Here is a 55,069-nt window from a genome sequence, read left to right as displayed (position 1 = left end):
CAGCAGGGCCTGACCCTCGGCCGGCCCGAAGGCCAACTGGCCGCCGCTTTCGCTGACGCCGCCGACCCAGGTCGGCGAGCCCAGGCGCCACAGCCGCCCGGTTGCATCGCGCGCCTGCAGGCCGCGGCCCGGCAGTTCCTCGATCTCGGACCAGCCGGCCGCTTCATCAACTTGCGCGCAGGCCGCGACCAGCGCGCGCGCGAACACATGCTGCGAATGGCGCGCCAAGGCGGCCGCACGCGGCAGCAGGCTCGGGTCGCCGACGCTGCGCTGCAGCGCCATGCCGTCCTCGCTCAGGGTGCCGGTCTTGTCCAGCACCACCAGGTCCACCTTGGCCATCTGCTCCAGCAGCTCCAGCCGCGCCAGCAGCAGGCCGCGCCGTGCCAGCGCGCCGGCCGCGGCCAGCCAGGCCGAGGGCGCGGCCAGCGACAGTGCGCAGGGGCAGGTCACGATCAGCACCGACACCGCGACCCAGACCGCACGCTCCGGCGCGACAAAGCTCCAGGCCAGCGCCGCGCCGCCCGCCAGCAGCAGCACCACCCACAGAAAGGGCCCGGCCACCCGCTCGGCCAGCGCCAGGCTCTCGGGCCGGCGCGTCAGCGCCTCGCGCATCAGGCGCACGATGGCCTCGAAACGGGTGTCGGCGCCGAGCTTTTCGACCCGCATCAGCACCGGCGCCTGCAGGTTCAGGCTGCCGGCCACCACCGCATCGCCCGGGCCCTTGGGCACCGGCGCGGATTCGCCGGTCAGCAGCGCCTCGTCGGCGGCGGTCCGGCCCTGCTCGATGCGGCCGTCGGCCGCGAAGGCCGCGCCCAGCGGCACGCGCAGCAGATCGCCGACGCGCAGCCGCGCCGGCACCACCCGCTCGCTGCGGCCGCTCGCTGCGTCGACGATGCGCTCCACCAGCTCCGGCAGCCGCCCCATCGCCCCCTCCAGCTCGCGCGCGACGCGGTGCCGCGCGCGCAGTTCCAGCCAGCGCCCGGCCAGCAGGAAGCTGACGAACATCGTCAGCGAATCGAAATAGACCTCGTGGCCGAAGGCGCCGCTGGGGTCGAAGGTGGCGCCGCTGCTGGCGACGAAGGTCACCGCGATGCCCAGCGCCACCGGCACGTCCATGCCCAGGCGGCGCGTGCGCAACTGCGCCCAGGCGCCGGCGAAGAAGGGCCCGGCCGAGAACAGCAGCACCGGCAGGGACAGCACCCAGGAGCCCCAGTTCAGCAGCCGGCGCAGATCGTCCGACAGTTCACCCGGCGCCGCCACATAGGAGGGCCAGGCCAGCATCATCACCTGCATCATCAGGAAGCCGGCGACGAACAGGCGCCACAGCGCACGGCGCTGCTCGCGCTCGCGCAGCGCGCGCGCGCTGGCCGCCAGGTCCGGCTCGGCGCCATAGCCGGCGCGGCGCACAAGCGCCAGCAAGGTGCTCAGCCGCGTCGCCTGCGGATCCCAACCCAGTTGGAGGCGCTCGGCCGCCGCGTTGACGCGGGCCGACAGCACGCCCGGCTGTCCGATCAGCGCGCGCTCGATGATGCCGGCGCAGGCCGCGCAATGCAGGCCCGAGAGACGCAGCTGCGACAGCGCCTCACGCTCGCCGCGCCGCTCGGTGAAGCCGGCCTGGGCCTCCGGCTCATCCAGGGTCTGGGCCGGGTCGGGCGCGACGGCGGGGGGGGTTAGGGCGATGCTGCTCACGGACCATAATCTAGGGACCACCCCGTCCCGACGACATGATCTATATCAAGACACTCACATCGCTGGCGCTGGCCGCCCTGATCAGCAGCTCCGCCCTGGCCCAGGAAGGGCCGCAGAAACTGCCAGCCACCCAGCTCAGCGCCGGCATGCACCTGATCCAGGCCGAGGTGGCCGAGACCCAGGAGCAGCGCGCGATCGGCCTGATGCACCGGCCCAGCATGCCGACCAATGCCGGCATGCTGTTCGTGTTCGAGCAGCCCGGCGTGCAATGCTTCTGGATGAAGAACACCCAGCTGCCGCTGTCGATCGCCTTCGTCGCCGACGACGGCAGCATCGTCAACATCGCCGACATGCAGCCGATGTCCGAGGCCTCGCATTGCTCCGCCAAGCCGGTGCGCTATGCGCTCGAGATGAACCAGGGCTGGTTCGGCAAGCGCGCGATCAAGGCCGGCGCCAAGCTGCGCGGCGGCCCCTGGAAATAAGAAAGGCCGGCATCAGCCGGCCTTTTGCTTTCATGCGCCTCACGGCGCAGGTCTTCAGTTGCTGAAATTCGCTTCGGCGAACTGCCAGTTGACCAGATGGTTCAGGAAGGCCTCGACGAACTTGGGACGCAGGTTGCGGTAGTCGATGTAGTAGGCATGCTCCCACACGTCGACGGTCAGCAGGGCCTTGTCGGCGGTGGTCAGCGGCGTGCCGGCGGCGCCGGTGTTGACGATGTCCACCGAACCATCGGCCTTCTTCACCAGCCAGGTCCAGCCGGAACCGAAGTTGCCGACGGCGCTCTTCGTGAAGGCTTCCTTGAAGGCATCGTAGCTGCCCCACTTGGCATTGATCGCGTCGGCCAGCGCGCCGCTCGGAGCGCCGCCGCCCTGCGGCTTCATGCAGTTCCAGAAGAAGGTGTGGTTCCAGATCTGGGCGGCGTTGTTGTAGATGCCGCCGCTGGAGGTCTTGACGATCTCTTCCAGCGTCTTGTTCTCGAACTCGGTGCCCTTCTGCAGGTTGTTCAGGTTCACCACATAGGCGTTGTGATGCTTGCCGTGGTGGAACTCCAGCGTCTCGGCGCTGTAATGCGGGGCCAGGGCGTCCTTGGCATAGGGCAAGGCGGGCAAGGTATGTTCCATATCAACTCCTCTAAGCTCGTTCGGGTGGAAGATTCAGTCCGGCGGCCATTGTAGGCAGCTGTCTATTCCCTCATGCGCGTGCTGAGTACCTTCATGCGCGCATCGCCATCGGCCAGCACGGCCTGCACCTCGGCGCCGGTCTGCAGCTGGGCAACCGAGGCCAGCGCCCGGCCCTGGCCGTCGTCCAGCCAGGCGTAGCCACGCGCCAGCACCTGGCGCGGATCCAGCGCATTGAGCCGCGCCTGCAGCGCATCCAGCCGCAGCGCCTGGCGCTGCAGCAGCGCGGCGCCGGCGCGGCGCTGGCGCGCCTCCAGCTGCTCCAGCAGCTGCTGCTGGCGCTCGACCCGCCGTGGCAAGGCCTGACCCCAGCGCTGCGCCAGCAGGGCCTGGCGGCGGCGCTGCTGCGCCAGCGCGGCGCTGGGCCGGGCCAGCAGCAGGGCAGCGCGGTCCAGGCGCTGGGCGGCGTTGTCCAGGCGCTGGTCCATGCGCCGCGTCAGCGCGCGCGCCAGCGCCCGCAGCCGCTCCAGCTCGCCGGCGCGCTCCGGCGCGGCCAGCTCGGCGGCCGCGGTGGGCGTCGGCGCGCGCAGATCGGCGGCCAGGTCGCACAGGGTCACGTCGGTCTCATGGCCGACGCCGCAGACCACCGGCAGGGCCGAACCGGCCACCGCGCGCACGACCCGCTCGTCGTTGAAGGCCCAGAGGTCCTCCAGCGAGCCGCCGCCGCGGCACAGCAGCAGCGCATCGACCTCCAGGCGCTCGTTGGCCTGCTGCAGCGCGCGCACCAGGGCCGGCGGCGCCTCGGCGCCCTGCACCGGGCTCGGGTAGACGATCACCTCCACCTGCGGCGCGCGCCGGCGCAGCGCGGTCAGCACATCGTGCAGCGCGGCACCGGCGGTCGAGGTGATCACGCCCAGCCGCAGCGGGAAGGCCGGCAGCGCCCGCTTCACCGAGGGGTCGAACAGCCCTTCCGCCTCCAGCTTGGCCTTCAGGCGCAGGAATTGTTCGTACAGCGCCCCGGCACCGGCGCGGCGCATGCTCTCGACGATGAACTGCAGCTCGCCGCGCGGCTCGTACAGCGCCAGCCGCCCGCGCAGCTCGACCAGTTGGCCGTCGCCGGGCGTGAAATCCAGGTAGCCGCCGGCGCGGCGGAACATCGCGCAGCGCAGCAGCCCGGCCTCGCCCTCGGCGTCCTTCAGGCTGAAGTAGCTGTGGCCGCTGGCGGCGCGGGTGAAGCCCGAGATCTCGCCCTGCACGGTGCAGACCGCGAAGCGTGCGGAGAGCGCATCCGAGACCGCGCGCAGCAGGCCCGCGACGCCCCAGACCACACGTTGCGGTGCGGCTTTCCAGGGCTCAACCATGCGCAAACCCAATGCCGGCGCGGGGGTAGAACTCCACAGCCGCGGCCCATGGGCCCTGGCGGGCCATTCGGCCTGTCACGCTGTCGTCACACGCGCATAAACGCTTGTTTTTCAAGAGCTTTTTCCTGCTTAAAAAATAGGCAAACTAAGCAACTGCTTGATTCTGCGGGGACTCGCCCGCCGCCGGAGCCGCTTGCCCACAAAGTTATCCACAGGCTCGGTGGATTGTCTGGACGCCCCGGGCAAGACCTGACCCGGATCGGGTCTGGCGGGCCCGGCTTGGGGCCATAATCGCGCGCAGCCTGACCGGGCGCCCAGCGGGGCGGACCGGCATTTTCCTAAGGGGATACCAGCCTTGTTTTCGATCATACAAGCCGCCGGCTGGCCGATCTGGCCGCTCCTGCTGTGCTCCGTCGTGGCCCTGGCCCTGATCATCGAACGCTTCTCCAGCCTGCGCGCCGCCAAGATCGCGCCGCCCACCCTGCTCGACGAGGTGCTGTCGGTCACCAGCCAGCAGCTGCCGGCGGCCGATGTGGTCAACAAGCTGGCCGACAACTCGCTGCTGGGCCAGGTGCTGGCCTCGGGCCTGCGCGCGGTGATCGCCGAGCCGCGCCTGCCGGACGCGCGCCTGCGCCAGACCTTCGAGCTGGCCGGCCGCTCCGCGATCCACCGCCTGGAGCGCTACCTGAACACCCTGGGCACGATCGCCACCGCGGCGCCGCTCTTGGGCCTCTTGGGCACCGTGGTCGGCATGATCGAGATCTTCGGCAGCCAGAGCCCGACCGGCGGCAACCCGGCCCAGCTGGCGCATGGCATCTCGATCGCGCTCTACAACACCGCCTTCGGCCTGATCATCGCGATCCCCTCGCTGATGTGCTATCGCTACTTCCGCGGCCTGGTCGAGGCCTATGTGCTGGAGCTGGAGCAGGCCAGCGAGCGCTTCATGACGCACCTGACCCGCTTCACCCAGCTGGCGAACATGCAGGCCCATCTGCAGGCGCAATCGATGCAGGCGGCGCAGACCTCGCGCACCGGCGGGCGCGGCTGAGCGGGAGGCGCGAGCGATGAAGTTCCGCCAGCGCAGCCGGGCCGACGAGCCCGAGATCAACCTGATCCCCTTCATCGACGTGCTGCTGGTGGTGCTGATCTTCCTGATGCTGTCCACCACCTACAGCAAGTTCACCGAACTGCAGGTCACCCTGCCGACGGCCGAGGCCGAGGCGATGAAGGAGCGGCCCAAGGAGATCCTGGTCGCGATCTCGGCCGACGGCCGCTATGCGATCAACCGCGACGCGGTCGACGGCCGCTCGCCCGAGCTGCTGGCCGCGGCGCTGCGCCAGGCCTCGGGCGGCAACGCCGAGGTGATGGTGATCGTCTCGGCCGACGCCGCCGCGGCGCACCAGTCGGTCGTCAACGTGATGGACGCGGCGCGCCGCGCCGGGCTGTCGCGCCTGACCTTCGCGGCCCAGACCCAGAACAAATGAGCGCGGCGGAGCGCCTGCAGCGCGCCTGGCGCGAGGGCGGGCCGCTGGCCCAGGCCCTGCGACCGCTGGGTGGGCTCTATGGCGTCCTGAGCGCCCTGCGCGCCGCGCTGTATCGCTGGGGCTGGCTCAAGACCGAGGCGTTGCCGGTGCCGGTGGTCGTGGTCGGCAACTGGATCGTCGGCGGGGCCGGCAAGACGCCGACTACCCTGGCCCTGCTGCGCCTGCTGCAGGCGCGCGGAATCCGGGCCGGCGTGATCTCGCGCGGCTATGGCCGCAAGGACGATGGCATCCGGCTGGTGACGCGCGACAGCAATGCGCGCGAGGTCGGCGACGAGCCGCTGCTGATCCATCTGCGCAGCGGCGCGTCGGTGGCGGTGGGGCGCGACCGCGTGGCCGCGGCGCGCGCGCTGCTGGCCGCGCATCCGGGGCTGCAGCTGCTGATCAGCGATGACGGGCTGCAGCATTGGCGCCTGCCGCGGCAATTGAGCGTGCTGGTGTTCGACGAGCGCGGCCTGGGCAATGGCCGGCTGCTGCCGGCCGGCCCGCTGCGCCAGCGCCGCCCGCTGAGCGCCGAGCCGGCCCTGGTGCTCTACAACGCCACCATGCCCAGCACGCCGCTGGCCGGCCATCTGGCGCGGCGCGAGCTGGCCGGCGCGGTGGAGCTTGCGGCCTGGTGGCGCGGCGAGCCGGCCGATCCGGCCGCGCTGCGCGCGCTGCAGGGCCGGCCCGTGCTGGCCGCCGCCGGCATGGCGCAGCCGGAGCGCTTCTTCGGCATGCTGCGTGCGCAGGGTCTGCAGGTACAGGGTCTGGCCCTGCCCGACCATTTCGACTTCGCCGCCCTGCCCTGGCCGGCCGACACGCCGGAGCTGCTGATCACCGAGAAGGATGCGGTCAAGCTCGACCCGGCGCGCCTGGGAAGCACCCGGGCCTGGGTGGTGGCGCTAGACTTCAGGCCCGACGAATCTTTTGAGCGCGCGTGGCAGCGGGAGCTGGACGCGCTGCTGAGCTAACAACGATATGGACATCCGATTGCTGGAAATGCTGGTCTGCCCGATCTGCAAGGGGCCGCTGGAGCATCAGCGCGGCGAACAGGGCGGGCGCGAGCTGATCTGCCATGCCGACCGCCTGGCCTTTCCGGTGCGCGACGGCATCCCGGTGATGCTGGAGAACGAGGCACGGCCGCTGGACGCGCCCACCGCCCCCGCGCCGCAGGCATGAGCTTCACCGTCATCGTGCCGGCGCGGCTGGCCTCGACCCGCCTGCCGAACAAGCCGCTGGCCGACATCCAGGGCCTGCCGATGATCGTGCGGGTGGCGCAGCGCGCCGCGCTTTCGAAGGCGCGCCAGGTGGTGGTCGCCACCGACGCGCCCGAGGTGCGGGCCGCCTGCGAGGCCCATGGCGTGCGCGCGCTGATGACGCGCGCCGACCATGCCTCCGGCAGCGACCGGCTGGCCGAGGCCTGCGAGCTGCTGGGGCTGGACGGCCGCGAGCTGGTCGTCAATGTGCAAGGCGACGAGCCCTTGATCGCGCCGGCGATGATCGATGCCTGCGCCGAGCTGCTGGGCCGGCGCGAGGATTGCGTGATGGCCACCGTGGCGCATGCGCTGGAGGATGCGGCCGAGTTCGCCAACCCGAACGTGGTCAAGCTGGTGGCCGACGCGCGCGGCACCGCGCTCTATTTCTCGCGCGCCCCCATCCCCTGGTGGCGCGACGCCCAGGGCCCGAAGCCGGGCGCGGCGCTGCGCCATGTGGGCCTGTACGCCTATCACGCCGGCTTCCTGCGCCGCTTCCCGACCCTGGCGGCCAGCCCGCTGGAGCAGATCGAGTCGCTGGAGCAGCTGCGCGTGCTGTGGCATGGCGAGCGCATCGCCGTGCATGTCAGCGAGGACAAGCCCGGCCCCGGCGTGGACACGCCGGAAGACCTGGCCCGCGTGCGCGCGCTGTTCGCCGCCGGCTGAGTTACAGCGCTATGACAAGCGCGGTCCGCGTCAGCGGGCCGTAGGCCCCGCCATGCTATCCTCGCCCGCAGTTTGCGAGGGCGTCGGCGTCAGGCGGGGCCCTTCTTTTGGAAATCGAGGAGACCCCGTGCGACTGATTCTTCTGGGCGCCCCCGGCGCCGGCAAAGGCACCCAAGCCGCCTTCATCTGCCAGAAATTCGGCATCCCGCAGATCTCGACCGGCGACATGCTGCGCGCCGCGATCAAGGCCGGCACCGAGATGGGCCTGGCCGCCAAGAAGGTGATGGACGCCGGCGCGCTGGTCAGCGACGACATCATCATCGGCCTGGTCAAGGAACGCATCGCCCAGCCGGATTGCGCCAAGGGCTTCCTGTTCGACGGCTTCCCGCGCACCATCCCGCAGGCCGACGCGATGAAGGCCGCCGGCGTCAAGCTGGACTTCGTGCTGGAGATCGACGTGCCGGACAGCGCCATCGTCGAGCGCATGAGCGGCCGCCGCGTGCATGTGGCCTCGGGCCGCACCTACCATGTCAAGTTCAACCCGCCCAAGGTCGCCGGCAAGGACGACCAGACCGGCGAGGAACTGATCCAGCGCGACGACGACAAGGAAGAGACCGTCAAGAAGCGCCTGGAGGTCTACCAGGCCCAGACCCGTCCGCTGGTCGACTACTACTCCTCCTGGGCCGCCACCGGCGACGCCCAGGCGCCGCAGTACCGTCGCATCGAGGGCATCGGCTCGGTCGACGAGATCACCGGCCGCGCGCTGGCCGCGCTGGGCTGAGCTCGCCCCGCCCCGCCAAGGCCGCCGCGTGCGGCCTTTTATTTGCGCCACAATTGACGTTTACGTCAACGTAACTCAATCCTTAGGAGACAGACAAGATGGAGATCGCAGGCAAGGTATTCATCATCACCGGCGGCGCCTCGGGACTGGGCGAAGGCACGGCCCGCATGCTGGCGCGCGAGGGCGCGACCGTCGTCATCGCCGACCTGCAGGTCGAGCGCGGTGAGGCTCTGGCGGCCGAGCTGGGCGGCGCCTTCGTCAAGGCCGATGTCAGCCAGGAGGCCGATGGCCAGGCGGTGGTCGCCAAGGCCGTGAGCCTGGGCAAGCTGATGGGCCTGGTCAACTGCGCCGGCATCGCGCCCGCGGCCAAGACCGTCGGCAAGGACGGTGCCCATGCGCTGGCCCTGTTCGCCAAGGTGATCAACGTGAATCTGGTCGGCAGCTTCAACATGATCCGCCTGGCCGCCGAGGCGATGAGCAAGAACGAGCCCGAGGCCACCGGCGAGCGCGGCGTGCTGATCTCGACCGCCTCGGTCGCGGCCTACGACGGCCAGATCGGCCAGGCCGCCTACGCGGCCTCCAAGGGCGGCGTGGTCGGCATGACCCTGCCAATCGCGCGCGACCTGGCCCGCAACGGCATCCGCAACATGACCATCGCCCCGGGCATCTTCGGCACGCCGATGCTGTTCGGCATGCCGCAAGAGGTGCAGGACGCGCTGGCCGCCAACGTGCCCTTCCCCTCGCGTCTGGGTACGCCGGCCGACTATGCCAAGCTGGTGCACCAGATCGTCACCAACGACATGCTGAACGGCGAGGTGATCCGCCTGGACGGCGCGATCCGCCTGGCACCGAAGTAATCGGCCAAGTCTTCTCGCCATGAAAAACGGCCTCCGCTGGGAGGCCGTTTTGCTTCTGAGAAATCTCTCCTGCTTACTTCTTCGAGCGGGCGTGGATGGACCACAGGCGGGCCAGCTCGCCGGAGCCGTCCGTGCCCTTGACCGCGCGCCAGGCCGTCTGGGCCTTGGCGGTGTCGCCACCGGTGTAATAGGCCAGGCCCTGGTAGAACTTGGCGTCGTCGGCACGCTTGAAGTTGCCCTTGGCCACACCGGCCTCGACCAGCTTCAGGCCACCGGCCTTGTCGCCGCCGAAGACCTGGGTCAGGCCCAGCTTGACCAGCTCGTCACCCGACTTGGACTCGTTGGCGGCCTTCTCGGCCTCGGCGAACGCGGCCTTGCCTTCACCGATCTTCTTGACCATCAGGTCCAGCAGACGCTTGTGGCGCGCACCCTCGGCGCCCTGGCCCAGCACATTGGCGGCCAGGCCCTGCTCGACGACCTTCTTGCCCTCTTCCGGGAAGCCGGCCTGGGCGGCCAGCTGGGCCATCTCCATATAGTCGTCGGCGCCGCGCATATTGCCGGTGGCCAGCTTCAGACGGTAGACGTCCAGGCCGAAGCGGGCCGAGAAGCCCTTCTTCTGCGGCAGGCCGCCGAGGATCTGCGCCCACAGTTCCTTGCGGGGGTAGTAGTTCAGCAGCTTCTCGGTCGCCAGCGCCTCGGTGGCGCCGTCGTTCTTCTTCTGCGCCGCGTAAAGCAGCAGGTTCAGCTTGTCCTGACTGGGCGCGCGGCCGGCCTTCTCGTCGGCCTGCACCTCGGCCAGCGTGTCCTTCAGCACGGCGCTCATGTCGCCGGACTTGAACTGGGCCTGCTGCTGCACGGTCTTCATCGTGCCGCTGGTGCCGCCGGCGGCGAAGTAGCGGTTGGACCATTCCAGCGCCTTGGCGGCATTGCCGGCGCGCAGATAGGTGCCGGCCACGGCCTCCATGTACTGCAGCTGCTGGGCCGCGGCCAGGCGGGGCTTCAGCACGTCGAAGGCGCGGGCCATCGAGTCGGGGTCGTTGGCGCCCATCGCGGCCGAGAAGCGGGTGCCCTCGATCGCATTGTTCTCGGCCGCGGTGCGGCCGCCGACGGCTTCGGCGTCGCGCAGCTTGGCCAGCGCTTCCTTGTGCTTGCCGGCCTTGATCAGCGCGGCCGCATCCTTCAGATGCTTGCCCACCTCGGGGCGCACGGTTTCCTGGGCCATGGCCTGCGGGAAACCGATCTGGCCCTGCGGGCCCATGCCGAACACCAGGGCGGCTGCGCCCACCGCGGCACCGGCCAGAGTCTTGAGTTTCATGCTTCGCTTACTCCTAAGAAAAAAACGCGCCGCCCTCGCGGACAGCGCGTTCCATCAATCGAGTCTCATCAATTGATGAACTGTTCGTTGCCGACCATGCCCATCTTCTTGACGCCCAGGCGCTGGGCGGCGGCCATCACGGCGGCCACGCTGCCGTACTCGACCAGCTTGTTGGGCTTGATATGCACCTCGGGCTGATCGGCCTCGGCGGCGATCTCGGCCAGCTTGGCCTCGACAGAAGCCTGGTTGGCCAGCGCGACGCCGTCCCAGCTGACCGTGCCGTCGAAGTCGATGAAGACCTCATGCACGATCGGTTCCTTGGTCGGCGGCGGCGGGTTGCCGGCCGGCATGTCCAGGTTCACCGAGTGCAGCTGGATCGGGATGGTGATGATCAGCATCACCAGCAGGACCAGCATCACGTCGATCAGCGGCGTCGTGTTGACGTCCAGCATCACTTCCGGTTCATCGCCACCCGACGAGCTACCTACGTTCATTCCCATGCTTTTCGCTCCTCGTGTCGATCAACCGCCACGAGCCGGAGGCTCGGTGACGAAGCTGATCTTCAGGATGCCGGCGCGCTGGGCCGCCACCATCACCCGGCCCACGGATTCGTAGCGCGCTTTCTCGTCGCCACGGATGTGCACCTCGGGTTGCGGGTTCAGCACCGACACCTTCTTCAGGCGCGCCACCAGGGCCTCCTGGTCAGGCACCAGGGCAGTGGCCCAATAGACGTCGCCGTCCTTGGTCACCGCCAGCTCAATGTTCTCCGGCTTGGTCTGCCGGACAACGTTGGTCTCCTTGGGGAGCGACAACGTCACCGACTGCGTCACCACCGGAATGGTGATGAGGAAGATGATCAGCAGGACCAGCATCACGTCCACGAGGGGCGTAGTGTTGATCGTGGAGACCACTTCGTCCTCGCCGGAGGAGGATCCGACGTTCATGCCCATGATTGGACTCCAGCAGCGCGCTGAATTAGCGCTTGGCCAGGGCGCGGTTGCCCATCAGCACGCCATGCAGGTCGGCAGCGAAGGCACGCACTTGGCCCATCACCTGCTTGTTGCGGTTGACCAGCCAGTTGTAGCCCAGCACGGCCGGAACGGCGACGCCCAGACCGATGGCGGTCATGATCAGCGCCTCGCCCACGGGGCCGGCCACCTTGTCGATCGAAGCCTGGCCGGCGACGCCGATGGCGGTCAGGGCCTGCAGAATGCCCCACACGGTACCGAACAGACCGATGAAGGGAGAGGTCGAGCCCACGGTGGCCAGGAAGCCCAGGCCGCTCTGGACGCGGCTGTTGACTTCGCCGACGGCGCGGTCGACGTTCATCGTGACCCAGCTGCTGCGGTCGATGTTCTCGGTCAGGGCGCCTTCATGATGCTCCGAAGCCTCGACGGCGGTCTCGGCGATGTAGCGGAAAGCACCGGCTTCCTTCAGGCTCTTGACGCCTTCGGCGATGCTGGCCTTCTTGAAGAAGGTCGCGCGCACTTCCTTGGCTTCGCCGGCCAGCTTGTGGGTGTCCCACAGGCGGACGATCAGGATGTACCAGGAACCGATGGACATGATCAGCAGCAGGGCCAGCACGCCCTTGGACACGGCATCGCCGTGGTCGATCATGGCCTTCAGGCCGTAGGGATTGTCGGCCGGCTTGGCGTGGGCTGCGTCGGCAGGAGCGGCAGCGGGAGCAGCGTCGGCGGCGGGAGCAGCGGTCTCGGTCGCAGCAGGAGCGGCCGAGGCGGCGTCGGCAGCCTGGGCGGTAGCGGTCAGGGGGGACACAGCCAGGGTCGCGGCAAATGCGATTGCGGCGAACAGGCCGGAGATGCGAGAGATCATGGAGTCAACTCCTACGTAGAGAGATCGAGAGAGATCGGAACTCAGGTTGGTAACGTGGGGCCGGGCTCGTGGCCCGACCCCCATGTGGGGTACGTGTGCTTCTGGGACGCTCTGTGCTTATTCGATGCGGAACTGGAATTCCTGCTCGAACACGTGATCGCCGGGGCACTCGTAGGTGTCCTTCAGCGTGTCGGTGATCGCCTGGATCAGCGCACGCTGGGCCCGACGATCCACACCGCCACGCAGCGATGCGATTTCAACCGCGGTCACGCGGCCGGCCTTGACGGTGGCGGTGGCCTTGTACAGGGCCTCGCCGCTCCAGTTGACGGCCGGCACCTCGGGCTTGCCCATCTTGGTGCAGACCATGCCGGCGGTGATCTTGGCCGGACGTGCCACGGGTGCCGGGGCCGGCGCCGGTGCGGGCGGCGGCGTGGCGGCCACTTCGCGCGTCGGCGGCGGGACGTTGGACACCGGGGCCTGGATCGCGTTGGGCGGCGGCGGTGCGGTGACCTGCACCTCCGGCGGCGGCACGAACGGCGGCGGCGGGGCCTTCATGTCGGGCGGCGGCGGCACGACCTTTTCGGGCGGCGGCGGCGGCTTGACCTTCTCCTCCACGACCTTCACGTCGATCGGACCCTTGATCGCCTCGATGGCCTTGCGATGCAAGCCGGCGGCCAAGGCCCAGATGGCCAGCACGTGGATAAAAATCACGATGCCGATGCCTGTGAAGCGGGATGCCCCCTGCTTCTCCTGCGCAAAGTTCATGCGCGCTCCTTCATCAAACTGCGAAACTCATTCATCGATGCGTGCGGGGGTGGCTGTGACGTATCACGCCGGGCCGTAGCAAGCGGCGTGCCGTGCCGCCGCTCGGGCTGCGGCAGCGTCCTTGGCACCGGCAAGGTGCGCGGGACGGTGTTGTATCACAGCGCATACCAGTTCCCCCAAGCCTTTACCGCAGATAGGGGGTGCATGATGGCCAAAAAATCGCGACACGGTGGAGACCAAACACTCAACAAAAAAAGTGCCCGCCGACGCTAGGCCTGCGGGCCATCCATATCCCAACCATCGGCCGTAACACAGTTACAGCACGCTGTCCGGACTGGGCGGCATCTTAAACCAAGCTGACAGGGCCCTTCTTGGGGCTTACCCCAGCAAGACCGCTTGTGCGATAGGCGACTTTCCATGAAGTTACCGTGTTAGCAAGGATTGAAAACGTATTTAGGGCTACATCACGCAATGATGCGTGCCGGCAACAGCCGATACGCAGGCTGTCACTCAATTACATCCAGCAACCGCGAGTTCCGGACAAAACAGAGCAGTAGATAACCAGTTAAATACCGCTTGCATCACTCAGGAGACCGCTGCCGGCTCCCGCGGCAGCCGCGGCACGGCCGCCAGCAGGGTGCGGGTATAGGCCTCGCGGGGGCTGCCCAGCACCGCGTCGGTGCTGCCGGCCTCGACGATGCGGCCGGCCTGCATCACCGCCACCTCGTCGGCGATGTACTCGACGACGCCGATGTTATGGGTGATGAACAAATAGGAAAGGCCACGCTCGCGCTGCAGTTCGCGCAGCAGATTGAGGATCTGGGCCTGCACCGAGACATCCAGCGCCGAGGTCGGCTCGTCGCAGACGATCAGGCGCGGCTCGACCGCCAGCGCGCGGGCGATCGCGATGCGCTGGCGCTGGCCGCCCGAGAACTCGTGCGGATAGCGTTCCAGCGCGTCGCGCCGCAGGCCCACCTGGTCGACCAGGGTCTCCAGGCTCTTGCGCCGGGCACCCGCATCCAGCTCGGGGCGCAGCGCCAGCATGCCCTCCTCCAGCAGTTCCAGCACACGCAGGCGCGGGTTCAGCGAGGCGAAGGGATCCTGGAAGATGATCTGCACCTGGCGGCGCGCCTCGCGCAGCGCATCGCCGTCCAGCGTGAACAGGTCGCGGCCCTCCAGCAAGGCCTGACCCTCGATGCGGGCCTGGCGGCGCAGCAGCTGCACGATGGCCTTGCCCGAGGTGGTCTTGCCGCAGCCCGACTCGCCCACCAGGGCCAGGGTCCGGCCGGGCCGGATGCTGTAGGACACGCCGCGCACCGCATCGAAATAGCGCGGCCCGGCACCACCACCAAACAGGCCGCGCTTGAGCGCAAAGCGCACGCTCAGGTCCTTGACCTCCAGCAGCGGGGCCTCGCCCTGCCCCACTCTCGCCTCCGTCCAGGCCGGTGCAGCCGCCCGAGCCGGCTGCACGGCCGGGAAATCCGCCGGATCCGTATAGAGCCGGCAGCGCACCGCATGGGTGGACGACAGCGCCCCCAACTCCGGCCGGTGGTTACCGCAGTTCGGCACCGCGCGGTCGCAGCGCGGCGCGAAGCGGCAGCCCTCGAAGTCCAGCCACAGCGGCGGCACGGTGCCGGCGATCGCCGCCAGCGGCTCGCCGCGCTTGGCAGAATCCGGCAGCGCCTGCAGCAGCAGCCGGGCATAGGGATGCCGGGGCGCGGCGAAGAACTCCTGCGCCGGCGCCACCTCGATGATCTGGCCCGCGTACATCAGCGCCACCTGGTGCGCCATGCCGGCCACGACCGCCAGGTCATGGGTGATCAGCAGCACGCCCAGGCGCCGCTCGCGCTGCAGGTCCTTCAGGAGGTCCAGGATCTGCGCCTGGATCGTCACGTCCAGCGCGGTGGTCGGCTCGTCGGCGATCAGGTAGTCCGGTTCGGCCGCCAGGGTCATCGCGATCATCACACGCTGCTTCTGGCCGCCGGAGAGGCGGAACGGGTATTCGTCGATGCGGCGCTCCGGCTCGGGGATGCCGACGCGCCGCAGCCAGTCGATCGCCTTGGTCCGCGCTGCCGCGCCGCGCAGCGGGGTATGGGCCTCGATCGCCTCGACGATCTGCTGACCCACTTTCATCACCGGATTCAGGCTGGTCGAGGGCTCCTGGAAGATCATGCCGATGCGGCCGCCGCGCACCTGGCGCATCTGCGCCTCGGGCAGCCCGAACACATCCTGCTCGTCCAGCATCAGCCGGCCGGCGTCGATGCGGCCGTTGTCGGGCAAGAGGCGCATCAGCGCCAGCGCGGTCATGCTCTTGCCGCAGCCCGACTCGCCCACCAGCGCGAAGGTCTCGCCGCGGGCGATCGCCAGCTGCATGCCGTCGATGGCGCGCACCAGGCCGACGTCGGCGTCCAGCGCCACCTTGAGGTTGTTGATGTTCAACATGATGGGTCAGCTCTTCGCGATGGGCTTGAGCACGCGCGGGCGCAGGTTGCGCGCGCGCGGGTCGAAGGCGTCACGCACGCCGTCGGCGAACAGGTTGGCGGCCAGCACCAGGGTCACCATGAAGCCGAAGGCGGCGGCGAAGCTCCACCACACCACCGGCTCGCGCGACATCTCCGAGCGCGCCAGATTGATCATGCCGCCGAAGCTGTTCATGCTCGGGTCGACGCCGACGCCGACATAGGTCAGCACCGCCTCATACAGGATCAGCTCGGAGAAGCTCAGCACCACGGTGATCAGCACCAGGTGCATCACATTGGGCACGATGTGGCGCGCCATGATGCGCGCATCGCTGACGCCGAAGGCGGTGGCGGCCTGCACATAGTCCAGCTCGCGTAGCTTCAGGGTCTCGCCGCGTACCAGGCGGCACAGGCCGGCCCAGCCGGTCACGCCCAGGATCACGCAGAGCAGGAACATCTTCAGGTCCGAGCGCTCGGCGCCGGTCTCGAACAGGCCCGGATTCTTGTCCAGGAAGACCTGCACCATCAGCACGCAGGCCGCGATCAGCAGCACATTGGGCACCGAGCTCAAGGTCGTGTAGATGTACTGGATCACCTCGTCGACCCAGCCCTTGAAGTAGCCGGCCAGGATGCCCAGGCCCAGGGCCAGCGGCAGGGTCGCCAGGGTCGAGATCGCGCCGATCACGAAGGCGGTGCGCACGCTCTTCAGCGCCTGGTAGAGCACGTCGTTGCCGGTGCGGTCGGTGCCGAACACATGGTAGGAGCCCATCAGCGCCACCACCGGCCCGGCCAACAGCAGGGTGACGGCCAGGGTCAGCCAGACCGCGCGCAGCGGGTAATGGGTGCGGTCCGCCAGCAGGTCACGCAGCGCGGCCGTAAAACCGCCATGGCCGCGCGCCAGCGCGGCGGCGAACAGCGCCAGCGCCGCCGCCGCGGCCAGCGCACCGCCGGCCAGCCCGGTCAAGGCGCGACCGCGCACATCGCCGGCCCATTCGCTCGCCGGATCGGTGAGGTGCGCGCCGCCGAAGGCCAGGCGCGGAAAATCCCGCCGGGTCTGGCCGGCCGCATCGGTGATGCTTTCCTTGTTCAGCCCCTGGTAGGCCAGCGGGCGCGAATAGCTGACCTCGCGCATCTCGATCTGGCGCGCCAGCAGCAGGTCCAGCACCGATTCGGTATGCGTGTCGTAGAAGGTCGCCGCACCGGGTGCCGAGGGCAGCGCGCGGCGGAAATGCACGCTGTCCAGCGCGGTGAGGATCAGGAACAGGCCCAGCACCAGGCCGGCCGACAGCGCGGCCGGATCGCGCAGCACGCGCACCCAGGTGGCGCGCAGATTGGGCAGCGCGCGGATGCGCAGCACATAGGCGGCGAGCGCGGCGAACAGGGCCCACAGCGCGACGTCGGTCCAGAGCAGAACGAACTTGAATCCCATGATGCTCCCAGGCGATCAGGCGAGGCGGACCCGCGGGTCGACGAAGGTGTAGGCGATGTCGATCACGACATTGGTCGCGATGTAGAGCAGTGCGCCGAGGAACACCATCGTGCGCACGATGGCGAAGTCCTGGCCGGTGATCGCCTCGATCACGAAGGCGCCCAGGCCCGGGATGCCGAAGAAGCTCTCGAACACCAGCGAGCCCAGGAACACATAGGGCAGGTAGGCGCCGGCGCTGGTGATGATCGGGATCAGCGCATTGCGCAACACATGACGGAACAGCACCACCTGCTCCGACAGCCCCTTGGCCCGCGCGGTGCGCACATAGTCCTTGCCCACCTCCTCCAGCAGCATCGCGCGGTACAGCCGCGCCTCGCCGCCCAGGCGCGACAGCAGGGACAGCGCGATCGGCAGCGCCAGGAACTTGACCGCGTCCAGGCCCGCCGCATAGCCATTGATCGGCACCAGCTTGAGCACGCGCGAGAAGAAGTACTGGCCGACGATGATGTAGAACAGGCTGGAGATCGACAGCATCAGCACGCACAGCACCACGCCCCAGAAGTCGATCCGCGAATTGCGGAAGAACACCAGGAGCAAAGCGAAGGCCGTGCTGATGATCACCTGCAGGATGAACAGCGGCACCGCCAGCTGCAGGCTGACGCCCATGCGGGTCTTGATCTCATGGCCGATGTTGATCGCCTGGCGCGCGTCGGAGCGGCCGAAGTCCAGCATCATCAGCGAGACCGAGCGTTCCCACAGGATGGTCTTGGTGAGCTTCTGGCTGCCGGCCTCGGCCTCGTTCCAGTACAGCGGCTTGTCGTAGCCGCGCTCGACCTTCCACTTCTCGATCTGCTCCTGCGTGACGCGCTTGCCGCCGATGTTCAGGCGCGCCATGTCGTCCGGCGTGTTGACCGAGAAGAACAGGAAGAAGGTGAACAGGTTCACCCCGATCAGGATCAGGATGCCGTAGCCGAGCCGGCGGATCATGTAGTTCAGCATGGTGCTTGCGGCCTCAGGCGGCGTTGCGGGCGGCGTCGTAGCCCTTGGCCGTCGCCAGTTCGCGGGCACGGAAGGAGCTGCGGGTGGTCCAGATGATCGCGGCGGCGCCGGCCAGCAACAGCAGCAGCGGCCACCAGATCGGGCGGTTCCATTCGGCCTGCTTGGCCGCGCGCTGCTGCGGGTCGACGCGGTAGTAGCGCGCCATGTCGCGGATCATGATGCCGGGCTTGCCGTTGTAGACCCAGGGCTGGAAGGCCAGGCCCACATAGGGCCAGTAACCCCAGGCCCAGGGCGAGTCCTCGCGCGCGATCTGCACCATCTGGTCGATCACCTTCTGCTTCTCCGGACCATCGTCCAGGGTCTGCATGCGGCGGTACAGGCGGTCGTACTCGGGGTTCTCGTAGTTGGCGGTGTTCTCGCCCTCATGCTTGGACTTGCTGTTCGGGCCGTAGAGCAGGAACAGGAAGTTCTCCGCGTCCGGATAGTCGGCCAGCCAGCCCCACCAGAAGATCTGGTGCTTGCCCTTGAGCACCTTGTCCTGGAACTGGTTGTAGTCGGTGGCGCGGATCTCCAGCTGCACGCCCAGCTTGGCAAACTGCTTGACCATCCAGTCCAGTTCGGCCTTGATCTCGGGCGTGGTGGTGCGCTGGTAGTCGTAGCTCAGCACCAGCGGCTTGCCGGTCTTGGCGTCGCGGCCGTCGGGATAACCGGCCTCGGCCAGCAGCTTGAGCGCGTCCTCGATCGGACGACGCTGCACCTCGCCATTGACCAGGCGGTGCGTCACCGGATTGAAGTAGCCCGGCTCCTCCTCGCGCGAGCCGAACACGCCCGGCGGCACCGGCCCATGGGCGGCCACGCCGCCCTTGGCGCGGAAGATGCGGCCGTAGCCCTCCTCCCAGTCGATCGCGATCGACAGCGCCTGGCGCAGCTTGCGGTTCTTCAGCTGCTGCTCGGGCGTGTCGCCCTTGCCGACCACCGGGTCCATCCAGTTGAAGCCCAGGTACCAGCTGTTGATGTCGGTCACCAGGGGGAACTTGAAGCCCTTGGCCTGGTAGGCGGCCTTGACCTCGTCGGAATCGTCCATGTCGACCTGGAAGTCGACGCCCCATTCGGGCCGCTCGATCTCCGGCACGTCCAGATAGCCCTGCTTGAACAGCTCCTTGCGCGGCACCTTCTCCTTGACGATGGTCGAGACGATGGTGTCGGCGAAGGGCATGGTCTTGCCGCAATCGTCCAGCAGGCCGGCCTTGCGGTCGGCCTCCGAGCCTTCGCAGGGATAAGGCTCGCCGCGGTAGTTCGGGTTGCGCTTCATCACATGGCGCCGGTCCTGCACATACTCGGTCATCATGTAGGGGCCGGTGCCCAGCGGCCACTGGTTCAGCGACATGCTGTTCTCCGCCATGCCCGGCTGGGCATAGAAGGCATCGGCCTCCCAGGGCAGCGGTGAGACGAAGGTCATCGCCATCCAGTACTGCCACTGCGGGTACTTGCCCTTGATGCGCACCCGCAGCGTGTGGCTGTCGACCGCCTGCGCGCCCTCCAGCGGCCATTGGCGGAAGTCCAGGAAGGGCTTGTCGCGGGTCGTTTCGGGCAGGCCCTTCAGCAGCTTGGCGTTCTCCTCGCGCACCAGCTTGGCGTAGTCCTTCAGCCCCAGCACATACTCGGAGAAGATCGCGAAGATCGGCGCCTCGATGCGCGGCGTCGCATGGCGCTTGATCGCATAGACATAGTCCTCGGCCACCAGTTCGCGCGTGCCCTGCACCGGGAAATCCCAGGGCGAGCGCTTGGCGCCGAGCTGCTCGCGCGTCAGGTGGTGGTACAGGTAGTTGCCCTTATCGTCCTTCGCCAGGGCCGGGTGCGGCTGGAACTTGATGCCCTTCTTGATCGGGATGTCGTAGACCGACTGCGCGATCTGATCGGCCGGCGCATCGTCCGGCAGGCGCTTGCCGTCCTTGTCCAGGTAATAGGGATGCACCACCCGCTCGGCCACCTTGGGCACCAGCTGGTAGGGCCGCTTCAGGTAGTGGTAGGCGTAGAGCGGCTCGTAGATCTGGTAGGTGTAGACCGATTCCGGGTTGCTGTAGGACGCGGTCGGGTCCAGATAGCGCGGCGAGCGCTCGTCGAAGGAGTTGTAGATCGTGTTCGACTTGGCCGCACCCAGCTCATAGGGGCTGTTGTTGCAGGCGGTCAGCGCCAGCGTCGCCGCTGCGGCGGCCAGCGCCAGGCCGATGCCGCGCAACGCGGCGAAACCAGGAAGCCCTTGCATGCGAACCCTACCTATCCTCTGACGGAGCACGGGCGCACGGTCGGCAAGCCCCTCGGGTCGGGCTTGGGCGGGCACCCACCAAAAACAACGAGCCCCCGAGAGTGCCCGGCTTATGGCCGCGCGCGCTGGAGGCAAGGGCGAGATCATAAGGGCTTTGCCGCCCTTTTCACCCCGCGGCCGCGGGGCGGTGCACCTAGAGGGCCTGCTAGCGCTGCGGCAGTAGGCCGCGAAGGCCCGCCCCCAGGAGCCAATCTAGGCGCAGCGCGCCGCCCGCACTCGCGTGCGGGCCAGCGTTGCAACGACGAGTGGCCCCTGGGGGCGGGCCTTCCCGAAGGGTTGTGACCAGAAAGACCGCATGCGGCGTTGCAAATCCTCGCCGGGTGTCCAACCCGGCTGCGGTTTGCGCCTTGCCTGCGGCCTTTCTGATCACAACGCGACCTGCTGCCGCAGCGCTAGCAGGCCCTAGTGCGCGTGGTGATCATGGTGATCGTGCCCGCAATCCTCGCCGCAGTCCTCATGGTGATGATGGTGCGCCGGGTCCGGGCCCCAGATCATCAGCGCCTCGCGGCCCTGCACCACCAGGTCCATCTTGGCGCCGACCGGCAGGCAGACCTTGGTCGGCACATGACCGAAGGGCAGGCCGGTCAGGATAGGCAGGCCCGGGCAGCGCGCGCGCACCGCCTCTATCGCGTCCTTCAGCTTGTAGCCGCGGTCCAGCGGCGACTTCTTCCAGGCGCTGAACTCGCCCAGCACCACCGCCTTCTGCGCCTGCAGCACGCCGGCCTGCGCCAGCTGCAGCAGCATGCGCTCGACCCGGTAGGGATGCTCGTTGACGTCTTCCAGGAACAGGATGCCGCCCTTGATCTTGGGGAAATGCGGGGTGCCCAGCATCGAGCTCAGCACGCAGAGGTTGCCGCCCCACAGGGTGCCGCGCTCGTGCAGGCCGTCGAAGCCGGCCTCGGTGCGAAAGCCCACCGCCTCCAGCAGCCCCTGCATCGCCTCGACGAAGCAGTCCTGCGTCACCTCGTCGACGCCGCCCTCCTCGTCCGTGCGGCCGAAGTCGTCGCAGGCCAGCGGGCCGGCCCAAAGACCGAAGCCGCGATGCTTGGTATGGGCCAAGAGGCCCAGCTGCAGCGCGGTCAGGTCGCTATGGCCGACCCAGCGCGTGCCCTGCTCGATCGAGCGCAGCAGGCGCGTCCAGTCGATCTGGTCCAGCAGCCGCGTCATGCCATAGCCGCCGCGCGTGGCCAGCGCCACCGAGGGCGCGGCATCGGCGACGCGGTGCAGCGCCGCCAGGCGGGTCGCGTCGTCGCCGGCGAAGCGCTGATGCTTGGCCAGCGCGTCGGCATCGATCTCGACCTCGAAACCGAGCTGGCTCAGGCGCTTGGCCGCGCGCTTCAGCGGCTGGCTCTTGGCCAGCACGCCGGCGGGGGTGAACAGGGTCAGGGAACTCATGGTTGTTCGGGGTCCAGATGGGTGGCGTCGCCGGTGGGGATGGGATCGTCGGCGCCGGATGCCGCCGCGGCGGCCGCCAGGCGGCGCTGGCGCGCGGCCGCGCGGCGCTCGGCGAAGAACTCGCGCAGCAGCGCGGCCGAGGGCTCGGCCAGCACGCCGCCGACGATATGGGTATGGTGGTTCAGCTGCTTCTGGCCGAACAGGTCCAGCACCGAGCCGGCCACGCCGGTCTTGGGATCGGGAGCGGCGAACACCACGCGCTTCAGCCGCGCATGCATCATCGCCATCGCACACATCGCGCAGGGCTCCAGGGTCACGAACAGCTCGCACTCCGGCAGCCGGTAGTTGCCCAGCAGGGTGGCCGCATGGCGCAGCGCGACGATCTCGGCATGGGCCGTCGGATCATGGGTCGTGATCGGGCGGTTGTAGCCGGTCGCGATCACCTGGCCCGCGCGCATGATCACCGCGCCCACCGGCACCTCGCCGACCAGCAGCGCGTTGTGCGCCTGATCCAGCGCCAGGCGCATCGCGTATTCGTCGGTCGGCGTCGCGGTCGTCATGTTCGTCGTCATGGGGCCGGGCAGTGTAGCAAGCGGGCGGGCCGGGTATCCTTGCCGCCCTATGCAAGATGCCTTGTTCCCGGACGAGGAGCTGGCCGCGCCGCCCCCGCCGGTGACCGCGCCCGGCCAGAAGGTCCGCCCCCAGCCCGTCGACGAGGCCCAGCGCGCGCTGGCCGCCGCCCTGCCCGCCCAGGCCCACCTGGGCAGTTCCTCCTGGACCTATCCCGGCTGGGCCGGCCTGGTCTGGGACAAGGCCTATGCCGAGACCCTGCTGTCCAAGCAGGGTCTGGCCGCCTACAGCCAGCAGCCGCTGCACCGCGCGGTCAGCATCGACCGCGGCTTCTACCGCCCGCTGACCGCCAGCCAGTACGAGCGCTATGCGGCCCAGGTACCGGCCGACTTCCGCTTCACGGTCAAGGCGCCCAGCCTGGTCGCCGATGCCCAGGTGCGAGCCGAGGGCAGCGGCCGCGGCCAGCAGCTCAATCCCGCCTTCCTGAACCCGGCGCTGGCGCTGCAGGAATTCATCCAGCCGGCGCTGGAGGGCCTGGGCGCCAGGATCGGCGCGCTGGTGTTCCAGCTCAGCCCGCTGACACCCGGCATGCTGCAGCGCATGCCCGAGCAACTGGAGCGCCTGCGCACCCTGCTGCGCGCCCTGCCCGACCTGCGCGCGGCCACGCCGGACGGGGTGATCGCGGTCGAGGTGCGCGACCCCGAATGGCTGACGCCGGACTTCGTCGCGGTGCTGCGCGAGGCCGGCGCCACCTACTGCCTGGGCCTGCATCCCAAGCTGCCGGCGATCGAGGAGCAACTGCCGCTGCTGCGCGCGCTCTGGCCCGGCCCGCTGGTCTGCCGCTGGAACCTGAACCGCCTGCACGGCCCCTTCGGCTACGAGGAGGCGGCGAAGAAGTACGGCGACTTCGACGCCATGCTCGACCCCGACCCCGACACCCGCGCGGTGCTGGCCCAGGTGATACGCGGCACCACCGGCGCCGGCCACAAGGCCTATGTCACGATCAGCAACAAGGCCGAGGGCTGCGCGCCGCTGAGCGTGCGCGCGCTGGCCGAGGCCGTGGTGCGACAATCCGCGGCCAAGACCTGACCCTCTTCCCCGTTCCGCCCATGCCCCGCCGCCAACCGCACCACGACATCGCCGCCGCCGCCGCGGCCGGTCGTCGTGCGCCCGCGGCCTGTGCCGGCAGCCCCAGCCACGCCGCCAGCCTGAGCGGTGTTACCGCCGTGCTTTCCGAAGCCGTGCGGGCGGCTCGGGCCGGGCAACCGTCCTGAGCGAGCCTCCCGCACGGCCACCGCGGAGCGACCGGGGCCACCTCAGCTAGTTTTCCCTTCCTGGCCGGCATCAGCCGGCGCGAGCCCGTCCCGGTCGCGTGATCTCCCCACGTCCGGAATGACTCGTCATGGAACTCACGAAGAACTTCGTCAAGGCCAAGCGCCCCTGCGCCGATGGCCTGCGCTGGTATCTGCGGCACCGCCAGCGCCCCGCCGCCAGCACCGATTACCAGGCCCTGCTCGACGCGCTGGTGCGGGAAGGCCGCATCGCCGACGCCTGCTGGCTGCTGGACCAGTTCGGCCCCACCGATGCCGAACTGGCGCTCGAACATCTGGAGGCCGAGGCCCTGGTCTTCGCCGGCAGCCTGCGCGTACGCGGCGCCGTCCGCATCGAGGGCCTGCTGCGCTGCGGCCGGCAGATCGAGGCCGGCGCCGGCCTGGCGGTCGGCGGCGACCTGATCGCCGGCGATCAGTTGCGCAGCGGCGGCGCGATCCGCTGCGGCGGTCGGCTCGAGGCCGGCGACGACATCCGTGCCGACTGGGGCATCGAGGTCGGCGCGGCGCTGAGCGGCGGCGGCGGGCTGCGCGCCGCCTGGGACCTGGAGGTCGGCGCCGGCCTGCGCCTGGCCGGCGCGCTGCGCATCGGTCGGGCCTTGCGCGTCGCCGGCGCGCTCGACTGCGCCAAGGGCCTGTGGGCCGGCGGCGCGGTCGAAACCGGCGCGGACCTGCACGCCGCCCAGGGCATCAAGGCCGGCACCGGGCTGCGCTGCGGCGGCCATCTGCAGGCCGGCTGGGGCATACGCGCCGGCGGCGCGATCCGGGCCGCCGGCGCGATCAAGGCCGGCGAAAGCCTGCTCGCCGGCGGGCCGCTGGAGGCCGGCCCCGGCTATGGCATCTATGCCGGTCTGGACGTGCGCGCCGAGGCCTGGCCCAGCAGCGCGCGGGTGCGGGCGGCGGCGCGCCCCGCGGCCCTGCTCAGCGGCTGCTGGGCCGAGGAGGACGAGCCATGAGCGCGCTGCTGGCCGCCTGCCTGGCCCGGCCGCGCCCGCTGGCGCTGCGCATCGACGTGCAGCTGCCGCCCGACGAACTGGAGCGCGAACTCGACGCGCTGCAGGCCCGGATGCGAAGACCCGGCGATCCGCTGCATGGCCTGGCCGGCCAGAGCTTCGGCCCGCCCGACCTGCTGCTGCGCCAGCGCGAGGCCGATGGCGAGCTGTATGTCTATGTCGAGGACATCGCGCGCGACCGCCTGGCCGGCTACACCGTGTTCAACCGCCTGATCGAGCTGGACCGGCGCGCCGACCGCCATCTGCGCGCGCCGCATTCGCGCTTTCGCGCCGCCTACCAGCGCCGCGGCCTGGCCGGCGCGATCTACCGCCGCGTGCTGGAGGCGGGCCGCCATTGCCTGCTCAGCGGCGCGCGCCAGTCCGAGGGCGCCCATGCGCTGTGGCAGACGCTGGCGCGGCAGTACGAGTCGGCCTACGTGGACCTACGCGACAAGCGCCTGGCCTATCTAGGCCGCGAGATCGGCGCCGCGCCATGCGAGGCGCTGCAGACGCGCCGCCTGCTGCTGGGCCGCGGCTGGAGCCTGGAGGCGCTGGGCCGGCGGGCCGGGCTGCGCCTCGGGCCTTAGTTAAGGTAGTGCGCCCGAGGCGCGCTGGCGCGCCTGGTCCAGCGAGTCCTGCACCTGCCGGCCCACCGCCGCCGGCAGGTTCGGGTCGGCCGTCGCCGAGGCGGCCGAGGCCGCGGGCCTGGGGGCCAGGTCTTGCCGGGCCTGCATCTGTTTCTTGCTCATCAGCAGCACGATGGTCAGCACGACCACCAGGCCCAGGATGCTCAGGGCGGCTCTCATGCTTGGGCGTCCTTTCTTTTTTCGTCTTGCGTCAGCGGCCAGCTGCGCAGCCGCAGGTGCCGACTCTGGCCCAGCAGGCTGTCGACCAGCACCAACTCGCCGGCGGTCCAGCCGATGGGCGCGATGTCCTGGCGCGGCACCGCCGCATCGTCGTACATCAGGGTCAGGTGCGGCGTGAAGCTCCCGCGCTCCAGCGGCACGCCGCCCGCGGCCAGCGCGGCGCCGAGCGCGCGCTGCAGTTCCCGCACTCCGTCCAGGCCCGCCCCGCCGCCCAGCACCAGCGGGCGATTGCGGTCCTTGCGGGTGAAGCTCAGCAGCTGGTCGAAGCGCAGCGCCACCGGCTCAAAGCGCAGGCCGTCGGCGGCGGCCTCGGCCCGCTCGCGCAGCTCGATGGGCATGCCGACGAAATCGCCCAGATGGTGCAGCGTGACATGGAAGCGCTCGAGCGCATGCGGCCGCCCCTTCAAGCCCAGCTCGTTCTTCAGCCGGGTGGCCAGCGCCGACAACTTCAGCGCGGTGGCCGTGTCGGGACAGAGCGCGAAGAACAGGCGGTGGTCGGGGCGCGCTGCTGAAGGGTCGTGGGCCTGGGGCATGGCCGGAGTCTAGAACAGCAGCTCCCGCCATCCAGGCCACGTCAGGCCGAGGTCTCGACGCCGCGTGCGCTCGCCAACTCCGGCGTCGGCGATGGCGGCGGCGCGGCCACCACCGCGCCGGCCTCCTCGGCCAGCTGGCGCGGCGCGCGGCGCTTGAACCACAGATACAGGCCGCTGCCCAGCACGATGATGGTCGCGATGTCCAGCAGGGCCCAGATGATCTGCATCGGCAGGCCGCCGTAGTCGCCGAAATGCAGCGGCTGCGAGACCAGCAGCGCGGTCAGGTACCAGGGCAGGTGCGGCGCCGCGGTGACCTCGGTCGTCTTCGCGTCGACCAGCACCGGCTGCAGCAGGCGCGAGGTCAGCGGCGTCTCGCCGCGCAGGAAGAAGGTGTGGTGGTGCGGACTGGAGAAGGCGGTGCCGGGGAAGGCGATGAAGGACAGCTTCATGCCCGGAGCCTGCGCGCGCGCCGCCTGCAGCGAGGCCTGCACCGAGCCGCGCTCGGCCAGCGGCACCACCGGCTGGTCCTTGTAGGGCGCCAGCAGGGTGCTGATCTCGCTGTACTGCCAGTACTTGATCATCAGGTCGGCCCAGGTGTTGATCATGCCGGTAGCGCCAACCACAAAGGCCCAGACCAGGGTCACGATGCCCAGCAGGTTGTGCAGGTCCAGCCACTTGATGCGCGGCGATTTCTCGCGCCGCACCTCGCCGAAGGCCAGCTTGCGCATGAAGGGCGCGTACAGCACCACGCCGGTGACGATGGCGACCAGCAGCAAGAGGCCCATCAGGCCGAGGAAGAGCTTGCCCGGCAGGTCCGCGAACAGGTCCACATGCAGCCGGAACATCCAGTACATGAAGCCCTCGTTGAACCTGGGCTGGCCCAGCAGCGCGCCATCGCGGGCGTCGACCACGACCGAGCGGAAGTCGTCGGTCGGCGCCGGCGTGGGCGTCATCGTGACGAACCAGATGCGGTCGTCATGCTCGTCCAGCGAGGCGAACTGCACCACCCGGTCCGGATGCTGGGCGCGCGCCACCGCCAGCACCTCGTCCAGGCCGATGCGCGGCGGGTTCGGCAGCTTGTCGACCGCCTTCGCGGGCGCCTCGACCTCGGTGCCGAGCAGATGCCCGATCTCGTGGTGGAAGATCAGCGGCAGGCCGGTCAGGCACAGCAGCAGCATGAAGACCGTGCAGACCAGGCTGCTCCATTTGTGCAACCAGGTCCAGGTCTTGAGGGCGCGGGCGCTCAGCATCGGCCGGCCCTCCGACCCTTGAGGCCGAACCCGGCCATCACCGCCAGCGGCAGGCCCAGGGCCAGCCAGGACCACCAGTCGCCCCAGCCGTCCGACACCAGGGCCGTCAGCAGGCCGCTGGCCGACAGCAGGCCCAGGACGATGGGCCAGCCCCACAGGCGCAGGAAGGCGGCGTTCACGGGCGGTCTCCGTCGGGACGGGGCTGGCGGGGGATGGTGGCGGCTAGCATCATTATCGAGAATAAAAACTATTCTCATTTTAAACACGAGCCGTCACCCCCCTTCCCGCCCGAACCGATCAGAACTTCCCGCGCAGGCTCAGCATCGCGTTGCGTGGCTCGCCGTAGTAGTTCGAGCCGAAGGCGGCCCAGACGCGCTGGTAGTAGACCTTGTCGAACAGGTTCTCGATCGTCAGCGCCGCCTCCAGCCCGGAGCCGAAGCGGTAGCCCAGCTGCAGCGAGGCCAGCGCATAGGGCCGCTGCTCGAACTTGACGTCGCCGGCCAGGCGGTAGGTGCTGCTGAGGGCGCGCAGGCCGGCGCCGACGCTGAAGCCGTCCAGCGCGCCGGGGCCGAAGCCGTACTTGCTCCAGAGATGCAGCGTATGGCGCGGCGCGATGTAGCTGTAGAGCCGGCGCTTCTCCTCGTCGGTGCCGCTCAGGGTGGCCGTGTAGTTGAAGGCATAGCCGGCGCTCAGGTCCCAGCGCGGCAGCAGGCGGCCGGTGATCTCGGCCTCCAGGCCCTCGCTGCGCATCTTGCCGGCGGCGATCGAGTAGCGCAGATGATCGGGGTCGGTCGTCGCGCGGTTCACGTCCTCCATGCGGAACAGCGCCACATGGGCGTTGGCCTGCTTGTCGAACAGCTCGGCCTTCAGGCCCAGCTCGAACTGCTTGCCGGTGCGCGGGGCCAGGCCGCGGCCCTGGAAATCGCTGGCGGTCTGCGGCGAGAAGATGCTGGTGTAGCTGGCATAGGCCGACCAGCTGTCGTTCAGCGTGTAGACCAGGCCGGCCAGCGGCGTGAACTTGTGCTTGACCTCGGTGTGCGTGTCGGAGAACTGGTTGAAGTAGGCGTTGCGGTTCTGTTCGCTGCGCTCCCACCAGCTGAGCCGGCCGCCCAGCGCCAGCTGCAGCCGATCCGCCAGCTGCAGATGGGCGCGGGCATAGGCGCCGTACTGGGTGGTCTTGCTGTTGTTGCCGTTGTCGAAGGTGTAGCTGGGCTCGGGCACCCGGTTGTCGGGCCGGTAGACGTTGACATAGGCGCCATCGCCACCACCGTACTGGAAGGCCTTGCTGACGCGGCGGTAGTCGGCCCCGAGGGTCAGCTGATGGCGGCGGCCGAAGGCCTCGAAGGGGCTGCTGACAAAGGCATCGGCGCCCTGGGTCTTCCAGTGGCTGCGGTAGATCCAGCTGATCAGGCAGCTGTCGCCACTCGTGCGGTCGACCGAGCAATCGGCCCAGCCGAACTTGCGCGAGGGCTCGTCCTGCTCGCGATGCACCAGGCTCAGCCGGGCCCGCCCGCCGTTCTCCAGGCGATGCTCGATCTCGCCGAAGTACTCCTTCAGCTCCTCGTTGATGTGGCTCCAGGCGGGATCGACATTGGTCGAGCGCGGCACCTCGAGGAAGCTGCCGTCCTCATAGGCCGGCAGGCCGAAGGCGGGGCGCCCCTTGTACTGCTGATAGGTCAGGCCGGCGCTGAGCGTGGTGCGCGCATCGAGGTCGATGGCGGCGGTGCCGTAGACCAGCGGCTTGCGCGAATTCACATGGTCGACGAAGGAATGGCGGTCCTGGTAGGCCGCAACCAGGCGGCCGCGCACCGAGCCGGTTTCGTTCAGCGAGCCGCCGACATCGAACCGGGCCTCGTGGCGACGCCAGGAGCCGGTGAACAGCTCATAGCTCGCGGCGAATTCCTTGCTCGCGCGCTTGCGCACCAGGTTGATGCTGCCGCCCGGATCGCCGGCGCCCTGCAGCAGGCCGGCCGGCCCGCGCAGCACCTCGACGCGGTCGTACACCGCCATGCTGAAGCCGGTCGACAGATCGCTGCCGGTGCTCGCCGGCGTGACGACGCCGTCGATCTGCACCGTGTCCAGCGCATAGCCGCGCGCATAGAAGTTGCCATGGTTGCCGCCGGTGCTGGAGGTCTCGACCGAGATGCCGGTGACGTTGCGCATCGCCTCGTCCAGGCTCGCCAGATTGCGGTCGTCCAGCTGCTGGCGTGTCAGCACGCTGAGCGACTGCGGGATGTCGCGCGGCCGCTGCTCCAGCTTGCCCAGGCTCACGGCCAGCGCGGCGTAGGAGCCCGTGCCCTCGCTGGTGGCGCGCGACTCGGCCGAGGCGCGGCCGCGCACCAGCGGCAGCGCATCGGCCTCGGCGCTCGGCGCCGCCGCCGCCGCGCTGCGGCGCAGGGTAAAGCTGCCGTCCGAACGCGCCGCGATCTCCAGCCCGCTGCCGGCCAGCAGCCGCGCCAGCGCCTCGCGCGCGCTCAGGCGGCCGGCCAGCGCCGGGCTCTTCAGGCCCTCGGTCAGGACCGGGTCGAAGGACAGGGCAATGCTCAGCCGCAGCGCCAGCTCGTTCAGGGCCTGGGCCAGCGGCTGGCCGCCGGCCTGGCGGTAGGTCTGCGGCGCGGCCAGCGCCGGCTGGTCCAGCAGCGGCTCGGCAGCGCCGGCGCTGCTGCCCCACAGGGCGGCCAGCGCGGCCAGGGTGATCAGGCGGAATTTCGGGTCGGCGGTCATGGAGCGGGACTTCTTTCTTCGATCGGCAAGGGGATGGAGGGGAAGCGGACAAGCGCCATCGATCGATGGCCTTCAATCCCCTTGCCAGCCAAGCGGCGCAAAACCTGTCAGCCCACGCAACAGTTTTTTCATTGACTCGCGGTCTCCCGGCGTGGTCTTGATGCCCCTGCGGGGAGCTGGCTTGCGCCGGGACGCGGGTGTACGCAATTGCTCCGTGCTCGGGCCTGAGGCCCGATCCTTCGCCAGGCACAAGCAGTCCTCAGGACTCCTTGTGTCCGGGCTCAGTCCCCCGGGCCGCTTTGCGCGGCCCTCCTCCTTGACCTGCGCAATTGCGCACACCCGCATCCCGGCTTCTCCACCGCAAGTGTTCGCGGAGAAAGCCGAACGCAGCGCCAAGCAGGCCTGCCCGTCCGCCTGCGTCCTGACTTCCACAATCGCGACATCCCCGAGCCAGGGAAATCAGGCCGGCAGCAGCCTCACCCACAGACCGCCCAGGCGGCGCTCGGCGCGCAGCGCATAGGTCGAGACCAGCATGCCCAGCGTGCGTTCGGTCGCGGCCTCGCTGCCGACCGGGAAGGTGCCGCTGACGCGCAGCTCGGCGACCGCCGGGTCGCAATGCAGCAGGCCGCCGCGGTAGCGCGACAGCTCGGCGGCCAGATCGGCCAGGCGCATGCGGTCGGCCGGCAGCAGGCCGCGCGTCCAGGCCTGGCTGGCCGGGCCCGCCGGCGTGACCGGGCCGACCCAGCCCTCCGCATCAAAGGCCGCCTGCTCGCCGGCACGCAGACGCAGGGTCGGCACCGGCCGGCGGTGCGGCTCCAGCCGCAGCGAGCCGTCCAGCAGGGCCACGCGCGACAGCGCACCGGCCAGGCGCAGCACCAGGCGGCCGGCGCCGCCGTTGACCAGCTCGAGCCGGCCCTGCGGCGTCTGCAGCCGCAGCGGGCGGCGGTCGCCGGCGGCGTCCAGCAGGATCTCGCCGGCGCGCAGCAGCAGCAGGCGCTGTTGCGCATCGAAGCGCAGATCGACCGCGCTGGCGCTGTTCAGGCTCAGCAGGCTGCCATCCTCCAGCCGCAGCTCGTGACGCTGTTCGCCGCGGGCGCTGCGCAGCTCGGCGGTCCAGCCCTGCTCCTGCGCCACGCGCCAGCCGGCCCAAGCAGCCGGCAGCGCGGCCAGCAGCGCGCCGTACTTGGCGCCATCGCGCAGCAGGCCGCGCCGGCTCAAACCGCGCGCGCGCTCCAGCACCGGCAGGGTCAGCCCCGGCGGCAACTGGCCCATCAGGGCCTGCAACGCCTCGGCCTGGGCCCAGGCGCGCGCATGCTCGGGATGCTGGCGGCGCCAGCGCTCGCAGGCGGCGTGCTCGGCGGCGCTGGCGCTGCCGCTGGCCAGGCGCGCCAGCCAGTCGGCCGCCGCGTCCAGCACCTCGGGCGTGATCGCCGGTTTCGCCGATCCGCTCATACCGAGTCCATCAACGCCAGGCATTGGCGGAAGGCCTGCTTCATATAGCGGTTGACGCTGGACAGCGAGATCTCGCAGCGTTTGGCGATCGCCTCGTAGCCCAGGCCCTCGATCTGCGACAGCAGGAAGCAGCGCCGCACCAGCGGCGGCAGGGCATCGAGCAGCGCGTCCAGGCGCTGCAGCGCCTGCAGCGCCGCGTAGCGCTGCTCCTCCGACGGCACCTGGGGTTCGGGCAGCTGGGCCAGCAGCTCCAGATAGGCGCGCTCCAGTGCTTGGCGCTGGTACCAGTTGATCAGCAGGCCCTTGGCCACCGTGCTCAGGTAGGCGCGCGGCTCGGCGATGCCCTCCAGGCGCTGCGCGGCCAGCAGGCGCACGAAGGTGTCCTGCGCCAGGTCGGCCGCCTGCTGCGCATCGCCCAGGCGCCGGCGCAGCCAGCTCAGCAGCCAGCCGTGATGGCCGCTGTACAGGGCATGGATTTGCTGGCTGGCTTCGGACCCGGACAAGACGCGCTCCCTCGACGAGGGGCGAGCATCGACGCCCCTCAATTGCGAATGGTTCGCATTTTACATTTGAAACGGTGCAGGGACGAACCTGAAGCGCGCATGAAAAAAGCGCGGGGGCAAGACCTGCCCCCGCGCTTCACACGGGTCATCGCTGGACGGGAGTGACGCCTAGGCGCCCTGCCCGTCCCGGCGTTACGGCCTCATCAGCCGCGCGCCGCGGCCAGGGCCGCGTTCAGCGTCTTGCTGGGGCGCATCGCGGCGGCCAGCTTCTCGGCATCGGGCTTGTAGTAGCCGCCGATATCGACCGGCTTGCCCTGCACCTCGGCCAGCTCCTTGACGATGGTCTGCTCGTTCTCGCTCAGGGTCTTGGCCAGCGGGGCGAAATGCTTGGCCAGCTCGGCGTCCTCGGTCTGCGCGGCCAGCTCCTGCGCCCAGTACATCGCCAGGTAGAACTGGCTGCCGCGGTTGTCCAGCTCGCCGGTCTTGGGGCTGGGGCTCTTGCGGTTGTCCAGCAGCTTGCCAGTGGCGGCGTCCAGGGTCTTGGCCAGCACCTTGGCCTTGGCGTTGCCGCTCTTCAGGCCCAGGTCCTCCAGGCTGACCGCCAGGGCCAGGAACTCGCCCAGCGAATCCCAGCGCAGGTGGTTCTCCTCCACCAACTGCTGCACATGCTTGGGAGCCGAGCCGCCGGCGCCGGTCTCGTACATGCCGCCGCCGGCCATCAGCGGCACGATCGACAGCATCTTGGCCGAGGTGCCCAGCTCCATGATCGGGAACAGGTCGGTCAGGTAGTCGCGCAGGATGTTGCCGGTGGCCGAGATGGTGTCCTTGCCGCGGATCACGCGCTCCAGCGTGTAACGCATCGCGCGCACCTGGCTCATGATCTGCAGGTCCAGACCCTTGGTGTCGTGGTCCTTAAGGTAGGCCTCGACCTTCTTGATCAGCTCGGCCTCGTGCGGACGATAGGGGTCCAGCCAGAACACCACCGGCATGCCGGAGTTGCGCGCGCGGTTGACGGCCAGCTTGACCCAGTCGCGGATCGGCGCGTCCTTGACCTGGCACATGCGCCAGATGTCACCCTCTTCGACGTTCTGGCTCAGCAGCACCTCGCCGGTGGCCAGGTCGACGATGTTGGCCACGCCGGCCTCGGGCACCTCGAAGGTCTTGTCGTGCGAGCCGTATTCCTCGGCCTGCTGGGCCATCAGGCCGACGTTGGGCACCGTGCCCATGGTCTTCGGGTCGAAGGCGCCGTGCCACTTGCAGAAGTTGATGATCTCCTGGTAGATGCGGGCGAAGGTCGACTCGGGGATCACGGCCTTGACGTCCTTCAGGCGGCCGTCGGCACCGTACATCTTGCCGCCGGCGCGGATCATCGCGGGCATCGAGGCGTCCACGATCACGTCGTTGGGCGAGTGGAAGTTGGTGATGCCCTTGGAGGAATCGACCATCGCCAGCTCGGGGCGGTGCTCGTGGCAGGCGTGCAGGTCGCGCTTGATCTCGTCCTGCTTGGCGGTCGGCAGGGTGCTGATCTTGTCGTACAGGTTCGCCATGCCGTTGTTGACATTGACGCCCAGCTCATCGAACAGCTTGCCGTGCTTCTCGAAGGCTTCCTTGTAGAAGATCTTCACGCAGTGGCCGAACACGATCGGGTGCGAGACCTTCATCATCGTGGCCTTGACGTGCAGCGAGAACATCACGCCGGTCTTGTGCGCGTCCTCGATCTGCTGCTCGTAGAACTCAAGCAGGGCCTTCTTGCTCATGAACATGGAGTCGATGATCTCGCCAGCCAGCAGCGCGACCTTGGGCTTGAGCACCGTGGTTTTGCCGCTCTTGCCGACCAGTTCCATCTTGACCTCGCGGGCCTTGTCCAGGGTCATGGACTTCTCGCCGTGATAGAAGTCGCCGTGGAACATGTGCGAGACATGGCTGCGCGAGGCCTGGCTCCACTCGGCCATGCTGTGCGGGTGCTTCTTGGCGTATTCCTTGACGGCCTTGGGCGCACGGCGGTCCGAGTTGCCCTCGCGCAGCACCGGGTTCACGGCCGAGCCCAGGCACTTGGCGTACTTGGCGCGGATGGCCTTCTCTTCCTCGGTCTGCGGGTTGTCCGGGAAATCGGGGATGTCATAGCCCTTGGCCTGCAGCTCGCGGATGGCCTGCACCAGCTGGTTCTGCGAGGCGCTGATATTGGGCAGCTTGATGATGTTGGCGTCGGGCGTCAGCGTCAGCTTGCCCAGCTCGGCCAGGTTGTCCGGCACGCGCTGCGCTTCGCTCAGACGGTCGGCAAAGGCCCCCAGGATGCGCCCGGCCACCGAGATGTCGCTGGTGCCGATCTTGATGCCCGCGGGTTCCGCGAAGGCCTGCATGATGGGCAGAAAACCGGCGGTGGCGAGCAGGGGGGCCTCGTCGGTCAGCGTGTAGATGATGTTGGGCTGCTGGGTGCTCATGGGTTCTTGTCCTGGAGAAGGTGGCCCGGCCGGGAAGCCGGGCGCGTGAAAACTTGCGCCGCGACCCCCTCATCCGGAATCACGGCGCAGGGCATTTTCCTGCAATTCGACCCCACGATGCGAAAAGTCGTTTTTTCTTGGGGTCGCGTGGCGCCCGCGCACCATGCGGGCGGCGCGCTCAGCGGCGCCCGAGCGGGCCCAGCAGCGGCGCCAGCAGGCGCGGCTTCCAGCTCAGGGTGAAGGCCACGGTCAGGGCCGCGGCGGCCAGGGCCATCAGCCACACCAGCGAGGCCATCGACACATGGTCGACCAGGAGGCACAGCCAGAGCGAGCCGGCCAGCGCCAGCACGCCCAGCACGCGCAGCGCGCGCACCGCGCCGCGCGGCTGCGGTGCGCCGCGGCCACGCACCTGCTCCCAATGCACATCCATCGCCAGCGCCAGCCAGGCCAGGCCCAGCAGCGCGGCCAGCAGCGCGCCGGCCAGCATCAGCATCTCTTCACGCATTGGCCACCTCCGGCAGCGCGTTGTTGGCGGCGACCGCCTGCGGCGCGGCGGCGCGCTCGCGGCGCGCGATGCGGCGGACGGCCAGCAGGGCCAGACCCGCGCTGACCAGCAGCATCAGGTCGACGCCGGCCACCGGCCAGTAGCTCTCGCCGATCGTCTTGACCAGATGGTCGCCGGTCGTGATCCAGTTCAACAGCACGGCGGCCACGGCCAGCGCGGCCACGGCCCAGCATTGCTCGCGCCAGGCCGGCGCGATGCGCGCGCTCAGCACCGGCGCCGTGCGCCAGACCGCATGCAGCAGGGCCAGCAGCCAGGCGCCCCAGAACACCCGCTCCTCCCAGATGCCGCGCTCCGGCAGGTCCAGCGGCAGAAGGCGGTTGCCGACCAGCATCGCGGCGGTGGCGATCAGCATGCCGGTCACCGTCGTGACCGCCAGCGCATCGACCCAGCGCGCGCCGCTGGTGCCGGCCTTGGCATGCTGGCGCTTGCGCTTCTCGACGAAGAAGATGAAGCCGGTGGCGATGCAGGCGCAGCCGGCCATGCCGCCGACGAAGTACAGCACGCGCAGCAGCCAATGGCGGAAATGCTGCAGGTGCAGGCCGGTGATGAAGTCGTTCACGCCCTTCACCGCATTGACCGGATCGTCCTCGCGGATCACCTCGCCGGTCGGGCCCTTGAAGTGGATGCCCTCGCCGGTCAGGGTCACGCGGTCGGTGCCGGCGCGGTAGATGCTGACCGTCGCGTTGACGTCGCCGACATGGTGGATGCCCAGGAAGCCCACCTCGCCGGCCATGCCGCGTGCGGCCCAGCGGCGCTGCGCTTCGGCCACCATCGCGTCGACCGAGGCCAGCGGCGCCGCGATGCCGGCGCCATGCTCGGGCAGGCCGGTGCGCGCGGCCTCGGCCTTCTCGTAGGCCTTGGCCTGCGGCTTCATCATCGTGGTCGAGATCGGGAAATAGATGCCCGCGAAGATGATCAGGCCCGACAGCGCGAACATGAAGTGGAAGGGCAGCGCCACCACGCCGGTCAGGTTGTGCAGGTCCAGCACGCTGCGCTGGGTGTGCTTCTTGGGCCGGAAGGTGAAGATCTCGCGGAAGATCTTGCGGTGCATCACGATGCCGGTGACCAGGGCCGCCAGCATCGCCAACGCGGCCAGCGCGACGACCCAGTAGCCCAGGTCCATCCAGTGCAGGTGCAGGCCGTAATGCATCGGGTAGAAGAACTGGCTGCCGATCTTCAGCGCGGTCTCGGGCAGCGGCTGGCCGTTGCGCGGGTCCAGGGTCAGCACGCCATAGGCATGGTCGTTGTCCGGGTCCTTGGGGTTGGGCAGCTCGAAGCCGGACCACATCTGCAGCACCGGGTCGCGGTGCGTCGTGTAGGCGCCCCACTCGTGCAGCGGCAGCTCCTCGGGCAGCACCCCGTTGTTGCGCGACTGCGCTTCCTCGCGAGCGGCCGCGTCGAGCTTGATGGTGCGGAAGGCCGGCTCCAGCATCTTGTCGAAGCTGGGCATCGGTTGCGGCGCGAAGCGCGAGGCGGGGATGGCCCAGCGGTCGATCTCGCGGTCGAAAACCGACAGCGAGCCGAAGAAGAAGCAGGCCATCAGCACAAAGCCCAGCACCAGGCCGAACCAGGTGTGGACCCAGGTCATCGAAAGTCGGAAATTCTTGAACATCGCTTGCTCGCTCCTTGCTCAGGCGGGCTGGCTCAGCAGCCAGGCCAGTCCCGTCATCAGCACCCCGCCCCCGGCCAGCACGGCCCAGACCCGCGCCAGGCTGGCCGCCGCAAAGGCCCACAGGAAGGCGACCAGAAACACCAGGAAGGCCAGCAGGTAGACCAGGGTGCGCGCATCGCCAAAGGGCATGCCGGCCGTCAGCAGCAGCGCGACGCCCAGGGTCACGAAGCCCCAGACGAAGGCCCAGCCGCCCAGCAGGCTGGCGGCCACGCGCGAGACGATCTGGAGCCGGGTCGGCGCCAGGGCGGCGCCGGAAGACGGTTCGGAAGCCATGCGGATGATTTCATAGAATGAGAACTGTTCTCATTCTATGGGTAGATCGCGGTGCTGAGTAGCGCTCGCGAACCCGCAGCGCGCGCTAGGACGCCGCCCCGCCGCCGCGCAGCACCATCGCGACGATGGTGTCGCGCAGCTCCGCCTGGGCCGCATCGGCGCCCAGCTCGCCATGCGCGGCGGCGGCCGACAGGCTCTCGGCCGCGCCCAGCATCGCCCACAGCCCCGCGGTGCCGAGCCGGCCCTGCGGCGCGAATGGCGCCAGCAGGCGGCGGCATTTCTCCATGAAGACCGCCTCGTACTCGCGCTTGACCGCAGCCAGCTCCGGCGAGCCGGCCAGGGCCGCGATCACGCCCGGGATCTCGCGCCCCTGCAGCAGCACGCAGTCCACATAGCAGCGGGCGATCAGCGTCGCGCGCGCGCTCAGCGTGGCCTCACTGGCCGCCAGCGCCTCATCCATCCGGGCCGTCTGGCGCGCGTCGAACTCGCGGTACAGCACCGCCAGCAGGCCCTGGCGGGTGCCGAAATGGTCGTACACCACCGGTTTGGTGACGCCCGCCGCCTCGGCCAGGCGGCCCAGGGTCAGGGCCTCGGTGCCCTCGGCGCGGACCAGGCGCCAGGCCTCATCCAACAGCTGGCGCAGCCGCTCCTCGCGCAGCAGGCGCCGCCGCGGACGCGCGCCCGGCAGGCCGGAATCCTCTTCAACAGGCTCGCTTGACATCGCTATATACCAATCGTAAATTACCATCAGTAAACTTACCAAAAGTATACAACCACCAAATCACACACTGCCATCCGGAGCTCCCGCACCATGCAACAAGCCCTTATCGCCCTCGCCCATCCCGACCCCGCCTCGTTCAGCCATGCCGTTGCCGCCGCCTATGCCCAGGGGGTCGCCGCGGCCGGCCACCGGGCCGAGATCGCCGACCTGGCCGCCGAGGGCTTCGATCCGCGTTTCACCGCGCAAGACCTGGCCCTGCACCGCCGCGAGGCGCCGCCGGCCGCCGATGTCGCCGCGGAGCAGGCGCGCATCGACCGCGCCGACGCACTGGTGCTGGTCTACCCCGTCTACTGGTGGGCCATGCCCGGCCTGCTGAAGGGCTGGATCGACCGCGTGTTCGCCAATGGCTGGGCCTATGAGGAAAGCCCCGGCGGCCCGCTGCTGAAGAAGCTGCGCCATCTGGACGTGCACCTGCTTGCGGTCGGCGGGGCCAGTCAGCGCACCTATGCGCGGCACGGCTACTTCGGCGCGATGAAGACGCAGATCGAACATGGCATCTTCGACTACTGCGGCGCAAAGGTGCGTCGCTCCGAACTGCTGCTCGACGCCGACCCGGCGCATCTGCAGACCGCGCGCGCCCTCGGCGCTCGGCTGTTCGCCACGGAGCCCGCCGCCGCCCTGCCCGCCTGACCCCCGGGGCGCCGCCGGCGGTGGCACTTGCGCACCGGCGGCCCTCTCAATTAACATACCGAGCACTCTGTCAATTTATAGGCAACCGTGGCTCGAACCATCAACCCCGACGAATACGACGCGCGTTACCGCGCCCTGCTGGAGGCGGCCAAGGCCTGCTTCGCCCGCAAGGGCTTCCACCGCACCAGCACCGCGGAGATCTGCGCCGAGCTGGGCGTCAGCTCGGGCAGCCTGTTCCATTACTTCCCCAGCAAGAAGGCCATCGTCACCGCGATCGTCGAGCAGGAGGGCCTGGAGACGGCGCAGCACCTCGACGGGCTGCTGGCGCAGGAGGACCTCGGCGCGGCGCTGCGCGACTTCATCGATCTGATCCTCACCCTGGCCGGCGACGCGGCCTTCAGCCGCCTGGCGCTGGAGATCGCGGCCGAAGCGGCGCGGGATCCCGACATCGGCGTCCTGGTCGCGCACAACGATGCGGAGCTGCGCCGGCAGCTGGCCCTGCTGGTCGGCGAGGCCAAGGCGCGCGGCCAGATCGCGCCGGCCAGCGCGCCGGCCGCCGTGGCCCAGGGCATCGCCGCGCTGATCGACGGCATCTTCAGCCGCGTCGCGATGGACCCGCAATTCCGCCCGAGCAAGCACCGCCCGGTGTTCCAGCAGATGCTGGCCGGCCTGCTGCAGCCGCAGGGAGCCCAGCGATGAGCGCCGCGGAGACCGATCGGATCGACGGCGTCGACGCGCTGCGCGGCTTCGCCCTGCTGGGCATCCTGCTGGTCAATATCGGGGCCTTCGCCTCGGCCTTCTACGGCCAGGACATTCCCGACCCGGCCTTCGATGCGCCGCTGGACCGTGGCTTGCGCTTTCTGGTCTCGCTGCTGTTCGAGGCCAAGTTCTACCTGCTGTTCTCCTTTTTGTTCGGCTACAGCTTCACCCTGCAGATGCGCTCGGCCGAACGGGCCGGCGCCTCGCTGACGCAGCGCCTGCGGCGGCGTCTGGCCGGGCTCTTCTTGTTCGGCGCCCTGCATGCGGTGCTGCTGTTCCATGGCGACATCCTCACCACTTATGCGCTGCTGGGCTTCGCGCTGCTGGCGCTGCGGCAGCGCGACGATGCGCGGCTGCTGCGCCTGGCGGCCTGGCTGGTCGGCCTGACCGCGCTGCTCTGGGGCCTGCTCGCGGGACTGCTCAGCCTGGAGCCACTGCCACCGGATCGCGCGACGATCCTGGCCGAAGTGGAGGCCGCCACCCGCGCCTACCGCGACAGCGCGGTCGGCGTCGTGGCCCAGCATCTGCGCGAGCTGCCGGGGGTTGGTGCGGTGCTGCTGTTCGTGCAGGCGCCCTGCGCGCTGGCGATGTTCCTCCTGGGCCTGGTGGCGGGCCGGCGCGAGATGCTGGCGCGGGTGCGCGAGCATCAAGGCCTGGCGCGCCGGCTCATCGGCCTCGGCCTGGGCATCGGCCTGCCGGGCGCGGCGTTCTACGCCTACAGCGCGGTCTATCTGGCCGACTCGCCCGCCCTCACCTTGGCCGGCTTCGCGGTCGGCCTGGCCACCGCGCCGCTGCTGACCGGCGCCTACATCGCGCTGGCGATGCGGGGCTTCGAGCGCAGCCCCGCGCTGCGCCGCCTGTTCGCGCCGGCCGGGCGCATGGCGCTGTCCAATTACCTGCTGCAGTCGGCCGTCTGCGCGCTGATCTTCCACGCCTATGGCCTGGGCCTGATCGGCCGGCTGGGGCCGCTGCCGGTGCTCGGCATCGCGCTGACGCTGTTCGCGCTGCAGCTGCTGCTCAGCCGCTGGTGGATGGACCGCTTCGCCTATGGCTGGCTGGAATGGCTGCTGCGCGCGATCACCCTGGGCCGCTGGCCGGCCTGGCGCAAGGCCGGCCTGATCAGGCCAGCAGGCCCTTGAGGCGCAGATGCTCGACCACGCGGTCGGCGGCCCGCTCGGCGCAGAGCTCGACCGTGTCCAGCCGCAGCTCCGGCGACTGGGGCACCTCGTAGGGCGAGTCGATGCCGGTGAACAGCTTCAGCTCGCCGCGCCGCGCCTTGCGGTACAGGCCCTTCGGATCACGTCGCTCCGCCACATGCAGGGGCGCGTCCACATGCACCTCGATGAACTCGCCCTCGGCCAGCAGCGCGCGCGCCAGCCCGCGCTCGGCGCGGAACGGCGAGATGAAGGCGGCCAGCACGATCAGGCCGGCATCGACCATCAGGCGCGCCACCTCGGCCGCGCGCCGGATGTTCTCGGCGCGGTCGGCCGCATCGAAGCCGAGGTCGCGGTTCAGGCCATGGCGCACGTTGTCGCCGTCGAGCAGATAGGTGTGGCAGCCCAGGCGATGCAGCCGCAGCTCGACCAGGTTGGCGATGGTGCTCTTCCCCGCTCCCGACAGGCCGGTGAACCAGACCACGCCGGGGCGCTGCCCCTTCAGCGCCGCGCGCGCGGCCTTGTCCAGGTCCGGGCGATGCGGGTGCAGGTTCCGGTGCTCGCCCATCGCGATCAGGCGCCGAGCAGCCGGTTCAGCAGATCCAGGCAGGCGCGCGCGGTGCGGTCGTCGGCGTCCTGCTCCGCATGCCAGGCGGACACGGAGACCGCGACGATGTCGAAGTACCGCAGGGCCTCGAACAGGGCCGCCATGTCCGCGGCGCTCGGGCCGCGCCGCACATGGTATTTGAGCGCGGGCATCAGGAGCGGGTCATCGATCACGTCGGTGTCCCAATGCAGGTAGAGGCGCTCGCGCGGCCGCAGATGGTCCAGCACCTCATCCAGCGTGCAGCGCTGGATCTGCGAGCCCAGCAGGGCCTCGCGCTCGCCTGGGTCGAGATCGCGCGCATCGGCCAGCAGGATCTGCCGCTGCGGATAGGCAGCCTGCACGCCGATCGCGGCCAGGCAGGCCCGCGTCGCCCGGCTGCGCGGATCGGGGCCGGGGTCGACCCGGCCGGCGAACATCGCCAGCGGCATGCCGCCGATGTACTGGGTCTGGCTGCTGGACCAGGTGTGGAAGTCGCCATGGGCATCGAGCCAGAGCACGCGCTCGGGCGAGCGGCAGGCCCGCTGCAGCCCGGCCAGCAGCCCTAAGCTGGAGACGCAGTCGCCGGCCAGGCTGACCGGCCGGCGGCCGTCGCGAACCAGCGCGGCAACGCGCTCGGCCAGCTGAGCATAGAGCAGACCCAGGCTGTGCAGCTTGGCGATCGGGTCATCGATCATCGTCTCCTGCAGCCCCGCATGCGCCAGCAGCTCCCAGGGATGAGGATCGAGCTCCAGCACCCGGCGCAGGCCATCGCGGCGCTGGCCCATCAGGAAGGGCAGCAGCAGCCTGGCGTTCACAGCCATGTCGCGGGCTCCATCGAGTAGCCCAGGCGCGCCATCATTTCACCCACCTCGGGCCGCCGGCCCAGCGCCAGCAGCAGCGGCGCCCGCTGGTGCCAGCGCCGCGGGGCGGGCGGCGCGGTCGCCATCCGGACCGGCAACGCTTCCGGCAAGGTCATCGCGGGCAGGCCCAGATGCGCGGTGACCCGCGCCAGCACCGCGGCCGGGTCGGCGATGAAGTCCTCAAAGGCCAGGCGCAGGGTGGGCACGCCGCTGTCCAGGATGGCCGCATGGGCCGAACGCCATTGGTTCAGGCACACCTCTTCCAGCGGCGCGGCGGTGAAGCGTCGCCAGTTGGGCGGCAGGTCGAACTTCCACCAGCGGCGGCCGAAGGGCACGACATCGGAATAGCCGCGGATGGCGAGCTCGCAGTCGAGCCGATGCGAGAAGAAGCCTAGCGGGTAGAGCCAGCCGTCCATCAGGCCGTTGACCGAGGGCGCGAAGCCGCGCGTCAGATGGAGGTAGCTCACCTCGGCATGGGGAAACAGCCGCTCGTAAAGGCCGATGCGATAGGCGTCCGACGGCGACTTGAACAGCAGCAGCGCCTCCCGCGCATCATCCGGGCCCAAGGGCCGCCGCCGGAGCGCGGGCACGACGAAGGGCGGCTCCTCGATCTTCAGCGCCTCGTCGAAGCAGCGGCCCGCGCCGGCCGCGGCGGAGCGGCCGTCGTAGAAGCCGATCCGCCAGGGCTCGTCCTCGTACACCGCCTCAAGCAGCCGCGTCTGCAACTCGGTCTCGCTGCGGCGGTCGCCGTGGTCGATGCGGCCCAGCGCCGCGTCGAGCCGGCGCTGCAGGCGCTCATCGGCGCCCGGCGCCAGGAAATGCAGGGGGTACTGCAAGAGCAGCCGGTTGCGCCATTTGCGCCGCAGCCGCTCGGTGCCGAGCAGGTCCGATGCGGGAAAGGAGATCTCGTCCAGGATGCCGCTGCTCAGGGCCTCGGCGTTGGCCGGCACGTCGATCGCATCGCTGTCGGCATTGAGCTGGAAGCCGTTGCCGCTCAGGGTCAGCAGGGGGTCCAGCTCCCCGTCCAGCGCGGCGATGCCCGGATGCCTGGCCAGGGTCTCCTTGAACAGGCTGGAGCCGCCGCGCGAGGCCGACAGGATCACCAGCACCCGGCGGACCTGCAGGTGCAGCGCCGAGCCCGGCACGGCCCGGCGCGCGCGGATCGCGGCGAGCGCCTGACAGCCGTCCATGGCGCTCAGGCGCGGTGGCTCATCTCGTAGACGAAGAACTGCTGGCGCTTCGTGTCGTCGATCGCCTCGCTGGCCAGCTCCTCGACCCGCAGGCCCGCCGCCTGCGCGAGGCCCTGCATGGCCTCGATCTCGCCGAAGTTGGACTGCACGAAGTAGATACGCCCGCCGGGCTTCAGGTGCCGGCCCACGCCCTCGAAGAAGCGCGTGTTGGTCGCGAAGCCGGTGTCCCATTGCGACATGGCCACGACGTCATGGGCCGGTTTGTTGCGAAACGGCAGATTCGCGGTGATGACGTCGAACCGCTCGTCCGCGCCCAGCGCCTCGAACAGGTCGGACCGGCGCAGTTCCAGGCGGTCGGCGAAGCCATGCGCCTGGGCATTGTGCGTGGCGCTGCGGATCGCAGCCGGGTTGATGTCCAGCCCGAGCACGCGAGCCGCGCCCCGGTAGCACGCGAAGACGGCGATGACGCCCGAGCCGGTGCCGACGTCGAGCACGCTCTCGCCCGGTTCGACCCGGAAATGCCGGACCAGCGGCAGGCTGTCGGCGAAGGGCCAGAAGGTGTCGGGATAGACCAGAAACTCCCGGTCCAGGTAGCGGACCGTCCGGCCCTCGGGCGGCACCGACTTGAAGAGTTGCTGCCGCTGCGCCTGCCATTGGTCGGTGAAGCTCACCAGGTCCATTGCCGCCTCCATCGTCAGGTCCGTCGCGCCAAGTTCAAGCGCGCCGGCCAGGGAGGATGAGGGGCAGCAGCAATAGCCGCTGCCATGTAGCAGCGGCCAGCCCTGCGCGGCAACGTTTACCGTTTCAAGGCCTCCCTGGCAGGCCGCTCACGCGCGCCAAGCATTGCCGGTTTCGGCGCCGCTGGCAAGGGTGGCCTGCACCAGGGATCAGACCCGGCTCATTCCCACTCGATCGTCGCGGGCGGCTTGCTCGACACGTCGTAGGTGACGCGGTTGATGCCGCGCACCTCGTTGATGATGCGGCCCGAGGTGCGCTTCAAGAGGCTGTAGGGCAGTTCGGCCCAGTCGGCGGTCATGAAGTCGCTGGTCTGCACCGCGCGCAGCGCGACCACATAGTCGTAGGTGCGGCCGTCGCCCATCACGCCGACGCTCTTGACCGGCAGGAACACGGTGAAGGCCTGGCTGGTCAGCTCGTACCAGGTCTTGCCGGTCGCCTCGTCCTTGGTGTTGCGCAGCTCCTCGATGAAGATCGCGTCGGCGCGGCGCAGCAGGTCGGCATAGTCCTTCTTGACCTCGCCGAGGATGCGCACGCCCAGACCCGGGCCCGGGAAGGGATGGCGATAGACCATCTCGGGCGGAAGCCCTAAGGCCACGCCCAGCTCGCGCACCTCGTCCTTGAACAGCTCGCGCAGCGGCTCCAGCAGCTTCAGGCCCAGCTGCTCGGGCAGGCCGCCGACATTGTGGTGGCTTTTGATCGTGGTGGCCTTCTTGGTCTTGGTGCCGCCGCTCTCGACCACGTCGGGATAGATCGTGCCCTGGGCCAGGAAGGTTGCGCCCTTGTGGCCTTGGCCCGAGGCCTTGAGCTTTTCCGCTTCCGCCTTGAACACGTCGACGAACAGGCCGCCGATGATCTTGCGCTTCTTCTCGGGGTCGGTCACGCCGGCCAGTTGGCCGAGGAACAGGTCTTCGGCCTGGACGCGGATCACCTTGGCGTGCAGCTTGCCCTCGAACATCTCCATCACCATGTCGCCCTCGTTCAGGCGCAGCAGGCCATGGTCGACGAAGACGCAGGTCAGCTGGTCGCCGATGGCGCGGTGGATCAGCGCGGCGGCCACACTGGAATCGACGCCGCCGGACAGGCCGAGGATCACCTCCTCATCACCCACCTGCTTGCGGATGCTGGCGACCGCTTCCTCGATGTAGTCGCCCATGATCCAGTCGCCCTTGCAACCGGCGATCTCGCGCACGAAGCGGTGCAGCATCGCCTGGCCCTGCACGGTATGCGTGACCTCGGGATGGAACTGGAAGGCGTAGTAGCCCTTGGCCTCGTTGGCCATGCCGGCGATCGGGCAGCTGGGCGTGCTGGCCATCAGCTTGAAGCCCTCCGGCAGCGCGGTGACCTTGTCGCCATGACTCATCCAGACCTTCAGCATGCCGTGGCCCTCGGCGGTCGTGAAGTCGGCAATGTCCTTCAGCAGCGCGGTATGGCCATGGGCGCGCACCTCGGCATAGCCGAACTCGCGGTGGTCGCTCCATTCGACCTTGCCGCCCAGTTGCACGGCCATGGTCTGCATGCCGTAGCAGATGCCCAGCACCGGCACGCCCAGATCCCAGACCGCCTGCGGCGCGCGCAGCTCATGGTCCTCGTAGGTCGAGGCATGGCTGCCCGACAGGATGATGGCCTTGGGCGCGAAGCCGCGAATGAACTCGTCCGAGACATCGTTCGGATGGATCTCGCAGTAGACATGGGCCTCGCGCACCCGGCGTGCGATCAGCTGGGTCACCTGGGAACCGAAGTCGAGGATCAGGACTTTGTCGTGTTGCATGGTGGATTTCTCACTCACTCAGGAGACCCGGGCCAGCGAGGCCGGGTCGGCCTGGCGGCTGAAATGACGCCAGGCAAAGAACAGGGAAAGGGCCTGCAGCAGGGCGCAGAAATAGAAGGGCGCGCCGATGCGCCAGTCGCCCCTAGGCAGCTCGGCCACGAAGTACATCAGGCCGGTGCCCAGCACCGGCGCCAGCACCGCCATCACGCTGTTCAGCGAGGAGACGGCGCCCATGGTCTGGCCCTGGGTCTTGGCGTCGGCCGCATTGGAGATCAGGCTCTGCATCGCGGTGGTGGCGGCGAAGCCCAGCACATTGAACATGATCACCGCGTACATCATCCAGCCCGCGGTGGCCGCGCCCCAGACGAAATTCGTGATCACGCTGGAGGCCAGGCCCAGCACCACCAGGCGCTGCGCCGTGAACAGCTTCAAGAGGCGCGGCAGCAGGAAGCCCTGCACCAGCACCGACATCACGCCCACCGCGAACAGCGACAGGCCGTTGTCCTTCGGGCCCCAGCCGAACTTGAAGCCGGTGTAGAGCACCCAGCTGGTCTGCAGCACCAGCTGCGCCAGGCCGGACAGCGCGATCACGAAGACCAGCGAGCCGACGCCCTTCAGCGCCGTCAGCTTCTTCAGCGCGCCGACCGGGTTCGCACTCTTCCACTCGAAGGGCCGGCGATGCTCGGGCGGCAGCGATTCCGGCAGCACGAAGAAGCCGTAGACCCAGTTCACCAGGGCCAGGCCGCCGGCGACGTAGAAAGGCAGGTGCAGGTCGATGTCACCCAAGAGGCCGCCCATCACCGGGCCGAGGATGAAGCCCATGCCGAAGGCGGCGCCGAGCATGCCGAAGCGCTTGGCGCGCTCCTCCGGCGCGGTGATGTCGGCCACATAGGCATTCGCCACCGCGGCATTGGCCTGCATCGCGCCCGACAGCAGGCGCACCGCTACCAGCATCCACAGCGCCGTGGCCGAGGCCGTGACCAGGAAGCTGATCGCCAGGCCCGAGAAACCGATCAAGAGCACCGGCCGGCGGCCATAGCGGTCCGACAGCGCGCCGAGGATCGGCGAGCCGAAGAAGTTCGCGATGCCGAAGGCGAAGGTGACGGCCAGATAGGCCAGCGTGTGCTCGGTCGGCGTCGACGCGAAGGTGCCCACCAGCGGCGGCAGCACCGGGATGATGAGGCCGATCGAGATCATGTCGATCAGCACCGCAACCAGGATGAACGACATGGCGGCCTTGCGGCCGCCATGCTGCTGCGTCACCGGCTCGGTGGTGTGCACCGGATCAGTCAAGGGCGATCACTCCAGGCGGTAGTTGGGCGCTTCCTTGGTGATCTGCACATCGTGCACATGGCTCTCGCGGATGCCCGCCGAGGTGATCTCGACGAACTCGGCGCGCTCGTGCATCTCGGCGATGCTGGCGCAGCCGCAATAGCCCATCGAGGCGCGCAGGCCGCCGGCCATCTGGTAGATGATGGCGACCATCGAACCCTTGTAGGGCACGCGGCCCTCGATGCCTTCCGGCACCAGCTTGTCGGCGTTCGGGTTGGTGGTCTCGTCGTTTTCCTGGAAGTAGCGATCGGCCGAGCCGGCCTTCATCGCGCCGATCGAGCCCATGCCGCGGTAGCTCTTGTAGCTGCGGCCCTGGTACAGGATCACCTCGCCCGGAGCCTCCTCGGTGCCGGCGAACATGCCGCCCATCATCACGGCGCCAGCGCCGGCGGCGATGGCCTTGGAGATGTCGCCCGAGTAGCGGATGCCGCCGTCCGCGATCAGCGGCACGCCGGTGCCCTTCAGCGCGGTGGCGACATAGTCGATCGCGGTGATCTGCGGCACGCCGACGCCGGCGACGATGCGGGTGGTGCAGATCGAGCCGGGGCCGATGCCGACCTTGACGCCGTCGGCGCCCGCCTCGACCAGGGCCAGCGCCGCGGCGCCGGTAGCGATATTGCCGCCGATCACGTCGATCTGCGGATAGTTCTTCTTGACCCAGCGCACGCGCTCGATCACGCCGGCGCTGTGGCCATGCGCGGTGTCGACCACCAGGGCGTCGACGCCGGCACGCACCAGCAGCTCGACGCGCTCCTCGGTGCCCTCGCCCACGCCGACCGCGGCGCCGACGCGCAGCTTGCCATGGGCGTCACGCGCGGCATTCGGGAAGTTGGTCTGCTTGGTGATGTCCTTGACGGTCATCAGGCCGCGCAGCTCGAAGGCGTCGTTGACCACCAGCACGCGCTCCAGCTTGTGCTTGTGCATCAGGGCCTTGCCCTCTTCCAGCGAGGCGCCTTCCTTGACCGTGACCAGGCGCTCGGCCGGGGTCATGATCTCGCTGACCGGCGCGTCGTTGCGGGTCTCGAAGCGCAGGTCGCGGCCGGAGACGATGCCGACGACCTTCTTGCCCTGCAGCACCGGGAAGCCGGAGATGCCATGCTGTTCGCTCAGAGCCTTGACCTGGCGCACCGTGGTCTCGGGCGAGATCGTGATCGGGTCGCGCAGCAGGCCCGACTCGTAGCGCTTGACGCGCGCCACCTCGGCGGCCTGCTGGGCCGGCGTCAGGTTTTTGTGCACGATGCCCATGCCGCCTTCCTGGGCGATGGCGATGGCCAGACGCGCTTCGGTGACGGTATCCATCGCGGCCGACACCAGGGGCAGGTTCAGCCGGATATTGCGGGTCAGTTGGGTGGCGAGGCTGGTGTCGCGGGGCAACACCTGGGAGAAGGCAGGCACCAACAACACGTCGTCGAAGGTGAGTGCTTTTCCAAGAAGGCGCATGAGAAAGCTCCAGACGCAAAGCGGCATTATACGGAATGCCCGATGAAGCGCCCCCGACGCGTGCATAAGCGCACGCTGCGCACAACTTGTCACAGGGGCGCCGGCTACACTTTTAGCTTCCCTGCAAAGAGGCTCTTCGATGCCGACGCTCCACCGCCCTGCCCCCGTGATCCGCCTCGCCGTAGCGGCCCTGATGCTGTGCCTCGCGACCGGCGCGCAGGCGCAATGGAAGTGGCGCGACACGGCCGGCAAGGTCCAGTACAGCGATCTGCCGCCGCCCCAGGGCACGCCGGAGAAGGACATCCTGCAGCGCCCGCCGGGCCTGAAGGCGCCGGTGGTGATCCGCCCCTTCGGCCAGGCCGCCTCCGCGCCCGCCCCGGCGCCGGCCTCGACCGCCGCCTCGGCTGCGCCCAGCAAGGCCGAGCTGGAGCAGCAGGCCAAGCAGAAGGCCGAGCAGGAACAGCAGGCGAAGAAGCAGAAGGATGAGGAGAAGCGCGTGGCCGAACAGCGCGCCGACAACTGCAAGCGCGCCACCGCCCATCTGCGCATGCTGGAGGACGGCGTGCGCATCACCCAGCGCAACCAGGCCGGCGAGACCGTGTTCCTGGACGAGAAGCAGCGCGCCGAGGAACTGCAACGCACCCGCGGCCTGGTGGCCAGCGAATGCCGCTGAACGGCGCTTGACGAACTAGCTAACGCGAGCTCTTGCCCGCCAGCGGCCGGTGCCGCGAGACGATGCGCTCGCCGGTCGCGCGATAGCGCTGGCGCCGCGCCTCCTTGGGGTCGACCGTCAGCGGCCGGTAGACCTCGATGCGGTCGCGCTCGCGCAGCAGCGTGGCCAGCGGCCTGACCCGCCCCCAGATGCCGATCTTCAGCGCGGCCAGATCCGCCGCGGCGAATTCCGCGCAGCCGCGCAGCGCCTGCTCCAGGGTCGTGCCCGGCGCCAGGCTCAGCCAGCGCTGCCGCACATCGCCGGCCGCGGGACTCCAGACCAGCTCGACCTGCAGCATCGAGGCCACCTCAGCGGGGGCCATAGACGGCCTCGGCGCGCTGCACGAAGCGGTCGACAAAGGTGTTGGCGATGCGGTCGAACACCGGGCTGACCACCGCCTCCAGCGCGCGGCTGGAGAAGGCATAGCGCAGCTCGAACTCGATCTTGCAGGCCTTCTCGTCCGAGCCCGGCTTGGCCAGCGGGATGAACTGCCAGACCCCGTCCAGCTGCGAGAACGGACCGTCGACCAGGGTCATCGTGACCCGGGCGTCGGCCTCGTGCAGATTGCGGGTCGTGAAGGCGTGGTGCACGCCGGCATAGGCCAGTGACAGCCGCGCGGTGACGCCGTCCTCGCGATGCTCCAGCAGCTCGGACTTCTCGCACCAGGGCAGGAACTCGGGGTACTGGGAAATGCCGGTGACCAGCTCGTACATCTCGTGCGGCGAGTACCAGAGCAGGACTGACTTCCTAACGTGCTTCATAGTGCTTCATACAATGCCGGGATTGTATTGGGCGCTTTCGCCCTCAGATGCCAACCCATGTCCATCGCAGAAAACCGCCGCGCCCGCTTCGAATACCACATCGACGAACAGTTCGAGGCCGGTGTCGTGCTCGAAGGCTGGGAGATCAAGGCCATCCGCTCCGGCCAGGTGCAGCTGACCGACGGCTACGTGATGATCAAGAACGGCGAGCTGTTCCTGATCGGCTGCCGGATCAACCCGCTGCGCAGCGCGTCGACCCATGTCAATCCGCAGGCCGACCGCACCAAGAAGCTCCTGATGAAGAAGGACGAGATCAAGCGCCTGGTTGGCAAGGTCGAGCAGCGCGGCTTCACGCTCGTGCCCCTGAACCTGCACTACAAGGGCAGCTTCGTGAAGGCCGACATCGCCCTGGCCAAGGGCAAGGACAAGGCCGACAAGCGCGAGACCGAGAAGCAGCGCGACTGGGAGCGAGAAAAGGGCCGCCTGATGCGACATAAGGTCGCATCCAATCCGAAGGATTGACGGGCCGCGCCGCGGCACGCAGGCCCTTTCGTCAAAAGGGTCGGTTGATGCGGCACAAGGTCGGCTCCAACCCGAAGGACTGAGCCCCCCGCCCAGGGCCGCCCGGCCCGGCGCTATCATCGAATTCCCATCCCGGACGGAGCGCCCTATGCCATCCCCGCTCCCCCTCGCCGCCATTCCCCGCGCGGCCCTGCCCGCCCTGCTGGCCGCCGCGCCCAAGGCCGAGCTGCACCTGCATATCGAAGGCACCCTGGAGCCCGAGCTGATGTTCGCGCTGGCCCGGCGCAACGGCGTGGCCCTGCCCTATGCCGATGTGGCGGCGCTGCGCGCGGCCTATGCCTTCGCCGATCTGCAGAGCTTCCTGGATCTCTACTACGCCGGCGCCAGCGTGCTGCTGACGGCGCAGGATTTCGAGGACATGGCCTACGCCTACTTCGAGCGCGCCGCGGCCGACCGCATCCGCCGCGCCGAGATCTTCTTCGACCCGCAGACCCATACCGCACGCGGCGTGCCGCTGGCCACCGTGATGGCCGGGCTGGAGGCCGCGATCGCACGCGCGGCGCGCGATCTCAATCTCAGCGTCGCGCTGATCCCCTGCTTTCTGCGCCATCTGAGCGAGGCCGATGCGCTGCAGACCCTGGAGGCGCTGCTGCCCTACCGCGCGCGCCTGCTGGGCGTCGGGCTGGACAGCAGCGAGCGCGACCATCCGCCGGAGAAGTTCAGCCGCGTGTTTGCGAAAGCGCGCGAGCTCGGGCTGCGCATCGTCGCCCATGCCGGCGAGGAAGGCCCGCCAGCCTATATCTGGGGCGCGCTGAACGCGCTGGGCGCCGAGCGTATCGACCATGGCGTGCGCTGCCTGGAAGACCCGGCCCTGGTGGCCGAGCTGCGCCGCCGCGCGGTGCCGCTGACGGTCTGCCCGCTGTCCAACCTGAAGCTCTGCGTGGTGCCGGACCTGGCCGCGCATCCGCTGCCCGAGCTGCTGCGCCAGGGCCTGAAGGTGATGCTGAACTCGGACGACCCGGCCTACTTCGGCGGCTATCTGGGCGAGAACCTGCGGCAATGCTTCGAGGCCCTGCCCGAGCTCGACGCCACCGCGGCCTACACCCTGCTGCGCAACGGTTTCGAGGCCAGCTTCGCCGGCCCGGCCGAGCAGGCCCGCTGGATCGCCGAGCTGGACGAGGTGTTCGCCGGCTTCAGCGCGGCGACGGAAACGCGCTGACGAAGGCCTGCTCCAGGTCGGCGCGCAGGTCGGCCTCGGCCTCCAGGCCGATCGCGAAGCGCACCAGGGTGCCGGCCTCGAAGGGCATCGGCAGCTTGCGGCTGCGGCGCATGTCGTAGGGCACGGCCAGGCTCATCGGGCCGGCCCAGGAATAGCCGATGCCGAACAGCTGCAGCGCATCGACGAAGGCATCGACCTGGGCCGCGCCGTACTCGGGCTTGAACACCGCGGAGAACAGGCAGGCCGCGCCCTCGGGGCTCAGTTCTGCCCAATGCTCGTGCCCCGGCGAGCCGGGCAGCGCCGGATGCAGCACGCGCGCCACCTCGGGCCGCCCGGCCATCCAGGTGGCCAGCACGCGCGTCGTCGCGTCCTGCGCGCGGTAGCGCAGCTCCAGGCTCGGCAGGCCGCGCAGCACCAGCTCCACATCGTTCTGGCCCAGGCCATAGCCCAGATGCTCGTGCGCATGATTCAGCCGCTCGTGCAGCTGCGGCCGCTCGCGCGTGCAGACCGAGCCCATCAGCACATCGGCGCCGCCCGAGGGGTACTTGGTCAAGGCCTGCATCGAGATGTCGATGCCGAGGTCGAAGGGCTGGAAGGCGATGCCGGCGCCCCAGGTGTTGTCCAGCGCGGTCAGGATGCCGCGCGCCTGGCAGGCCGCGATCAGCCCCTGCAGGTCAGGGAACTCCAAGGTGATCGAGCCGGCCGCCTCCAGCCAGACCAGCTTGGTCTTGTCGCTCAGCAGCGCTTTGAACCCGGCGGCATCCATCGGGTCGTAAAGCTTGTGCGTGATGCCGAACTGCGGCAGCCAGGACTCGGTCAGGTAGCGGTTCTGGCCATAGACGTTGTCCGGCACCAGCACCTCGTCGCCCGGGCGCAGCAGCGCCATCGAGACCAGGGTCACGGCCGCCAGGCCGCTGGGCACCAGCAGGCAATGCGTGCCGCCCTCCAGGCTCGCGATGCGCGCGGCCAGGGTGTAGCTGGTGGGCGTGCCGTGCAGGCCGTAGCGGTAGCACAGGCCGTCGCGCGCGCGCGGCGTGTGCAGGTCCGCGGTGTTCTTGAACAGCACGGTCGAGGCCTTGTGGACACCCACCGGGATGGCATCCCAGCCCTCGGGGGCGCGGTAGGCGTGATGGATCTGCTCGGTGGAGATCGCGCGTGCGCTCGTCTTGTGGTTGCTGCTGCTCAAGGCCTGTCGTCCCGTCAATGAAAAAGCGGGCCGTGGCCCGCTTCGGATTGTGCCGCCGGATCGCGGCTCAGATCGGCATCGCGATCAGGTCATGGCCCTCGGCCGCGACGATGCGCGCACGGGTGAACTCGCCCACCTTCAGGATCTTGCTGGCCTTCTCGGGCGGCAGCAGGCGCACCGTGCCGTCAATCTCCGGCGCGTCGGCATAAGAGCGCCCCACCCCGCCCTTGCGGCCCATGGCCGGCGCGGAATCGACCAGCACCTGCATCGTCGCGCCGATGCGCGTGCGCAGCTTCTCGGCCGAGACGCGCTCGGCCACCTCCATGAAGCGGGCGCGGCGCTCCTCGCGCACGGCCTCGGGCAGCGCGCCGTCCAGCAGGTTGGCGGTGGCGCCCTCGACCGGGGAATAGGCGAAGCAGCCGGCACGGTCGATGCGCGCCTCGTTCATGAAGTCCAGCAGGTACTGGAACTCTCCTTCAGTCTCGCCAGGGAAGCCGGCGATGAAGGTCGAGCGGATCACGATCTCGGGGCAGATCTCGCGCCAGCGCGCGATGCGCTCCATGTTCTTCTCGCCGTTGGCCGGGCGCTTCATGCGCTTGAGCACATCCGGATGCGCATGTTGCAGCGGCACGTCCAGGTAGGGCAGCACCAGGCCCTGCGCCATCAGCGGCAGGATCTCGTCGACATGCGGATAGGGGTAGACGTAATGCAGGCGCACCCAGGCGCCATGCGCCCTGGCCAGCTCGCCCAGCTGCGCGACTAGGTCGTAGAGTTTGGTCTTGACCGGCTTGCCGTCCCAGAAGCCCATGCGGTACTTGACGTCGACGCCATAGGCGCTGGTGTCCTGGCTGATCACCAGCAGCTCCTTGACGCCGGCCTCGAACAGCGCGCGCGCCTCGTTCAGCACATCGCCGATCGGGCGCGACACCAGGTCGCCGCGCATGCTGGGGATGATGCAGAAGCTGCAGCGGTGGTTGCAGCCCTCGCTGATCTTCAGATAGGCATAGTGCTTGGGCGTCAGCTTGATGCCCTGGGCCGGCACCAGGTCGACGAAGGGGTCATGCGGCTTGGGCACATGGGTGTGCACCGCGTCCATCACCTCCTGCGTGGCATGCGGGCCGGTGACGGCCAGCACGCTGGGGTGCACTTCCTTGATCAGGTTGTCGCCACCGGCCTGGCCGGCCTTGGCGCCCAGGCAGCCGGTGACGATCACCTTGCCGTTCTCGGCCAGGGCCTCGCCGATCGTGTCCAGGCTTTCCTTGACCGCATCGTCGATGAAGCCGCAGGTGTTGACGATCACCAGATCCGCGCCGGCGAAGGTCTTCGAGGTCTCATAGCCCTCCGCACGCAGCTGGGTCAGGATCAGCTCGGAATCGGTCAAAGCCTTCGGGCAGCCCAGCGATACGAAGCCAATCTTGGGGGCGGCCTTGGCGGCGGCGGGGTCGTAAGTCGTTGATTCCATTTGGGTTCCGCCGGGCGATCTGGCTGGTGAGCTGGGCCGGTATTGTAAGCGAGGCTACCGGGCTGGCCCACGCCCCAGGGCTTCCCCGCCCGCGCAGGATTTCTCGTCGCGGGCCCGCGCTGTCTCCGCCGGGCGCCGCAAGAAGACCAGCACCACCAGCGCCGTCAGCACCGTGACCGCGGACAGCCCCTGCAGCAGCCGGGAGAACGCGGCCTCGTAGGCCTGGACCAGGGGCTGCGGCGCCAGGCCCGCGGCTCCTTGCAGGGCTTCGACCAGCCGGCCCGCGGCCAGCAGCTCGGCGGTGGCCGCGGGGTCGGGCAGCGCCGGCAGGCGCTGCCGGATCAGTCCCGCCAGCACGGCCCCGACCAGGGCCAGCGCCAAGCCCTCGCCCGCCACCCGGGTCGTGCTGAAGATGCCCGCCGCCATGCCGGCGCGCTCCACCGGCACCACGCTGACCGCCAAGCCATCCATCAGCCCCCAGGGCAGGCTGATGCCGATGCCGATCAGCGTCATCGCCGGAATCGCCGCCAGCCCGTCGCGGGCCTGGGACAGCCACAGCAGGCCGGCCGCCGCGACCAGCAGGCCCGCGCCGCACAGCGTGCCCGGCGAGCACCAGCGCGTCGCCCGCCCGGCCGCCAGCGGCAGCACCAGCAGCGGCGCCGACAGCGCCGCCATCAGCCAGCCGGTCGGGCCCGGCGCCAGCCCCTCGATGCCGGCGAAGCGGATCGGCAGCAGCACCAACAGCACCACGAAGGCATAGGCCGGCGCCGCGGCCAGCAGCTGGATGCCGATGAAGCGGCGATAGCGGAACAGCGACAGGTCCAGCATCGGCGCCGGGGCGCGGCGCTCGATGCCCACGAAGACGGCAAACAGCAGCGCCGCCGCAACCAAGCCCGCCAGCACCAGCGGGTCCGCCAGGCCGCGCTGCGCCGACAGCAGCACGGCGCAGGTCAGCGCCGTCAGGGCCAGCATGAAGACCAGGGCCCCGGCCCAATCGAACGCGCCGGCGCCCGGGTCGCGCGACTCGCGCA

54 protein-coding genes and 1 pseudogene (2 of these 55 running past the window's edge) are annotated in these 55,069 nt (G+C 69.4%); 17 read left to right on the top strand and 38 right to left on the bottom strand.

The window, feature by feature from the left end; all coding sequences use genetic code 11:
* Positions 1 to 1,689, bottom strand: partial view of a cation-translocating P-type ATPase gene (locus G8A07_RS10390; RefSeq protein WP_195796928.1) — the 5' portion only. Its footprint begins 546 nt before the window's first position; 1,689 of the gene's 2,235 nt are visible here — the first part of the coding sequence; the start codon lies at positions 1,687 to 1,689; the stop codon falls past the left edge of the window.
* Between the two features lie 35 nt (positions 1,690 to 1,724).
* On the opposite strand from G8A07_RS10390, the gene G8A07_RS10385 reads away from it, so the two are divergent.
* Positions 1,725 to 2,171 (top strand): DUF192 domain-containing protein, encoded by a 447-nt coding sequence (locus G8A07_RS10385; protein WP_195796927.1) that lies wholly within the window; start codon positions 1,725 to 1,727, stop codon positions 2,169 to 2,171.
* A 54-nt stretch (positions 2,172 to 2,225) separates the two neighbouring features.
* Here G8A07_RS10385 and G8A07_RS10380 read toward each other — a convergent pair whose 3' ends face one another.
* Positions 2,226 to 2,810, bottom strand: a complete 585-nt coding sequence (locus G8A07_RS10380; RefSeq protein ID WP_195796926.1) for a superoxide dismutase — start codon at positions 2,808 to 2,810, stop codon at positions 2,226 to 2,228.
* Between the two features lie 62 nt (positions 2,811 to 2,872).
* A complete protein-coding gene (gene xseA, locus G8A07_RS10375; RefSeq protein WP_195796925.1) occupies positions 2,873 to 4,168 on the bottom strand; it encodes an exodeoxyribonuclease VII large subunit in 1,296 nt (431 codons plus the stop codon).
* Positions 4,169 to 4,523: 355 nt separating this feature from the next.
* On the opposite strand from xseA, the gene G8A07_RS10370 reads away from it, so the two are divergent.
* The 7 genes from G8A07_RS10370 (at position 4,524) to G8A07_RS10340 (ending at position 9,248) form a co-directional block, all read left to right on the top strand.
* A complete protein-coding gene (locus tag G8A07_RS10370) occupies positions 4,524 to 5,216 on the top strand; it encodes a MotA/TolQ/ExbB proton channel family protein (protein WP_195796924.1) in 693 nt (230 codons plus the stop codon).
* A 16-nt stretch (positions 5,217 to 5,232) separates the two neighbouring features.
* Positions 5,233 to 5,652, top strand: coding sequence for a biopolymer transporter ExbD (locus tag G8A07_RS10365; protein WP_195796923.1), 420 nt, complete (start codon positions 5,233 to 5,235; stop codon positions 5,650 to 5,652).
* Positions 5,649 to 6,662, top strand: coding sequence for a tetraacyldisaccharide 4'-kinase (lpxK, locus tag G8A07_RS10360; protein WP_195796922.1), 1,014 nt, complete (start codon positions 5,649 to 5,651; stop codon positions 6,660 to 6,662). Before G8A07_RS10365 ends, lpxK begins: the two co-directional genes overlap by 4 nt.
* 7 nt (positions 6,663 to 6,669) lie before the next feature.
* Positions 6,670 to 6,870, top strand: coding sequence for a Trm112 family protein (locus G8A07_RS10355; RefSeq protein ID WP_195796921.1), 201 nt, complete (start codon positions 6,670 to 6,672; stop codon positions 6,868 to 6,870).
* Positions 6,867 to 7,610, top strand: a complete 744-nt coding sequence (kdsB, locus tag G8A07_RS10350; RefSeq protein WP_195796920.1) for a 3-deoxy-manno-octulosonate cytidylyltransferase — start codon at positions 6,867 to 6,869, stop codon at positions 7,608 to 7,610. The genes G8A07_RS10355 and kdsB overlap by 4 nt, the downstream gene beginning before the upstream one ends.
* 127 nt (positions 7,611 to 7,737) lie before the next feature.
* Positions 7,738 to 8,391: an adenylate kinase gene (gene adk / locus G8A07_RS10345; RefSeq protein WP_195796919.1), complete on the top strand. Its 654-nt coding sequence runs from the start codon at positions 7,738 to 7,740 to the stop codon at positions 8,389 to 8,391.
* Between the two features lie 98 nt (positions 8,392 to 8,489).
* Positions 8,490 to 9,248 carry a 3-hydroxyacyl-CoA dehydrogenase gene (locus G8A07_RS10340; RefSeq protein ID WP_195796918.1) on the top strand — a complete coding sequence of 253 codons (759 nt, stop codon included), beginning with the start codon at positions 8,490 to 8,492 and terminating at the stop codon, positions 9,246 to 9,248.
* Positions 9,249 to 9,321: 73 nt separating this feature from the next.
* Here G8A07_RS10340 and G8A07_RS10335 read toward each other — a convergent pair whose 3' ends face one another.
* The 11 genes from G8A07_RS10335 to tadA form a co-directional block, all read right to left on the bottom strand.
* Positions 9,322 to 10,563 (bottom strand): hypothetical protein, encoded by a 1,242-nt coding sequence (locus G8A07_RS10335; RefSeq protein WP_195796917.1) that lies wholly within the window; start codon positions 10,561 to 10,563, stop codon positions 9,322 to 9,324.
* Between the two features lie 68 nt (positions 10,564 to 10,631).
* Positions 10,632 to 11,063: a biopolymer transporter ExbD gene (locus G8A07_RS10330; RefSeq protein ID WP_195796916.1), complete on the bottom strand. Its 432-nt coding sequence runs from the start codon at positions 11,061 to 11,063 to the stop codon at positions 10,632 to 10,634.
* A 21-nt stretch (positions 11,064 to 11,084) separates the two neighbouring features.
* Complete coding sequence (locus G8A07_RS10325; RefSeq protein WP_195796915.1) at positions 11,085 to 11,513, bottom strand: biopolymer transporter ExbD; 429 nt, start codon at positions 11,511 to 11,513, stop codon at positions 11,085 to 11,087.
* Between the two features lie 25 nt (positions 11,514 to 11,538).
* A complete protein-coding gene (locus G8A07_RS10320) occupies positions 11,539 to 12,396 on the bottom strand; it encodes a MotA/TolQ/ExbB proton channel family protein (protein ID WP_195796914.1) in 858 nt (285 codons plus the stop codon).
* 117 nt (positions 12,397 to 12,513) lie between these two features.
* Entirely contained in the window at positions 12,514 to 13,161 is a 648-nt protein-coding gene (locus G8A07_RS10315) for a hypothetical protein (protein WP_195796913.1), read from the bottom strand.
* A 585-nt stretch (positions 13,162 to 13,746) separates the two neighbouring features.
* Positions 13,747 to 15,603 (bottom strand): ABC transporter ATP-binding protein, encoded by a 1,857-nt coding sequence (locus tag G8A07_RS10310; RefSeq protein WP_195796912.1) that lies wholly within the window; start codon positions 15,601 to 15,603, stop codon positions 13,747 to 13,749.
* 6 nt (positions 15,604 to 15,609) lie between these two features.
* Positions 15,610 to 17,049, bottom strand: coding sequence for an ABC transporter permease (locus G8A07_RS10305; protein ID WP_195796911.1), 1,440 nt, complete (start codon positions 17,047 to 17,049; stop codon positions 15,610 to 15,612).
* Positions 17,050 to 17,064: 15 nt separating this feature from the next.
* A complete protein-coding gene (locus tag G8A07_RS10300; RefSeq protein ID WP_195796910.1) occupies positions 17,065 to 18,048 on the bottom strand; it encodes an ABC transporter permease in 984 nt (327 codons plus the stop codon).
* Between the two features lie 13 nt (positions 18,049 to 18,061).
* On the bottom strand, positions 18,062 to 20,314 hold the full coding sequence (locus tag G8A07_RS10295; protein ID WP_195796909.1) for an ABC transporter substrate-binding protein: 2,253 nt from the start codon (positions 20,312 to 20,314) through the stop codon (positions 18,062 to 18,064).
* Positions 20,315 to 20,776: 462 nt separating this feature from the next.
* On the bottom strand, positions 20,777 to 21,769 hold the full coding sequence (locus G8A07_RS10290) for an LD-carboxypeptidase (RefSeq protein ID WP_195796908.1): 993 nt from the start codon (positions 21,767 to 21,769) through the stop codon (positions 20,777 to 20,779).
* Positions 21,766 to 22,341, bottom strand: a complete 576-nt coding sequence (gene tadA, locus G8A07_RS10285) for a tRNA adenosine(34) deaminase TadA (protein ID WP_249937293.1) — start codon at positions 22,339 to 22,341, stop codon at positions 21,766 to 21,768. Before tadA ends, G8A07_RS10290 begins: the two co-directional genes overlap by 4 nt.
* A gap of 49 nt (positions 22,342 to 22,390) precedes the next feature.
* On the opposite strand from tadA, the gene G8A07_RS10280 reads away from it, so the two are divergent.
* The 3 genes from G8A07_RS10280 (at position 22,391) to G8A07_RS10270 (ending at position 25,246) form a co-directional block, all read left to right on the top strand.
* Positions 22,391 to 23,428 (top strand): DUF72 domain-containing protein, encoded by a 1,038-nt coding sequence (locus G8A07_RS10280; protein ID WP_195796907.1) that lies wholly within the window; start codon positions 22,391 to 22,393, stop codon positions 23,426 to 23,428.
* Positions 23,429 to 23,741: 313 nt separating this feature from the next.
* Entirely contained in the window at positions 23,742 to 24,623 is an 882-nt protein-coding gene (locus G8A07_RS10275) for a hypothetical protein (protein WP_195796906.1), read from the top strand.
* A complete protein-coding gene (locus G8A07_RS10270; RefSeq protein ID WP_195796905.1) occupies positions 24,620 to 25,246 on the top strand; it encodes an N-acetyltransferase in 627 nt (208 codons plus the stop codon). The genes G8A07_RS10275 and G8A07_RS10270 overlap by 4 nt, the downstream gene beginning before the upstream one ends.
* On the opposite strand, the gene G8A07_RS10265 is transcribed toward G8A07_RS10270, so the two are convergent.
* From G8A07_RS10265 to G8A07_RS10210, 12 genes are all read right to left on the bottom strand, one after another.
* On the bottom strand, positions 25,247 to 25,465 hold the full coding sequence (locus G8A07_RS10265; RefSeq protein WP_195796904.1) for a hypothetical protein: 219 nt from the start codon (positions 25,463 to 25,465) through the stop codon (positions 25,247 to 25,249).
* Positions 25,462 to 26,058: a 2'-5' RNA ligase family protein gene (locus G8A07_RS10260; RefSeq protein ID WP_195796903.1), complete on the bottom strand. Its 597-nt coding sequence runs from the start codon at positions 26,056 to 26,058 to the stop codon at positions 25,462 to 25,464. Before G8A07_RS10260 ends, G8A07_RS10265 begins: the two co-directional genes overlap by 4 nt.
* 41 nt (positions 26,059 to 26,099) lie before the next feature.
* Positions 26,100 to 27,308: a PepSY-associated TM helix domain-containing protein gene (locus G8A07_RS10255; protein WP_371816440.1), complete on the bottom strand. Its 1,209-nt coding sequence runs from the start codon at positions 27,306 to 27,308 to the stop codon at positions 26,100 to 26,102.
* Positions 27,302 to 27,487 carry a hypothetical protein gene (locus tag G8A07_RS10250; RefSeq protein WP_195796902.1) on the bottom strand — a complete coding sequence of 62 codons (186 nt, stop codon included), beginning with the start codon at positions 27,485 to 27,487 and terminating at the stop codon, positions 27,302 to 27,304. The genes G8A07_RS10255 and G8A07_RS10250 overlap by 7 nt, the downstream gene beginning before the upstream one ends.
* A gap of 118 nt (positions 27,488 to 27,605) precedes the next feature.
* Positions 27,606 to 30,032 (bottom strand): TonB-dependent receptor, encoded by a 2,427-nt coding sequence (locus tag G8A07_RS10245; protein WP_195796901.1) that lies wholly within the window; start codon positions 30,030 to 30,032, stop codon positions 27,606 to 27,608.
* 459 nt (positions 30,033 to 30,491) lie between these two features.
* Positions 30,492 to 31,484: a DUF4880 domain-containing protein gene (locus tag G8A07_RS10240; protein ID WP_195796900.1), complete on the bottom strand. Its 993-nt coding sequence runs from the start codon at positions 31,482 to 31,484 to the stop codon at positions 30,492 to 30,494.
* Entirely contained in the window at positions 31,481 to 31,987 is a 507-nt protein-coding gene (locus G8A07_RS10235) for a sigma-70 family RNA polymerase sigma factor (RefSeq protein ID WP_195796899.1), read from the bottom strand. The genes G8A07_RS10240 and G8A07_RS10235 overlap by 4 nt, the downstream gene beginning before the upstream one ends.
* A gap of 203 nt (positions 31,988 to 32,190) precedes the next feature.
* Positions 32,191 to 34,428, bottom strand: a complete 2,238-nt coding sequence (locus tag G8A07_RS10230; protein WP_195796898.1) for an NADP-dependent isocitrate dehydrogenase — start codon at positions 34,426 to 34,428, stop codon at positions 32,191 to 32,193.
* Positions 34,429 to 34,606: 178 nt separating this feature from the next.
* A complete protein-coding gene (locus G8A07_RS10225; RefSeq protein ID WP_195796897.1) occupies positions 34,607 to 34,933 on the bottom strand; it encodes a DUF3325 family protein in 327 nt (108 codons plus the stop codon).
* Entirely contained in the window at positions 34,926 to 36,605 is a 1,680-nt protein-coding gene (locus tag G8A07_RS10220; RefSeq protein ID WP_195796896.1) for a PepSY domain-containing protein, read from the bottom strand. Before G8A07_RS10220 ends, G8A07_RS10225 begins: the two co-directional genes overlap by 8 nt.
* An 18-nt stretch (positions 36,606 to 36,623) precedes the next feature.
* Positions 36,624 to 36,938, bottom strand: coding sequence for an iron uptake protein (locus G8A07_RS10215; protein ID WP_195796895.1), 315 nt, complete (start codon positions 36,936 to 36,938; stop codon positions 36,624 to 36,626).
* Positions 36,939 to 37,023: 85 nt separating this feature from the next.
* Positions 37,024 to 37,659, bottom strand: a complete 636-nt coding sequence (locus tag G8A07_RS10210) for a TetR/AcrR family transcriptional regulator (protein ID WP_195796894.1) — start codon at positions 37,657 to 37,659, stop codon at positions 37,024 to 37,026.
* 90 nt (positions 37,660 to 37,749) lie between these two features.
* On the opposite strand from G8A07_RS10210, the gene G8A07_RS10205 reads away from it, so the two are divergent.
* The 3 genes from G8A07_RS10205 (at position 37,750) to G8A07_RS10195 (ending at position 40,247) form a co-directional block, all read left to right on the top strand.
* Positions 37,750 to 38,349 carry an NAD(P)H-dependent oxidoreductase gene (locus G8A07_RS10205; RefSeq protein WP_195796893.1) on the top strand — a complete coding sequence of 200 codons (600 nt, stop codon included), beginning with the start codon at positions 37,750 to 37,752 and terminating at the stop codon, positions 38,347 to 38,349.
* Positions 38,350 to 38,436: 87 nt separating this feature from the next.
* Positions 38,437 to 39,048 (top strand): TetR/AcrR family transcriptional regulator, encoded by a 612-nt coding sequence (locus G8A07_RS10200; protein WP_213086262.1) that lies wholly within the window; start codon positions 38,437 to 38,439, stop codon positions 39,046 to 39,048.
* The gene (locus G8A07_RS10195; protein WP_195796892.1) at positions 39,045 to 40,247 is read left to right on the top strand and encodes a DUF418 domain-containing protein; all 1,203 of its coding nucleotides are present in this window, start codon (positions 39,045 to 39,047) and stop codon (positions 40,245 to 40,247) included. Before G8A07_RS10200 ends, G8A07_RS10195 begins: the two co-directional genes overlap by 4 nt.
* On the opposite strand, the pseudogene cysC reads toward G8A07_RS10195, so the two are convergent.
* The 7 genes and pseudogenes from cysC to guaB all read right to left on the bottom strand — a co-directional run.
* A pseudogene (gene cysC, locus G8A07_RS10190) lies at positions 40,228 to 40,788 on the bottom strand (adenylyl-sulfate kinase); the annotation flags it as partial. The gene G8A07_RS10195 and the pseudogene cysC sit on opposite strands and share 20 nt — an antisense overlap.
* 47 nt (positions 40,789 to 40,835) lie before the next feature.
* A complete protein-coding gene (locus G8A07_RS10185) occupies positions 40,836 to 41,669 on the bottom strand; it encodes an arginase family protein (protein ID WP_249937292.1) in 834 nt (277 codons plus the stop codon).
* On the bottom strand, positions 41,660 to 42,898 hold the full coding sequence (locus G8A07_RS10180) for a hypothetical protein (protein ID WP_195796890.1): 1,239 nt from the start codon (positions 42,896 to 42,898) through the stop codon (positions 41,660 to 41,662). The genes G8A07_RS10185 and G8A07_RS10180 overlap by 10 nt, the downstream gene beginning before the upstream one ends.
* Before the next feature lie 5 nt (positions 42,899 to 42,903).
* On the bottom strand, positions 42,904 to 43,578 hold the full coding sequence (locus tag G8A07_RS10175; RefSeq protein ID WP_249937291.1) for a methyltransferase: 675 nt from the start codon (positions 43,576 to 43,578) through the stop codon (positions 42,904 to 42,906).
* A 218-nt stretch (positions 43,579 to 43,796) separates the two neighbouring features.
* Positions 43,797 to 45,404, bottom strand: coding sequence for a glutamine-hydrolyzing GMP synthase (gene guaA / locus G8A07_RS10170; RefSeq protein WP_195796888.1), 1,608 nt, complete (start codon positions 45,402 to 45,404; stop codon positions 43,797 to 43,799).
* A gap of 18 nt (positions 45,405 to 45,422) precedes the next feature.
* Positions 45,423 to 46,697, bottom strand: a complete 1,275-nt coding sequence (locus G8A07_RS10165; protein WP_249937290.1) for an MFS transporter — start codon at positions 46,695 to 46,697, stop codon at positions 45,423 to 45,425.
* Positions 46,698 to 46,703: 6 nt separating this feature from the next.
* Positions 46,704 to 48,176 (bottom strand): IMP dehydrogenase, encoded by a 1,473-nt coding sequence (gene guaB / locus G8A07_RS10160; RefSeq protein ID WP_195796887.1) that lies wholly within the window; start codon positions 48,174 to 48,176, stop codon positions 46,704 to 46,706.
* 166 nt (positions 48,177 to 48,342) lie between these two features.
* Between guaB and G8A07_RS10155 the strand changes: the two genes are divergently transcribed.
* Positions 48,343 to 48,849 (top strand): DUF4124 domain-containing protein, encoded by a 507-nt coding sequence (locus tag G8A07_RS10155; RefSeq protein ID WP_249937289.1) that lies wholly within the window; start codon positions 48,343 to 48,345, stop codon positions 48,847 to 48,849.
* 19 nt (positions 48,850 to 48,868) lie between these two features.
* On the opposite strand, the gene G8A07_RS10150 is transcribed toward G8A07_RS10155, so the two are convergent.
* Both G8A07_RS10150 and G8A07_RS10145 read right to left on the bottom strand, forming a co-directional pair.
* Entirely contained in the window at positions 48,869 to 49,210 is a 342-nt protein-coding gene (locus G8A07_RS10150) for an RnfH family protein (RefSeq protein WP_249937288.1), read from the bottom strand.
* On the bottom strand, positions 49,197 to 49,649 hold the full coding sequence (locus G8A07_RS10145; protein ID WP_195796885.1) for a type II toxin-antitoxin system RatA family toxin: 453 nt from the start codon (positions 49,647 to 49,649) through the stop codon (positions 49,197 to 49,199). The genes G8A07_RS10150 and G8A07_RS10145 overlap by 14 nt, the downstream gene beginning before the upstream one ends.
* Positions 49,650 to 49,706: 57 nt before the next feature.
* On the opposite strand from G8A07_RS10145, the gene smpB reads away from it, so the two are divergent.
* Positions 49,707 to 50,171 (top strand): SsrA-binding protein SmpB, encoded by a 465-nt coding sequence (gene smpB / locus G8A07_RS10140; RefSeq protein WP_195796884.1) that lies wholly within the window; start codon positions 49,707 to 49,709, stop codon positions 50,169 to 50,171.
* 148 nt (positions 50,172 to 50,319) lie between these two features.
* Positions 50,320 to 51,390, top strand: a complete 1,071-nt coding sequence (locus G8A07_RS10135) for an adenosine deaminase (RefSeq protein ID WP_195796883.1) — start codon at positions 50,320 to 50,322, stop codon at positions 51,388 to 51,390.
* On the opposite strand, the gene G8A07_RS10130 is transcribed toward G8A07_RS10135, so the two are convergent.
* The 3 genes from G8A07_RS10130 to G8A07_RS10120 all read right to left on the bottom strand — a co-directional run.
* Positions 51,365 to 52,576: a PLP-dependent transferase gene (locus tag G8A07_RS10130; protein ID WP_249937287.1), complete on the bottom strand. Its 1,212-nt coding sequence runs from the start codon at positions 52,574 to 52,576 to the stop codon at positions 51,365 to 51,367. The two genes, G8A07_RS10135 and G8A07_RS10130, sit on opposite strands and share 26 nt — an antisense overlap.
* A 67-nt stretch (positions 52,577 to 52,643) precedes the next feature.
* On the bottom strand, positions 52,644 to 54,038 hold the full coding sequence (rimO, locus tag G8A07_RS10125) for a 30S ribosomal protein S12 methylthiotransferase RimO (RefSeq protein WP_195796882.1): 1,395 nt from the start codon (positions 54,036 to 54,038) through the stop codon (positions 52,644 to 52,646).
* 54 nt (positions 54,039 to 54,092) lie between these two features.
* On the bottom strand, positions 54,093 to 55,069 hold the 3' portion of the coding sequence (locus G8A07_RS10120; protein ID WP_195796881.1) for an MFS transporter. Its footprint extends 577 nt past the window's final position; only the last 977 of its 1,554 coding nucleotides appear in the window; the start codon falls outside the window, past its right edge; its stop codon occupies positions 54,093 to 54,095.

Origin of the sequence: Roseateles sp. DAIF2 (assembly GCF_015624425.1) — a bacterium.
GTDB lineage: Bacteria > Pseudomonadota > Gammaproteobacteria > Burkholderiales > Burkholderiaceae_C > Kinneretia.
Note: the sequence above shows the minus strand (reverse complement) of the source record. Positions and strands in the feature narration are given on the sequence as shown.

Bases quoted from the DNA above. Each gene is read 5' to 3' on its own strand.
- smpB (WP_195796884.1), top strand. From the start codon at position 49,707: ATGTCCATCGCAGAAAACCGCCGCGCCCGCTTCGAATACCACATCGAC.
- G8A07_RS10150 (WP_249937288.1), bottom strand. From the start codon at position 49,210: ATGGCCCCCGCTGAGGTGGCCTCGATGCTGCAGGTCGAGCTGGTCTGG.
- G8A07_RS10185 (WP_249937292.1), bottom strand. From the start codon at position 41,669: ATGGCTGTGAACGCCAGGCTGCTGCTGCCCTTCCTGATGGGCCAGCGC.
- G8A07_RS10225 (WP_195796897.1), bottom strand. From the start codon at position 34,933: ATGCGTGAAGAGATGCTGATGCTGGCCGGCGCGCTGCTGGCCGCGCTG.
- G8A07_RS10245 (WP_195796901.1), bottom strand. From the start codon at position 30,032: ATGACCGCCGACCCGAAATTCCGCCTGATCACCCTGGCCGCGCTGGCC.
- G8A07_RS10240 (WP_195796900.1), bottom strand. From the start codon at position 31,484: ATGAGCGGATCGGCGAAACCGGCGATCACGCCCGAGGTGCTGGACGCG.
- rimO (WP_195796882.1), bottom strand. From the start codon at position 54,038: ATGGAATCAACGACTTACGACCCCGCCGCCGCCAAGGCCGCCCCCAAG.
- G8A07_RS10295 (WP_195796909.1), bottom strand. From the start codon at position 20,314: ATGCAAGGGCTTCCTGGTTTCGCCGCGTTGCGCGGCATCGGCCTGGCG.
- G8A07_RS10210 (WP_195796894.1), bottom strand. From the start codon at position 37,659: ATGTCAAGCGAGCCTGTTGAAGAGGATTCCGGCCTGCCGGGCGCGCGT.
- tadA (WP_249937293.1), bottom strand. From the start codon at position 22,341: ATGACGACGAACATGACGACCGCGACGCCGACCGACGAATACGCGATG.
- kdsB (WP_195796920.1), top strand. From the start codon at position 6,867: ATGAGCTTCACCGTCATCGTGCCGGCGCGGCTGGCCTCGACCCGCCTG.
- G8A07_RS10215 (WP_195796895.1), bottom strand. From the start codon at position 36,938: ATGGCTTCCGAACCGTCTTCCGGCGCCGCCCTGGCGCCGACCCGGCTC.
- G8A07_RS10385 (WP_195796927.1), top strand. From the start codon at position 1,725: ATGATCTATATCAAGACACTCACATCGCTGGCGCTGGCCGCCCTGATC.
- G8A07_RS10230 (WP_195796898.1), bottom strand. From the start codon at position 34,428: ATGAGCACCCAGCAGCCCAACATCATCTACACGCTGACCGACGAGGCC.
- G8A07_RS10335 (WP_195796917.1), bottom strand. From the start codon at position 10,563: ATGAAACTCAAGACTCTGGCCGGTGCCGCGGTGGGCGCAGCCGCCCTG.
- G8A07_RS10315 (WP_195796913.1), bottom strand. From the start codon at position 13,161: ATGAACTTTGCGCAGGAGAAGCAGGGGGCATCCCGCTTCACAGGCATC.
- G8A07_RS10270 (WP_195796905.1), top strand. From the start codon at position 24,620: ATGAGCGCGCTGCTGGCCGCCTGCCTGGCCCGGCCGCGCCCGCTGGCG.
- G8A07_RS10135 (WP_195796883.1), top strand. From the start codon at position 50,320: ATGCCATCCCCGCTCCCCCTCGCCGCCATTCCCCGCGCGGCCCTGCCC.
- G8A07_RS10255 (WP_371816440.1), bottom strand. From the start codon at position 27,308: ATGCTGAGCGCCCGCGCCCTCAAGACCTGGACCTGGTTGCACAAATGG.
- xseA (WP_195796925.1), bottom strand. From the start codon at position 4,168: ATGGTTGAGCCCTGGAAAGCCGCACCGCAACGTGTGGTCTGGGGCGTC.
- G8A07_RS10290 (WP_195796908.1), bottom strand. From the start codon at position 21,769: ATGAGTTCCCTGACCCTGTTCACCCCCGCCGGCGTGCTGGCCAAGAGC.
- G8A07_RS10180 (WP_195796890.1), bottom strand. From the start codon at position 42,898: ATGGACGGCTGTCAGGCGCTCGCCGCGATCCGCGCGCGCCGGGCCGTG.
- G8A07_RS10365 (WP_195796923.1), top strand. From the start codon at position 5,233: ATGAAGTTCCGCCAGCGCAGCCGGGCCGACGAGCCCGAGATCAACCTG.
- G8A07_RS10380 (WP_195796926.1), bottom strand. From the start codon at position 2,810: ATGGAACATACCTTGCCCGCCTTGCCCTATGCCAAGGACGCCCTGGCC.
- G8A07_RS10330 (WP_195796916.1), bottom strand. From the start codon at position 11,063: ATGGGAATGAACGTAGGTAGCTCGTCGGGTGGCGATGAACCGGAAGTG.
- G8A07_RS10300 (WP_195796910.1), bottom strand. From the start codon at position 18,048: ATGCTGAACTACATGATCCGCCGGCTCGGCTACGGCATCCTGATCCTG.
- G8A07_RS10320 (WP_195796914.1), bottom strand. From the start codon at position 12,396: ATGATCTCTCGCATCTCCGGCCTGTTCGCCGCAATCGCATTTGCCGCG.
- G8A07_RS10175 (WP_249937291.1), bottom strand. From the start codon at position 43,578: ATGGACCTGGTGAGCTTCACCGACCAATGGCAGGCGCAGCGGCAGCAA.
- G8A07_RS10310 (WP_195796912.1), bottom strand. From the start codon at position 15,603: ATGTTGAACATCAACAACCTCAAGGTGGCGCTGGACGCCGACGTCGGC.
- G8A07_RS10305 (WP_195796911.1), bottom strand. From the start codon at position 17,049: ATGGGATTCAAGTTCGTTCTGCTCTGGACCGACGTCGCGCTGTGGGCC.
- G8A07_RS10355 (WP_195796921.1), top strand. From the start codon at position 6,670: ATGGACATCCGATTGCTGGAAATGCTGGTCTGCCCGATCTGCAAGGGG.
- G8A07_RS10195 (WP_195796892.1), top strand. From the start codon at position 39,045: ATGAGCGCCGCGGAGACCGATCGGATCGACGGCGTCGACGCGCTGCGC.
- guaA (WP_195796888.1), bottom strand. From the start codon at position 45,404: ATGCAACACGACAAAGTCCTGATCCTCGACTTCGGTTCCCAGGTGACC.
- G8A07_RS10325 (WP_195796915.1), bottom strand. From the start codon at position 11,513: ATGGGCATGAACGTCGGATCCTCCTCCGGCGAGGACGAAGTGGTCTCC.
- G8A07_RS10145 (WP_195796885.1), bottom strand. From the start codon at position 49,649: ATGAAGCACGTTAGGAAGTCAGTCCTGCTCTGGTACTCGCCGCACGAG.
- G8A07_RS10275 (WP_195796906.1), top strand. From the start codon at position 23,742: ATGGAACTCACGAAGAACTTCGTCAAGGCCAAGCGCCCCTGCGCCGAT.
- G8A07_RS10265 (WP_195796904.1), bottom strand. From the start codon at position 25,465: ATGAGAGCCGCCCTGAGCATCCTGGGCCTGGTGGTCGTGCTGACCATC.
- G8A07_RS10205 (WP_195796893.1), top strand. From the start codon at position 37,750: ATGCAACAAGCCCTTATCGCCCTCGCCCATCCCGACCCCGCCTCGTTC.
- guaB (WP_195796887.1), bottom strand. From the start codon at position 48,176: ATGCGCCTTCTTGGAAAAGCACTCACCTTCGACGACGTGTTGTTGGTG.
- lpxK (WP_195796922.1), top strand. From the start codon at position 5,649: ATGAGCGCGGCGGAGCGCCTGCAGCGCGCCTGGCGCGAGGGCGGGCCG.
- G8A07_RS10280 (WP_195796907.1), top strand. From the start codon at position 22,391: ATGCAAGATGCCTTGTTCCCGGACGAGGAGCTGGCCGCGCCGCCCCCG.
- G8A07_RS10340 (WP_195796918.1), top strand. From the start codon at position 8,490: ATGGAGATCGCAGGCAAGGTATTCATCATCACCGGCGGCGCCTCGGGA.
- G8A07_RS10260 (WP_195796903.1), bottom strand. From the start codon at position 26,058: ATGCCCCAGGCCCACGACCCTTCAGCAGCGCGCCCCGACCACCGCCTG.
- G8A07_RS10220 (WP_195796896.1), bottom strand. From the start codon at position 36,605: ATGTTCAAGAATTTCCGACTTTCGATGACCTGGGTCCACACCTGGTTC.